Origin of the sequence: Paenibacillus sp. VTT E-133280, assembly GCF_002264385.1 — a bacterium.
Taxonomy (GTDB): Bacteria; Bacillota; Bacilli; order Paenibacillales; family Paenibacillaceae; genus Paenibacillus_AQ; species Paenibacillus_AQ nitricinens.
The window spans coordinates 1-46,549 of record NZ_NFUX01000061.1; the positions used below are offsets into that span (position 1 = coordinate 1).

The window sequence follows — 46,549 nt, forward strand, 5'->3', positions numbered from 1 at the left end:
GTGTCGAAGGTTCGAGTCCTTCATGGCTCATCCCAAACAGAAAGTCATCACCTTATGGTGGTGGCTTTTTTTGTGTTTTATGGTTGTATTATAGCAGCGCGTACTGAAGCGATTAACATAATATAAGAGAATATGCTAAAATAGGCGAAAAGAGCAAAAGTGGTGGAGCATGGTGACTATGGATAGTGAGACATTGCGGAAAAAATTAGAGCAGCTCACCGGAAAGAGAACCGGAATCAAGCAGTTAGGGAGGCAACATTCAGCTTCTCTTTTTAGCATGGGATTAGAAGGACAGGATCAGCTGGTAATCCATGAGGGTCATCTCTGGGCACCTTTGTATGAGAGTGACGGACGTATAACCGCTGTTTGGGTAGAAATGGAGGGGCTTACCTCTCTGGAAGTACAACTGGTCAACTACGCAGTTCGAAATTTTGCTATTGCACTTAAAGCTACAGGGCTTAGAGAAGAAGGTGAAGTGGAGGCGCGGCAGCTTGGCGCTTGGTTAAACACGGAGCTAGAGCAAGAGAAGAATGACACTGAAATTCCCGATGAGATCACCCTAAAGGGACGTCTGTTCGGAGATATGATTCCATTCCTCCTTAGTAGTGAGATTGCGCATAGTCCACAGATCTCTTACCGTTCACTGATGAAATTACTGCGCAGCTATTTTGAGAACGAAATTCTGCTCATTCCCCTTCAAGAGAAGGAATGGTTAATATTAGCTCGTAAAGAATTACTTACGGGCGGGGATGATAAGGATGATGAAGAAGAGAGTGTAGATGATCTTCTAGCACAGACTAGTATGGGGTTACATGAGCTGATAGCTAGTGAATGGGTAGGGGTATTCCATTTGGCAGTAGCTCCAGCTATGGTCCCTGTTAAGGGATTGACTGGATCTGTAGCTCTGCTCAGGGAGACCATTGTACTGGGTCGTATTTTTCAAGTAGGAGAGTATATTCATTTACCTTGGGAGCTGCATTTGGAACGTCTGGTTAACAGCATTCCTGATGTACGCCGCAAACAGTTGCTTGGACAAATTGGTGACTATTCCTCTGTACTATCAGATAAAGAAATGCTGCTGACTTTGGAGACTTTTTTTGAGATGGACTGTAATGTAAGTGAAACCGCCAAGAAGTTGTATATCCATCGGAATACGCTGCTCTACCGTCTGGATAAGATAAAACAAGAGACCGGGGCAGATGTACGAAGCTTTGGGGACGCTGCTATTGTGAAGCTTACTATGCTTTTGTATAAAGTGACGAAAAGGAAATAGGTTTTTTGTGAACCTTACAAATAGCCATAGTGTCCCGACTGGGGTAATATAAATGTACAAGGAAGCAGAATTTTTATATTAACTAATTAATAATTAACTCGAGGGGGAAATACAATGGCAGGCGTACGTTTAGAGCATATTTTCAAAAAATACCCGGGTTCAGATAAAGCAACAGTAATCGATATCAATCTTGATATTAAAGATAAGGAATTTTTAGTATTGGTTGGACCTTCCGGTTGCGGTAAATCCACAACTTTGCGTATGATCGCTGGTTTGGAAGAAATCTCCGAAGGTAAAATGTACATTGGCGATCGTGTAGTTAATGACGTTGCACCTAAAGACCGCGATATCGCGATGGTATTCCAATCCTACGCCCTGTATCCGCATATGAGCGTATACCAAAACATGGCTTTCGGTTTGAAACTTCGTAAAGTGAAGAAGGATGAAATCGACAAGAAAGTTCGCGAAGCTGCTAAAATTCTTGATATCGAGCATTTGCTAGATCGTAAACCAAAAGCGCTTTCCGGTGGTCAACGCCAACGTGTCGCTTTGGGACGCGCTATCGTACGTGATCCACAAGTCTTCTTGATGGATGAGCCTCTTTCCAACTTGGATGCTAAACTTCGTGGTCAAATGCGTGCTGAAATCACTAAACTGGTTAAGCGCCTTGAAACTACTTGTATCTACGTAACGCATGACCAAACAGAAGCAATGACAATGGGTGATCGCATCGTAGTTATGTATGATGGTATCATTCAACAAGCAGCTTCCCCTGAAGAGTTGTACAATGAACCTACAAATTTGTTCGTAGCTGGATTTATCGGATCCCCTACAATGAACTTTATCAATGGTACTTTGTCCGAAGTGAGCGGTTCTATCCGTTTCCGTGCTGAGAACCTTGATGTTGAAGTACCAGGCGGAAAAGCTCAAATCATCCGCAACAAAGGCTACATCGGTAAAGAAGTAATCATGGGCGTTCGTCCAGAAGATATCCATGAAGAGCCAGTATTCTTGGAAGCTTCCCCGAACACAATCTTCACTTCATTGGTTGATGTTACTGAGAACCTCGGTCACGAAATGCTCCTTTACTTGAGCGGCCTTGGTAAATCTACTGTAATCGCTCGTGTAGATGGACGTTCCACTACTCGCGAAGGCAGCAAGCCTAAATTGGCTATTGATATGAACAAAGTTCACTTCTTTGATAAAGAATCCGAAGCTAACATTTTGTTGGGATAAGATTGTAAAGATCTTTTCTCTCTTGATAAAGCCACCCGAAAGGGTGGCTTTATTGTTTAGATGGACCCTGTTTGGTTAGGTGCTAAGATTGCATTCATAAGCGTTATCAATTAAGATAGCAGGAGAATTACCTCCGGAATGTAAAGAGATCACTGCCAACCGGACGCAGTAAGCGGACAAATACCGCAGGTGACGAAAGGACGAACTTACATGGCTAAGAAAGTAAAAGTATCTGAATTGGTACAGCATTTTCAATTAGAGGTTATTTCCGGCCAGGAAGGTCTAAAGAGACCCATTACGGTCGATGACCTGAATCGCCCTGGACTAGAGATTGCTGGTTATTTTGAATATTATCCAGAAGAACGTGTTCAATTGCTAGGCAAGACAGAACTCGCTTTTTTCTCCATGCTGCCCGAAGCTGAGCGGAAAAGTCGACTTCGTGGAATTTGCAATGATAACACACCTTGTATTGTCATTACACGTGGTTTGGATGTGCCTCAGGAGTTAATTGACATCAGTAATGAAAAGGCCCTTCCTGTGCTTCGCAGCTCGATGGCTACGACTATTTTTTCCAGCCGTTTGACTAGCTTCTTAGAAGGGAAATTGGCCCCAACGGCGACGATCCATGGCGTACTTTGTGATGTATATGGTGTAGGTATGCTAATTACGGGTAGTAGCGGGATTGGTAAAAGTGAAACAGCCCTTGAACTTGTAAAGCGCGGTCATCGATTGATTGCTGATGATGCAGTGGAAATCCGTCAGACTTCAGATAACCAGCTGCATGGTACAGCCCCTGAGTTAATCCGTCATTTACTGGAGATCCGTGGAGTAGGTATCATTAATGTAATGACACTTTTTGGTGCGGGTGCTATTCGTAATCATAAACGGATTACACTTGTTGTTAGATTGGAAGCTTGGCAGCAAGACAAGCAGTATGATCGACTTGGACTTGATGAGGAAACGACACGGATTATTGACACAGATGTTCCGCTTGTAACGATTCCCGTACGCCCGGGACGTAACCTTGCAGTTATTATAGAGGTTGCAGCGATGAACTATCGCCTGAAACAAATGGGCTTTAATGCAGCCTTGCAGTTCACGAATAAGCTAACTGCGACCATATCCGAAGATATGGATGATCTCGATTAGGAGTGTGAGAGAATGTTCCCATTAGCACTAAATCCTATTGTCTTCTCAATTGGATCACTGCAAGTACACTGGTACGGATTAATACTGGGTTTCGGTGCACTCGCGGGGTTATTTCTTGCGATCCGCGAGGGCAAACGGTTTGGTATACCACAAGAATTCTTTATGGATATGCTGCTGCTAGGTGTGCCCTCGGCCATTATTGGAGCACGGATTTACTTTGTAGCGTTTAAATGGGAGGATTATAAGGATAATTTAATAGATGTCTTTAAGATCTGGAACGGTGGCATCGCTATCTACGGTGCTTTAATTGGAGCCATTATTTGTGGGATTATTTATTTCCGCTATAAAGGGTACCCCTTCTGGCGTATCGTTGATATTTGTGCTCCTGGACTACTTGCGGGTCAAATGATTGGACGCTGGGGGAACTTTGTCAACCAAGAGGCATACGGCAGCGTGGTTGAAGAGTCATTCTTGCGGGATAAACTGCATTTACCTGACTTCATTGTGAATCAAATGTACATAGGGGATGCTTTTCATCATCCGACCTTCTTGTATGAATCTCTTTGGAGCTTACTGGGTATCGCGCTACTCATGGTCCTTCGTCGCCAGAAGTTTGTGCGTGCCGGTGAGATTTTCATGTCTTACTTTATATGGTATTCTATCGGTCGTTTCTTCATTGAAGCTATACGTACAGACAGCTTGGCGTTTAATGGAAGCGCAGGCTTGGCATCCTTTATGAATGGATTGTGGAAACCGATGGAATGGCTAGGTTTTGAGCAAGGATACTTGGACCCAAGCTATGGAAATATCCGCATTTCTCAGCTGCTTGCGCTACTGATCATCGTCGCAGCTGTACTGCTTATCATTATTCGTAGGGTCACCGGAGAGTCAAAAGCACATTATTCTGATCCTATTGTATGTACTAAACCGATCAAAGCAGATACTATAGTGCCTGAAAGCGCAGTAAATACACCGCAGAAAGCTCGTCACGGGGCTCAACCTGAGCAAGGACAGCCTGCGGATGGAGATAAGAAGGAGCAGTAAAGCTTATGATAGAATGCGTTCTTTTTGATCTAGATGGAACGATTGTCGATACAAATGAGCTAATTATTAGTTCGTTTATGTACGCGCTGAAGGACAATGGTCTAGCTCCACTCACTAGGGAAGAGATTATTCCGCATATGGGCACAACCCTTCAGCAACAGATGAGAGTCTTCTCTGGACTTGAGGATGTAAGTGGTGCGCTTGAGAAATCCTACCGTTCTTATAATTATGAACATCACGATGCGTTAGTACGTCCCTTTCCTCAAGTGAATGAGACAATGGAAGAGCTCTTACGTCGTGGAATTAAAATGGGGATTGTGACCACAAAAATTCGTCCAACAACGATTAAATCGCTTGAGATGTTTGATTTGCTAAAGTACATGGATACGATTGTGACAGTGAACGATGTTACTGAACCAAAGCCACATCCTGAGCCTGTTCTGACAGCAGTCAATAACCTTGGCGTTGATCCTCGTAAAACTCTTATGGTGGGTGACAGTACGGTTGATATTCAGTCAGCAAAAGCTGCCGGTGTATATGCGGCTGGAGTATCGTGGTCATTGAAAGGCGAAGAGACTCTCCGCAAGTATGATCCCGACTATATTATCCATAACATGAAGGATATTATAGAAATAGTGGAGCGAGGAACGAGTGAATCGTGAGAAACGTAACCCGATATCCTGTAGAAGGTCATAACTCACTTTGGTACATTTACCGTACGGTCAGCCCGTGGAAGGGTGTCCGCAACTTTATTTTTATTCAGATTGCCCGTTATTGCCCGATTCTACCGTTAAAGAACTGGATCTATCGTCGGATTCTCGGGATGAAGGTAGGCAAGCATACCTCCTTCGGTCTGATGGCGATGGTGGATGTATTTTTTCCGGAAAAAATAACGGTGGGTGAGAACTCTATTATCGGTTATAACACGACGATTCTGGCGCATGAGTATTTAATCAAGGAATATCGCCTGGGTGAAGTAGTGATTGGTGAAAATGTATTGATTGGCGCGAATACAACGATTCTTCCCGGTGTAACCATTGGTGATTGGGCAGTTGTTGCCGCTGGATCAGTAGTACACAAGAACGTGGCGGCTGGCTCTTTTGTAGGAGGCAATCCACTGCGAGAGCTACGCCCAGCTTCATCGGAAGATTCTTCGGAACAAGTATAAAAGATGCTTCGTAAACCCTGCAGTTTCATATTGCGTTTTTTTAGCGCAGGATCTGCAGGGTTTCTTGCGTCTTGGAGAAGCTTATTAAGAAAACTTTAAGATCTTCTTAAGTTTTTTATTCGGATGTAGACGGTATAATTAGCCTTAGTAATCACGTAAATCCCACGCTAGGCATTCAGCTTCAAATATCAGAATGTAAATTCAGCAAGTGCAGACTTCCTGGTATGTTCAGTTTCCACATTCCGCTTAGCGTCTCTATGAACAACCATCATAGTAGAGAAGAGGAATTTAATATGAATACTGTGAGACAGGAAAGGCTGCCCCAGCTGGATATTTTCAGAGCCCTAGCTATATTAGGAGTACTGCATGTGCATGCGTCATCTTTTGCTGCTGGAGAGCAGGCACTGCATTCTCCTTATTATTACTGGCTGAACTGGATTAACATTTTCTTTAAATTCGGCACGCCCTCATTTATTTTCCTTAGCAGCTTCGTATTGTTTTATAATTATTATGGTCGTCCTGTGACACGCAGCTTGATCATTAATTTCTACCGTCGGCGATTAAAGTACATCTTGCTGCCTTATTTGCTAGCTTCTATGGGCTATTATGCACTAAGTCTATATGTTAACGGACGATTGATGCAGAACTTTGGAGACAACTTGTTAAGCTTTTCTAGAGCATTATTCTCGGGTTCCGCATATGCGCATTTGTATTTTGTCTTTATTAGCATTCAATTTTATTTACTTTTTCCAGTGCTGCTTAAGCTAATGCAGAGTTCCCGCTTCTTAATTAAATGGGCGATACCGGTGGGTTTGGGGCTTCAGTGGGGTTTTATTTTTTGGAATAAGTACGAGCTGCATATTGTTGAAAAAGGGAGCTTGGCGATCTCCTACCTGGCTTATTATATGATGGGTGCTTTTATCGCGATTCACTTTGATAAGGTAAAGATATGGCTGATGAAGCCATGGAGGGAACAATCTGCCGCTCAGAAGGGATGGACTACCTTGCTGGTATCCTCATTGTTGATTGCAGCCTTTATCCATGTGCAGCTATGGTATGTAGCCCGCCATTTTGGGGTGTGGACAGATTCGCTGTGGTACGAGCTATTATGGAATGTCCATACGATGTTATCAGCATTGGTTCTGTTGTACGCTACATTTTTGCTTTATCGTAAGGCTCCTCATGTAATCGTTGCTTCCTTGACTCGTTTAGGTGAGCTGTCATTTGCAATTTATTTGATTCATCCGTTATTGCTGGCGATCTATCGCAGGTTCCGATACCATATTCCCCTAGAGTCGCTAACTTATGTTTTCTTCATCTATGGAGGACTTGTAGTTGCACTGGGAGGAAGCTGGTTCATGGTGCAGTTTGCTTTTCGCCGAATTCCTCAGTCATGGATCTTCTTGGGAAGTGTTCCTCGGTCTCTAGAGTCTAAATCCAAGGTAACGTCAGGACATGCCTCGGAGGAGATGAGGAAGGTTAATACTTGAATAAGGCATCATTTCGATGCAGAGCTTAACAGGAGGAAAGATAATGAGACAAAAAGAAAGAATTCCGCAGCTGGATATTTTTCGGGCGATTGCTATTTTTGCAGTGCTAGCGATTCATGCTACCTCGAGAACGTTGGCGGAGACACTAGGTACCAACATGTTTCATCCGTTCTTATTTATTAATAAATTCAGCCAGTTCGCTGTACCTTCATTCATATTTTTGAGCGGGTTCGTGCTGTTCTATAACTATATTGATCGTCCACTGGGCGGAAAGACGCTGGGGAAATTCTACAGTAGAAGGCTGCTTTATATTATTGTGCCTTATGTACTATTCTCGCTGCTGTATTTCGCATTAAAAATGACAGCGGGGCATACATGGAGCTTACCTCCAGGGGAGATGGCTTCTAAGCTTTGGAAGTATTTATGGACAGGAACGGCATACACGCATTTGTATTATATTATTATCATTATACAGTTTTACGTATTATTTCCGCTCATTTTGTGGTGTCTGCAAAAGGTTCGTCGTCTGGCGGCTTGGGCACCGCTAATCGGATTGGTCCTACAATGGGGTTTTGTGCTGCTGAATAAATACATGACTAATAACGGGTATTGGCAGTTGTCCAAGGGCAGTCTGGCAATCACTTATTTCTCGTATTTCTTGCTGGGTGCTGGGATTGCAGTATACTATCCTTCTTTGAAAAAATGGCTGGTACCTTCACGTGAAGGTTGGCGCGCTGGTAAAGGTCCGGTATGGATTACTTTGTGGTTGTTGTGGATCGTAGCAGGGGTTGTTCATGTTGAGCTATGGTTTAACAACTATACGAAGAAAACAGTCATCAATAGTTTATGGTATGAGGGATTCTCTAACCTTCATGCGCTACTCTCTTGTGTGGTGTTGCTACAAGTCTCCTTCTTATTGTACGGAGCGGGCCGAAGCTTGCTCACAAGACTGTTGTTATCTGCCGGAGCCTGCTCTTTCGGAATCTATTTGCTGCATCCGTTACTGCTATTTTTCTATAGAAAAATACCGTTCCACGGAGGTTCTCTTGCATATACCGCAGCGATTGCTGGCGGCTGGCTCTTTGCGCTATTAGGCTCATGGCTCGTTGTAGCTTTGGCCTTCCGATATATTAAACCAGCTTGGATTATCTTCGGATCAGGTCCGCAGAAAGCGAAAACCATATCCAAAGGCGTGTAACTTCCTTATGCGCAAATGGCAATAAAAAAGCGTCGGTCTTCCACCATAGGGTGGCTTGATCGACGCTTTTTTGATTCTTATGCTTGCCGCTGAAATTCTGCAATGGCTTGATACTGGCTTTCGAGACTACGGTAGACAGAAATATAAATGGGTAGTAGCTGTTTGTATATTTTGGTATGTTCCTCCATTGGATCATGTTTATAGGTTGAACCAATCATGTCAAACACCACATCAAAGGAATCTACGCGACCCGTAGCGTAAAGGCCAAGCACGACGGCTCCAAGGCAGGAGCTTTCAATGCTCTCCGGAATGACAACCTCCTGATCAAAGATATCAGCCATCATCTGCCGCCACACCGAAGAGCGGGCGAAGCCGCCTGTGGCTAGGATTCTGCTTGGGCGCCCGATTTGCTCTTCCATAGCAAGAAGAACCATGTACATATTGAAGATTACGCCCTCAAGTACTGACCGAATCATATGTTCTTTATGGTGATTCATTGTAAGGCCAAAAAAGGAGCCGCGGGCATCCGGATTCCACAATGGCGCCCGTTCACCAGTTAAGTAGGGATGAAATAATAGTCCGCCGCTGCCTGGAGGAACTTGCTCCGCAATGCGGGTCAGTACCTCATAGGGGTCAATGCCAAGACGTTTGGCAGTTTCGACTTCAGAAGCGGCGAATTCGTCTCGTACCCACCGGAACAGCATACCGCCATTATTGACCGGTCCTCCGACTACCCAATGATTTGGGGTAAGGTTATAACAGAAGGTCCGTCCTTTGGGGTCCGTAAGCGGGTGATCTACTACGGTACGAATGGCTCCGCTGGTTCCAATCGTAGCGGCTACTACACCAGGTTCAATGGCACCTACGCCGAGATTGGACAGGACGCCGTCACTGGCGCCAATAACAAATGGGGTTGTAGGGAGCAGCAGAAGTTCCTCAGCTAGACCAGGGAGCAGCCCTTGCATGATTTGTGTGGTGGGAACAAGCCGCGAGAGTTGATCCGTTGTAATATGAGCAATCTCCAAAGCTTCTTTATCCCACTCCAGATTCTCCAGATTGAGCATGCCTGTGGAAGAGGCAATGGAATGATCGATGACGTATTCGCCAAACAATCTTGCGAATATGTATTCTTTTATGGAAATAAACTTATAAGTTTGCTTGAACACGTCAGGCTGCTCTTCGCGAAGCCACATTAGCTTGGTGATCGGAGACATTGGGTGTATAGGTGTGCCTGTGCGCAGATATAATTCATGGCCGTTTAGCTCATCCTTCAAACGAATTGCGCATCCGGCACTGCGATTATCAGCCCATGTGATGCAGGCAGTTAGGGCTTTACCCAGTTTATCGACGGCAATGACACTGTGCATGGCGGAACTGAAGGAGACAAATAGAATCTTATCCGCAGGTACACCGCTTTGCCGCATAACTTCAGAAATAGTATGGAAGACTGCGCTCAGGATTTGCTCTGGGTCTTGCTCTGCTATTGAGGGTGAGGGCTGATGTAAAGGATATCCTACATTAGCTTGTGCAGCTATGGCTCCTTTTTCCTCGAACAGAACTGCTTTGGTACTTGTAGTTCCAATATCAACGCCAATCATATAGGATTTAGTCATGCATTAGCCCTTCTTTCTAGTTGTAAGTAGATTTTTAGAACACTAATTACAGAATTATGAAGTACAATCATATTAGCTCATTATAGTATTGGATAAACGTGGAGGCAAAATAAAGGGATTCCCAAGTATTCGTTCGAAGTACATAAGTATTAATTCAGATTCAGATTCTCCTTGCGAGAAATTCAACCTAGATGGACAAGCTTAATCATACAAGCATTTGAAATGAAGTTGTAGCTTTATCCCGTTGGATTGACGAAAAAGTGGTGAACATGATACGATGTTAAAAACACTTTAATTTGCTACCACTTTACCATAGTGAAGTAAATATAGATATTATTTAACGATAACTGACGAGGTGAACAATGAAGATGTCCAAACCAAAGGGATTTGAGAAGCCGTCTGGCGTTCGGGACTATCTGCCCCGGGCTGTAACGAAATTGCGCAAAATTGAGAATGATGTCCTGCATTGCATGAGTCGCTGGGGTTATCAGCAAATGATGACTCCGACGCTAGAATATTACGATACAGTTGGCGTGGCTAGCTCCACGTCCGACCAGAAGCTCTATAAATTGCTTAATAACCGTGGCCAGGCTTTGGTGCTTCGGTCAGAAATGACGGCTCCGGTCGCCCGTGTGGTTGCATCTCTTTTGAAGGATGAGCCATTACCGTTGCGGTTATCCTATCACGCTAATGTTTTCCGTGCCATTGAGGAAGAAGCAGGGCGGGAAGCGGAGTTCTTCCAGACAGGAGTCGAGCTGGTAGGTGATGATTCACCTGAGGCCGATGCTGAAGTAGTGGCGCTCGCGATTTCATCGCTACAGGCTGCGGGTGTGAAATCTTTTAAAATCGCTATGGGGCATGTAGGCTTTCTGAATGGTTTATTTCAAGAGGTGCTTCCGGAATTGCCGGAGGCTCAGGAGGAGCTGAAGAGTCATTTATTGGGCCGTGACTACGTCTCTTTTCGGGAGACCTTACGCCGGCTGGATCTGACAGAAGCTCAGAAGAATGAACTGGATGGACTGTTACGTCTGCGTGGAGGCAAGGAGATTTGTGGACAGGCGCTGGAGCTTAGCGATCATCCGCTTGCCCGTCATTCGATAGATCATTTATGCAAGGTATGGGAGGTGCTGGTCTCTTACGGCGTATCACAGCATGTGCTGATCGATCTGACGATGATCGGAGACTTTTCCTATTATACAGGGATGACTTTTGAAGGCTATGCAGCGGAATTAGGGTTTCCGGTATGTAGTGGAGGCAGATATGATAATCTCCTTCAGCAGTTTGGGCGTCCGATCCCTTCCACAGGTTTTTCTTTAAAAACAAATCGTATTCTCGATGGTGTGACTGGATCGAGCGAAGAGGAAGAGCTGCCTATCTTAATCCAATATGATGCCACTCGTCGAAAAGAAGGTCTGGAAGAGGCAACACGCTTGCGGTCGGAAGGGCACGCAGTAGTAACTAGACTGGCAGCAGGTCCAGAAGAGCTTGAAACGGTGAAGCGTCTAGATACGGATACGATCGAAGCAGATGGTGTGCGGTACGGTGAAATCTATACCTTTGTATCTTTTGTAAGTGAACATGGCTGAGATATCGATAAACGAGAATGAGCGGTTAAGATAAATTTTGTAGGTAAATGGAAAAGGAGGAAACTTAACAATGGCACAGATTTTGAAGGTCGCTATGCCAAAAGGCCGGATTTACGAAAAGGCTGCTGAGCTGTTCCGCCAGGCAGGTCTCCCGATTCCACCGGATGGTGAGGCATCCCGCAAGCTTGTTATTCCGCTGCCTGAGGCAGGCATGGAGTTTATATTAGCGAAACCAGTAGATGTACCTACATATGTAGAATATGGTGTAGCCGACATTGGAATCGTGGGTAAGGACGTATTGCTTGAGGAAGATCGTGATGTATATGAGCTGCTTGATCTTGGCATCGCTCGATGCCGGATGTCGATCATTGGATTGCCAAACTGGCAGCCGGGGATTCAGCAACGTGTAGCTACGAAGTATCCGAATGTGGCTTCAAAATATTTCCGGGAGCAGGGACAGCAGGTTGAGGTCGTGAAGCTGAATGGTTCCATTGAGCTTGCGCCGCTGATTGGTCTCGCCGATCGTATCGTGGATATGGTAGAGACGGGCCAAACGCTGCGGGATAACGGATTAATTGAAATGAAGAGCATATTCGAAATTACGAGCCGCCTTGTGGCCAATCGTGTGAGCTATCGGATGAAAAATGAAGAGATACAGCAGCTGTGTGATCGACTGCAGGCGGTTATAGGGGAACCAAGTTTGCGGTAGGTGACAAGATTTAGGGGCAAAGGGAGGAACCAGCGATGAAGGTTGTATCGAGCAAGGACTTTAAGCTAGAGCGAGAAGTCGAGTATGGAACGCCAGAGCAAAATCAGGCGGTAAAGGAAATTGTGACCGCGATTAAAAAAGAAGGAGACACGGCACTTCTTCGCTACACGGAGCAATTTGACCGGGTCACGCTTACGTCGAATCAGCTGCGGGTAACTCCAGAAGAGCTTCAGGCAGCATATGGCCGAGTAGAAGAATCTTTCGTATCTGCTATTCAAGCAGCCGCAGCCAATATCCGGGCCTTTCATGCTAGACAGAAACGGAATTCGTGGATGGATCTTCAGCCCGATGGCACGATTCTGGGACAGATTATTCGTCCGCTGAAGCGGGTAGGGGTTTATGTTCCTGGCGGTAAGGCAGCTTATCCTTCCTCCGTGCTGATGAACGTGATCCCTGCGCAGATCGCAGGCGTGCCAGAGATCGTTATGGTAACCCCGCCATCCACCGGCGGCAAAGAAGGGATTGATCCATACATCCTGGTTGCTGCCGCAGAAGCAGGTGTGAATGAGATCTACCGTGTGGGCGGAGCGCAGGCGGTAGCTGCTTTGGCTTTTGGGACGGAGAGCATAGCGCCGGTAGATAAGATATGTGGGCCCGGCAATATATACGTTGCGCTAGCGAAACGCGAGGTATATGGTGCCGTGGACATCGACAGTATCGCGGGACCAAGCGAAATTGTCGTGCTCGCAGATGAGACCGCTGAGCCGGCCTATGTCGCAGCGGATCTGCTCTCGCAGGCCGAGCATGACGAGATGGCCTCGGCGATTCTAGTCACGCCATCGCAGAGCTTGGCGGTTAGTGTGGCTGCTGAAGTGGAGCGTCAGCTACAGGAGCTGCCGCGACAGGCGATCGCCCGTTCATCCGTAGAGAATTACGGTGCGATCATTGTTGTGGAATCTATGGAGGAAGGAATCTCCGTAGTGAATCGATTGGCACCAGAGCATTTAGAGATTGTTGTCGAGGACCCTATGGGTCTTGTGGGCAGCATTGAGAATGCTGGAGCCATTTTCCTAGGAGCTTATAGCTCAGAGCCTGTGGGCGACTATTTTGCCGGACCGAATCATATTATCCCAACCAATGGTACGGCACGGTTCTCGTCGCCAGTGGATGTGGATGATTTTATAAAGAAATCAAGTCTGATCTATTACAGCAAGGAAGCCCTCCTGCGTGATGGAACGACCATTATAGAGCTGGCACGTCGCGAAGGGTTAGAAGGCCACGCACGGGCCATTGAGATTCGACTCAAGAACGAAGGAAAAGGTGGAGACGGATATGGAGAATAATAATGAACAAGCCTTGCGCCAAGCAGGACTAAGCCGCAAAACAAACGAGACGGATATCAAGCTGTCTCTTAACGTAGATGGAAGTGGAGTTTCTGAGCTGGAGACGGATGTTCCTTTTTTGAATCATATGCTAGATCTGTTCACAAAGCACGGCCAGTTTGACCTGTCAGTACAGGCGCGAGGAGATATCGAAATTGATGATCACCACACGGTTGAAGACATTGGGATCTGCCTAGGTCAAGCACTGTACGAAGCACTAGGTGATAAAAAAGGAATCAAACGTTATGCGAGTGTTTTTGTACCGATGGATGAGGCGTTGGCGCAGGTTGTGATCGATATCAGCAATCGCCCACACTTTGAATATCGCGCAACGTATCCTTCACAGCAGGTGGGCAGCTTTTCGACGGAGCTTGTTCAGGAATTCTTATGGAAGTTCGCGCTGGAAGCTCGGATAACGCTGCATGTGATTGTACACTACGGTTCTAACACACATCACATGATTGAGGCTGTATTCAAGGCGCTTGGACGGGCACTCGATGAAGCAACACTAATTGATCCACGTGTAAAGGGTGTGCCTTCTACGAAGGGAGTGCTGTAGCATGACTGTTGCAATCGTCGATTATGGCATGGGCAACCTGCACAGTGTGAGCAAGGCGGTAGAACGCCTCGGTTATGAGTGTGTAGTGACGGGGGAAGCCGAGCAAATTCTCGCTGCTGATAGTGTCATTCTGCCGGGTGTCGGTGCATTTGGCGATGCGATGGAGCAGCTGCGGGAAAGTGGCTTGGATCTTGTGATTAAACAGGTAGCTGCCGGAACACAGCCGCTGCTTGGCATTTGTCTCGGCATGCAGCTGCTGTTTAGCAGCAGTGAAGAGCATGGCAGCCATGAGGGTCTTGATATTCTCTCAGGCTCGGTGGTGCGATTTGCTCCTAGAGTTGGCTATAAAGTGCCACATATGGGTTGGAATAAGCTGAGCTTCAGACAACCTCAAAGTCCGCTGTTTGCAGGTCTCGATGAGGGGCATGTGTATTTCGTCCACTCCTATCACGCACTTGTAGCGAATAAGAGTGACCTGTTGGCAGTCACCGATTATGGATACCCAGTTACGGCTATCGTGGGCCAGGATAATGTATTCGGCATGCAGTTTCATCCGGAAAAAAGCGGAGAGCTGGGAATGAAGCTGCTGGGTAATTTCTTGAAATTAAAGGGAGAGCGGACGTAAGCCGCGCTATAAATATAATGTAACGAAAGTGGGGAGCGCCAAATGTCTTCTTTTATTGTATATCCGGCGATTGATATCCGGGATGGAAAATGTGTCAGGCTGCAACAAGGGGATTACAGTCAGGAAACGATATACAATGATAGTCCACTGAAGGTGGCCAAATCTTGGGAAGAGCAAGGCGGAAAATTCATTCATTTGGTGGATTTAGACGGGGCAAAAGCAGGTCATCCTGTGAATGATGCGATGATCGGCGCTATTGCTGCTAATGCTAACGTGCCTGTTCAGGTGGGCGGTGGCCTTCGTACTCTTGCGGACGTGGAAAAATTGCTTGGACTTGGTGTTAGCCGCGTTATTATCGGCACTGCTGCGATTAATGATCATGTTTTTACCGAAGCGGTATTGGCTAAATACGGTGATAAAGTAGCTATCGGCATTGATGCACGCAACGGTTATGTTGCCACACATGGCTGGTTGAATACCTCTGAGGTACGTGCTGAGGATCTGGCTAAGGAACTGGCTGCAAAAGGAGCAGAGACGTTCATTTACACCGATATCTCTCGCGACGGAATGATGCAGGGGCCGAACGTGGAGGGCATTGTGTCCATGGCGAAGGTCAGTGGTAAAACGGTGATCGCCTCCGGCGGAGTCACCAGTCTTGATGATCTGTTACGTCTGAGCATGCATAACGGCAGCGGTGTAGGCGGAGCTATTGTTGGCAAGGCGTTGTACACGGGCAATATTGATCTCTCCAAAGCTTTGCAGGCACTCGCACAGAAGTAGTGTTGAGTATGAGCTGCGTTAGTTGACGAACCTGACAAATAACTGACTAATAACTGACTAATTAATTCGTTCTTACTGTGCTAAAAATCTTATTAGAAGGTTTGGTTGTATTTTGTGCAATAGAACCCTTCTTAAAGGGCTTGAATGTTTATTTGATTGCACTTTATACAGTTGAAATAGTGATAAACCTTCGTTTTCGTGGATTTCTGGGAAATCTAATGCACGAAATACAATAGACGGCACAATTTGATTGTTTGAGGTTTACTCTATTGTACAGAGTGCAATAGAACGTCGAACTAGGTTGATAAACCCTAAGCTATTGAGCGACTAAGGTGGTTTCAGCTAAAGTCTGATGTGGAATCTGTTGTAATAAGCTAATTAGGCGGCGGGATGGGCATTACGCCTTAGCTGGATGATATAAGAGTACTTCATACAACTATTGTTCCAATTAAGAGCATGTTTGCTAATTTAATTGTATTTCGTGCAGCTATAAATGAGAGTTGATCTTATTTCTAAGCTCATTTCCAGATTTAATTGTACGAAATGCAGTTAAACGCATGGTTTGCTGGATGGACGGTGAAATAACTGTACATGATGCAACTAAATGAGCCGATTATTTCATGAGCGCGAGCCCACAGGTGGCCTAATGAATTTGGTCTTGCGGGTGTCGCGAGTCCGTCGTCCTGCCAGGAGCATGAATCGTGGAGACACAGGGATTATGAGTGTATGTCTAGCTTGGGCTTGCAGGCTGTGTATGCCCGCCTACTCACAGAGGCAAGAACGTAGAACGCGAAGGTGTTATGGGCTTAAGTTTGTGTTTAGGGGGACCGAAAAACCTTTGCAATAAAGGAGGGATTTATTATGTTAGCAAAACGTATCATCCCCTGTCTTGACGTTAAGGACGGACGGGTAGTCAAGGGCGTTAACTTTGTGAATCTGCGTGATGCCGGAGATCCGGTTGAGCTCGCGGCGCTGTATGACCGTGAGGGTGCAGATGAGCTTGTGTTTCTCGATATATCAGCTTCCGTAGAAGGCCGAGCGACCATGATTGAGGTTGTGCGGCAGACCGCAGGTGAAATCGCCATTCCTTTTACAGTGGGCGGCGGGATCTCTACACCTGATGATATGAAGCGGATTCTTCGTGCAGGTGCAGACAAAATTGGCATTAATACGGCTGCTATCACAAATCCACAGTTAATTCTGGAAGGTGCACGCCGTTTTGGCTCTCAATGTATTGTGGTAGCCATAGATGCTAAATATAACGAGGCATTTGGTGAATGGGAAGTGTATACACATGGTGGTCGCAAGCCCACTGGCATCCGTGCTCTGACCTGGGCCAAGGAAGCTGAAAAGCTCGGAGCAGGTGAGATTTTACTCACAAGTATGGATGCAGATGGCACGAAAGATGGCTTCGACCTGAAGCTGACCTCAGCAGTAAGCGACTTACTTAGTATTCCTGTGATTGCTTCTGGCGGTGCTGGGAAGAAGGAGCATTTTTACGATGTATTTACGGAAGGGAAAGCTGATGCTGGACTGGCGGCGACCATTTTTCACTATAAAGAGATTGCCATTAACGACTTAAAGGCTGATTTGAAGCAAAAAGGGGTAGAGATCCGATGAGTCAAACAGAAAAGAATACATCCATTAGCCAACAAGAAGCGCTGGCCGGCATTCGCTGGAATGAAGCGGGATTGGTGCCTACGGTTGTACAGGATGCCAACACACTTGAAGTTTTGATGGTTGCTTACATGAATTCGGAATCGTTGCAGCTCTCGCTGGAACGTGGTCAGACCTGGTTCTGGAGCCGCTCACGCAGCGAGCTTTGGCACAAAGGTGGAACCTCCGGCAACACACAAGCGATTACCTCCATAGCCTATGATTGCGATAGTGATACATTGCTCGTGAAGGTTGTTCCTGAAGGACCAGCTTGCCATACTGGAGCTACTTCGTGCTTTTTCCGTGAAATCCCTTTGGATAACCAAACCAAGGAAGCGCAAAAATCGGCTGCAAGTCTTACGGATGGCGAGCGGTTTACCGTTCTTGGCGAGCTAGAGCGCGTGATTGCTGAGCGGGAAGTAGAACGCCCGGAAGGCGCATATACCACTTATTTGTTCGATAAAGGGGTCGATAAGATCCTTAAGAAGGTAGGCGAAGAAGCCTCTGAAACGATTATTGCCGCTAAAAATAAAGACAATGCCGAGCTGCGTCTTGAGGTTAGTGATCTGATCTACCACTTACTAGTTCTGCTACAGGAGCGTAAGCTTCCGCTGGATGAGATCATGGAAGAGCTCAGTACCCGCCACGAGCGCCCACGCCGGGATCAGTACTAGGGGGGACTGAAGGATGCATATCGATTACCACACGCATCATGAGCGCTGCGGTCATGCCGTGGGCAAGCTTGAGGAGTATGTGCAGCGCGGGATTGCGCTTGGACTTGAGAAACTAGGGTTATCGGACCACTTGCCGCTCATTCATGTCGATCCTGCTAGCTATTACCCTGAGATGGCGATGCCAATGGCTGAACTGCCTCGTTATGTAGAGGAATGTCTGAGTCTGAAGGAACGTTATCGTGGAGCCATAGATCTGCGGGTGGGGCTGGAAGCGGATTATATTGAAGGCTACGAAGATCAAATTCGTGAGATTTTATCTCCTTACCCATGGGATTATCTGATTGGCTCTGTGCATTTTCTTGGGGAATGGGATATTACGGATTATCGACAGGTTCATGGCTGGGAAGGTAAGGATGAACTAGAGGTATATCGTCTTTATTATGATGCTGTAAAGAAGTCGGCGTTATCGGGATTATATGATATTATAGGACATATGGATGTTATTAAACGGTTCGGCTATGGTCCACAGACACCAGATGGTAAAGCAGAAGTGAGAGCATTGGAACTGGAAACCTTAAAGGTTATAGCAGATAGCGGAGTCGCCATGGAGCTAAATGCTTCAGGACTTTTCAAGCCGTGTGCTGAAATGTTCCCAGCGGAACATCTGCTACAGGAGGCTTTTAAGCTCGGTATACCTCTTACGCTCGGCTCGGATGCACATGACCCTGCTAAGCTTGGAGACGGCTTACAAGAGGCTCGTAGCCTGCTTTGGCACACAGGATTTCGTGAACTGGCTGTATTTGAGGGTCGTCGTCGTACCGCTGTTCCGTTCAAACTATAATTTATAATCCGCAGGAGGGTATTATGCATCATCAACAGTTACGTATTTTTTCCGGTTCGTCGAATCCAAAGCTGGCGGCAGATATTGCAGAGCGACTTGGTGTTGAATTGGGGCAGATTAAGCTGACCCGTTTCATGAGCGGCGAGATTTACGTGCATTACGAAGAGAGCATCCGGAACTGCGACGTATTTTTGGTGCAATCCCTATCCCATCCCATTAATGAGATGTTCGTGGAGCTGCTCGTGATGATAGATGCTGCTAAACGGGCATCGGCACGTACAGTTAACATTATTGTGCCGTATTATGGATATGCTCGACAGGAACGTAAGTCTGCACCTCGTGAACCGATTTCGGCTAAGATGGTAGCTGATGTACTTACGACCGCCGGCGCAACCCGTGTAATCACTATCGATTTGCATGCAGCGGCAATTCAAGGATTTTTCAACATTCCGGTCGATCATCTGACTGCTCTCGATTTGATCAGCAGCCATTTGAAGGCCAAGGCTATGTCTGATTTGGTCATTGTCTCTCCAGATGCCGGACGTGCCTCTATGGCTGAGAAGCTGGCGAATAAGCTGGATTCACCTTTTGCCATTATGATCAAGAAGCGTCCAGCCCATAATGAATCTGTAATCACTCATGTCATTGGTGATGTAGAGGGACGTACACCGATTATTATCGAGGACCTGATTGATACAGGGACTACCATTGTGAATGTGGTAGAGGGTCTGAAAGAGAGAGGTGCGAAGGACAGTATCGTCTGTGCAACGCATGGATTGTTCTCAGGGCCTGCGCTGCAGCGGCTTGACCATCCCTCAATTGAGGAAGTGGTCATTACCGACTCTATCGCGCTGCCAGATGATCATTCAAGTCGGTTTAAGGTCTTATCGGTTGCACCGATGCTTGCTCAAGCTACACGTATTATTCTTGAGGGCGGTTCGATCGATAAGCTTTTCAGAGACGCGGGAATTTAATTCCCCGTCTTTTTTATTTTTATTTGAAAAGTTGTTGTATGTGGAGTGGTAGAGTCTTTCTCAACTTGAGAATCTCACGGTCACATGTGGTATACTGTGTGAAGATAGCCGCACCCATATAGGGAACGGAATAGCGATTAAGTTTGGAGCTCCGGTATACCCCATTGGGCGCCGTCCTCCTATTTTTTCGTTAGTATAAAAGGAAGCTTCTTATAAGGGGGTGCCTTGCTTCCATGATGGAGAGAACTTCAGAGTATGAGGAGAATGGTAATGTTATTCCCGTCACTCTGAATGCCAATTTTTTCTTTGAAAGAGCCGTTCGGTCCTTGGATCGCTTTCAATATGATAAGGCATTAAAGAATTTTCGCAAAGCTGTAGAGTACGAACCGGAGAACCCGGTAAATCATTGCAACGTAGCAGGTGTATTATCAGAAATGGGTAATTATGAGGTGTCAAACGATATTTTGACCCATGTGCTGGAGAATATTGATCCTGGAATGACGGAATGTTATTTCTATATGGCTAACAACTTCGCCAATATGGAAAGCTATGAGGAGGCAGAACGCTCACTCGTTACTTATCTCGAAGAAGATGTGAACGGTGAGTTTCTGGCCGAATCGGAAGAGTTGATGGAACTTCTGCAATATGAACTGGATCGTCCTGCACCGCTTATCCGGATTAGAAGCCGGGAAGGGGTAATAGAGCATGAGCGGGCCCGGGCGCTGTTGGAGGAAGGCAAGTTTACACAAGCCGTTACTTTGCTTGAAGAGATTGTGAGCAATACGCCAGACTTCTTGGCGGCGCATAACAACCTAGCCCTTGCGTATTTCTATATGGGTCGTTTTACCAAAGCCAAAGAATGTATTATGCGGGTGCTTGAACAGGACTCTGGCAATTTGCACGCACTTTGTAACTTGGCGATCTTTCTGCAGTATGAAGGTGACCGCGGGCAACTGGCAGGATTATTACGTCAGCTAGAGACGACTATTCCTTTTCACCAGGAGCATTTGTTCAAAATGGCCACTACGATGGGAATTCTTGGACGGCATAGAACCGCCTATGGTCATTTTCGTCGCCTGCTGAAGGATGAGGAAGTCGGCGGTGACGCCAGCTTGTATCATTACTGTGCGGCAGCAGCAAGTAATAGTGGACTGTACACAGAAGCTCAACGCTGCTGGCAAAAAGCTACTAAGCTGGATCCGGAATCGGCTGTGCCGAGATTTTTTCTGGCCCAGCTGCAGCAAGCACAGGGAGAAGGCAAAGCGTTATCTCCAATCAGCTACAACTATCAGCTTCCATTTCAAGAGCAGCTGAAGCTGTGGAAAGATAATAAAGGCAGCTTTGCCGAAGAGGTGCGGAACAATCCGCTGCTTCGTTCCTCCTTCTTCTGGGCGCTTCGCTACGGAGATGCCAATACGAAGCTTCAGGTGACGGAAGCTCTGCGTTGGATCGAAGATGAAGAAATGTCCGAGATTCTGCAAGGACTTCTGAAGCAACAGCCATTGCAGGAAGAAAAGCTGCAAGAAGCTGCGCTTCTCAGCCTGCAACGACTGATTGGTAGTGTTCCGGAGGAAAATGTACTTCAGGAAGCCAAAGAAACTTCTACTGCACGTCTGAAGGGATTGCCAGAATGGAGAGATGATTGGCAAAAAGTCATCGACCAGACGGTAAGTATGATGGACCGGAGATTTGATGCCGTCCAGAAAAAAGACGCTGAATTACTTTGGAAGCAATTCGTGAGCAGCATCTATCCAGATGTTCCTTTTATCCGTCACGCGGGGGGCTGGAGTGCTGCCTTAGAATATCTGATCGCAAAAATGCATAACCTTCCAGTTACCTATCGTGAAGTAGCTCTGCGTTACGACGTTTCTGTGTCGATGGTCAGTCGTTATGCTCGGCGTATCGATGATGAATGTAGCTTTCAGGGAAGTGTGAGCGACAGTCTTCCCCCGTTTACTGAAAATATCTAAATTCTTGACGCTTAAACCCTATTGTGAGGAGGCCACTGTTATGTACAAAACGATTGTAATCGGAACAGGCCCGGCCGGGCTTACTGCTGCTATTTATCTGGCACGTGCCAACCTTAACCCACTTGTAATTGAAGGCTTGCAGCCAGGTGGACAACTGACAACGACAACGGAAGTAGAGAACTTTCCAGGTTTTCCTGAAGGGATTCTCGGTCCGGATTTAATGGACAACATGCGGAAGCAGGCTGAACGTTTTGGTGCTGAATTTAAGAATGGTTGGGTGGATTCAGTGGATTTTTCACAGCGTCCATTCAAAGTGACAGTAGATGGTTTGGGTGTATTAGAGGCAGAGTCGGTAATTATTTCTACCGGTGCTTCTGCCAGATATTTAGGAATACCAGGGGAGCAGGAGAATGTGGGCCGTGGGGTCAGCACTTGTGCTACTTGTGACGGCTTCTTTTTCCGGAACAAAAAGATTATCGTGGTCGGTGGAGGAGACTCCGCGATGGAGGAAGCCAGCTTCTTAACAAGATTTGCTTCCAGCGTAACTCTGGTTCATCGTCGTGATGAGCTCAGAGCTTCGAAGATCATGCAGGATCGCGCACGCGATAACAGTAAGGTTGCGTGGGCACTTAACCGTACACCGCTTGAAGTAACAACCGGCGAGTCTGGCGTTAAAGGGCTGACGGTTCGCAACAATGAGACAGGGCAGGAAGAACTCATCGAAGCGGATGGGGTGTTTGTCGCGATCGGACATACGCCGAATACCGGGTTCTTAGGCGGCCAGATTACTACGGATACCAATGGCTACATTGTGGTCACCCCTGGAACGACAGAAACGAACATTCCGGGTGTATTCGCTTGTGGTGACGTGCAGGATACCCGTTACCGTCAAGCGATTTCTGCAGCAGGCACCGGCTGCATGGCAGCAATGGATGCTGAGAAATACTTAGAGGGTTCGATGGTGCATGATTGGAGCGAAAATCTGGGCAGTTAATTTCCCGCTAACTTAAATTGGAATGACTTCTAGCAGGCGATCCTTATCTTACAGGATTGCCTGTTTTTTTATGATAGGAAATAGCGGTATTAAAATAACTGTAACAATGTCCTTCGAAAAAGACTTGCGCATTTTATAAATAAGTTTACAATGTAGATAAATGTTAACGTGAACAATTTTCAACACAACGCTAGGCAAAACATTTATTTTAGATTTAATTAATATTCAATGAATAGTTCAAACATCAAAATGTTTACGTTAAACCGATTGTAACTCCCATTATGATTATAAAGGAGAGCAGCAAAACTCATGAGCAGAAAATTTATGGATGAGAACTTCTTATTGTCCAGTGAGACTGCGATTCAGCTGTTTCATAACTATGCGAAAGACATGCCGATTATCGACTATCACTGCCATCTCAGTCCGAAAGAGATTTATGAGAACAAGACGTTTAACAATATTACCGAGGCTTGGCTGTATGGTGACCATTACAAATGGAGAGTGATGCGGGCAAATGGTGTAGAAGAGAAGTACATTACCGGTGATGGTAGTGACTACGATAAATTTTTGGCCTGGGCAAGAACTGTTCCAAGGATAATCGGTAATCCGCTCTATCATTGGACACATCTGGAGTTACAGCGTTTCTTTGGAGTATATGATTTGCTAAATGAGGTTAATGCTCCGAAGATTTGGGACGAAGTGAACAAGCAACTGCAAGGCGAGGGCTTTGGAGCAAGAGACTTGATCATTAAATCGAAGGTGACCGTTGTATGCACCACCGATGACCCTGTAGATGATCTAGAATATCACGAGAAAATCAGTACTCTAAGTGGATTCGAAGCTAGCATAGTTCCGGGATTCAGACCAGATAAATCACTCGAAATCAACCGTCCTACCTTCAAGGCTTGGGTGGATCAGCTTAGTGAAGTTTCGGGAATAGCGGTTGAGCATTATGGACAGTTTCTTGAAGCGCTGGAGAGCAGGGTGAGATACTTCCATGCTAGAGCGGGCCGTGTATCCGATCATGCTTTGGATGCAGTAATTTTTGAGCCAGCTACCTTGGAGGAAGCTACAGAAATATTCGCCAAAGCAATTCGTGAAGGCACTGTAAGCGAGAGTGAAGAGAAAAAGTACAAAGGGTTCACACTTATATTCCTCGGGAAATTATATAGCGAACTGGATTGGGCGATGCAATTCCATATCCATGCGCTTCGTAATAATAACAGCGTAATGTTCGGGCGTCTCGGTCCGGATACAGGCTATGATGCCATCAATGATGGCATGATTGCTAAACCACTGGCAGGACTGCTTGATGCGCTGGATCGTGAGAACGCACTGCCTAAGACGATTTTGTATTCATTGAATCCGAATGATAATCATGTCATTGCGGGTTTAATGGGCTGCTTCCAAGGGGGAGGTATACCTGGGAAAATTCAATTCGGAACGGCATGGTGGTTCAATGACAATAAGGATGGCATGCTGGAACAGATGAAGACGCTCGCTAATCTAGGGGTACTCAGCCAATTTGTCGGAATGTTAACAGACTCCAGAAGCTTTTTATCGTATACCAGACATGAGTACTTTAGAAGAATTCTATGTGATCTTGTAGGTTCTTGGGTAGAGGCTGGAGAAGTCCCGGATGATATGGAACTGCTGGGCGGTATGATTGAGAACATCTGTTACAATAATGCGGATCAATATTTCAATTTCTCGAAACAGGCATTGGTGACAAGGTAATCGTTATGATATCCTTACATGGAAGAGCCAAACCCGTTGGATAAGGAAGGTTGACCCATGGCACCTACAATCAAGGATATCGCCAAATTGGCGAATGTTTCACATACAACTGTATCAAGAGCACTTAACAACAGTCCACTCATTAAAGAGGTCACACGTAAAAAAATTGCTGAGATTGCCGCGCAAGTGGGTTACGTCCCCAATTACAATGCTAAAAGCCTTGTAATGCAGCGATCATATACCATTGGCTTGTTCTTCACGAGTATTGCCAAGGGCACAACATCCGGTTTCTTCTCTGACACGATCCGTGGTGTGAACAGCGTTATAGATGTTGAATATAATTTGTTCATACGTGGGATCGACGATTATGCAGAGTACTCCTCCATTCATCACAAACGTTTTGACGGAATTATTCTAATGAGCCAAAGTGAAGCAGACAATAAATTTATTTACCATGTGATCCAGCAAGGCATTCCAATCGTTGTGTTGAATCGACAGATCGATGATCGCTCCATTATTAACATCATCTCGAATGACCGGGAAGGCGCTTATCATGCAGGTAAATACCTGATAGAATCCGGCCATCAAGACATTGCGATTATTGAAGGCGTCGAAGGCTTTAAATCCACACAGGAGCGCAGAGATGGTTTTATAAAAGCATTGATAGATTATAACATTCCTGTGCGTAATGACTACATGATCAGTGGTAAGTATGATTTGCAAAGTGGATATGAGGCGATGGGCCAGCTGCTGGATCTGGAAAAAGCGCCGACGGCAGTATTTTGCTCTAATGACGATATGGCGATCGGAGCTATGAAATCTGTGTTTGAACATGGGCTGCAGGTGCCGAATGATGTCTCTATTGTTGGTTTTGATGATATTGGCTTTTCGCTCTTTGCCAATCCTTCGTTGACCACAGTTAAGCGTCCGATTGAGAAAATCAGCGAGCAAGGTGCCCGTAAGCTACTAAGCTTAATCAAAGAGCCATTGGAGAATGAAGGGCTAATCTCGATCGACACGGAGTTTATTGCGAGAGAATCGGTTAAGAACCTGCAAAGATAGTAATGATGCACATACCAGCGACGTAATCCTTTACAATTTGTGAGGGGTTTTCAATTAAAATTTTTACGTGTGCATATTATTTAACATAACATAATATAAATATTGTTTTATATGGTAATTTAACTTTGTTTATCGTGTGCATTATAAATTAGGAGGCATTTGTATGAACAGATTAAATAGTGATAGCTGGAAAGCTTATAAGCAATATCCCGAGAAGGTTCTGCAATTTGGTGAAGGGAATTTCATGCGCGCTTTTGTAGATTGGCAGATTCATACCATGAATCAAAAAACGGATTTTAATGGCGGAGTAGTTGTGGTACAACCGCTGGGCAACGGACTTGCAGAAATGCTAAATGCTCAGGATGGGTTGTATACGCTTTATCTCCAAGGGCTCAAAGATGGGGCAGCGGTAAAAGAACATGAGGTTATCAACTGTATTACGCGAACGCTTAATCCTTTTGCCCAGCATGAGGAGTATATGAAGCTTGCCGAGAATCCAGAGCTGCGCTTTATCGTGTCTAATACCACGGAGGCGGGAATTGCTTTTGAAGGGGACGACAAATTAACGGATGCTCCGCAAAGCAGTTTTCCAGGCAAACTGACGGCCTTATTGTATAAACGTTTCGAATTTTTTAATGGGGATGCTTCCAAAGGTTTTATTATCATTCCGTGTGAGCTGATTGACCGAAATGGGGATGAGCTTAAGAAGGTTATTTTGAAATATGCTGAACTGTGGAATCTTGGAGACGGCTTTATTGAATGGCTGAATGAAGCCAATACCTTCTGCTGCAGTCTGGTAGACCGCATTGTTCCCGGATATCCAAGAGACAGCATCGCTGAGATTACTGAAGAACTGGGGTATGAGGATAAGATGGTTGTTGTCGGCGAGCAGTTCCATCTTTGGGTAATTGAAGGGCCGCAGTGGATGAAAGAGGAGTTCCCGGCTGAACTAGCAGGTCTTAATGTGCTCGTGGTAGATGATATGACCCCTTACCGGACTCGTAAAGTGAGAATTCTAAACGGAGCGCATACCGCGATGACACCCGTAGCGTATTTGTACGGAATTGATACGGTGGCTGAGGCGATTGAGCACGAAGAGGTTGGGGCGTACGTGAAGTCCTTGATCTATGATGAGATCATCCCGACGCTGGATCTGCCGGTAGAGGAATTGAATTCTTTTGCAGACGCGGTATTAGAAAGGTTCCTGAACCCGTATGTGCAGCATTACTTGATGAGCATCTCTCTGAATTCTATTTCGAAATTTAAGACAAGAGATCTACCTTCGTTGCTGCAATATGTAGAGTCCAAAGGACAATTGCCTGAGAAGCTTGTCTTCTCATTAAGCGCATTAATTGCCTTCTATAAAGGACGCAGAGGGGAAGAAGAGATTCAGCTGGCGGATGATGCAGATATTGTGGAATGGTTCGCCTCCTTATGGGGAGGATGGGATGGCACAGATACTGGGTTACGCGCACTGGCTGTCGAGGTATTAGCGGCGACAAATCGCTGGGGCTGTGACCTGAACGAAGTGGCCGGACTTACGAATAAGGTGACAGAAGGGCTCATTGCGATTGAGAGAACAGGTATGAAGCAAGCGCTGCAAGCGTACGTGAAGAGACCTGCGCACAACTAATACACAGGAGGTGGATGACGACATGATTAAGACTATGAAAGAGGTACTGCAGATTAACGAGGCTGATAACGTGGCAGTTGCACTTAAAGACTATCAAGCAGGCGACACCATTGTGATAGGTTCAAAAGAGATTAAAATTACGGAAGATATTGCTAGAGGTCATAAAATTGCACTAACCAGCATTAGCGAAGGTGAGTATGTATTGAAGTATGGCTATCCCATCGGTCATGCTAAAGCGCCTATCGTGCCGGGCCAGTGGGTGCATACCCATAATACGAAGACAAACCTAACAGGGGTTGAGGAATATACTTTTGAGCAGAAGCTGACACCCAATCCTTTTAAAACAGAAAATTTGACCTTTAAGGGGTATCGTCGTTTTGACGGATCAGTAGGTATTCGTAATGAGCTATGGATCGTCCCTACGGTTGGTTGTGTAAATGGAGTGGCGGAGCAGATCATTAATATTTTCAAGGCAGAGGTTGGGGATATCGCTCCATTTGATAATGTACTCGTGCTTAAACATAACTATGGTTGTTCTCAGCTAGGCGATGACCATGACAATACTCGTACAATACTTGCTAACGCGGTTAAGCATCCAAATGCGGGCGCCGTACTTGTGCTCGGACTAGGTTGTGAGAATAACAATTTGCATATTTTTAAAGACATGCTGGGTAGTTACGATGAGGATCGAGTGCGTTTTCTTGTCTCCCAAGAGGTTGGAAACGAGATTGAAGAAGGCGTAAAGCTGCTGAAGGAACTCTACAATAATGTACAGGGTGATCATCGGGAAGAAGTCTCACTCTCTGAGCTGAAGATTGGTCTGAAGTGTGGAGGCTCGGATGGCCTGTCCGGGATTACTGCGAATCCGCTTCTTGGACGTCTGTCTGACTATATGGCTGCCCAAGGCGGCACAACTGTACTCACTGAAGTACCAGAAATGTTTGGCGCCGAAAAAATTCTGATGGAACGTGCGGCAGATGAAGCTATTTTCCACAAAATTGTTGATCTCATCAATGACTTTAAGCAGTATTTTATGGACTATAAACAGCCGGTATATGAAAATCCTTCACCAGGAAATAAAGCCGGAGGAATTACTACGCTTGAGGATAAATCTCTGGGCTGCACTCAAAAATCCGGTAATTCTACGGTAATGGATGTACTCAAGTACGGAGAGCTTATCACTAACAAAGGCTTAAATCTTCTTAACGCGCCGGGCAATGACCTAGTGGCTTCGTCGGCTCTGGCTGCTGCTGGCTGCCAATTGGTGATCTTTACGACCGGGCGGGGAACGCCTTTTGGAACATTCGTGCCTACGATGAAGGTATCTACCAATACCCCATTGTATGAAGGGAAACGTCACTGGATCGATTTTAATGCAGGGGTGTTGGTTGAAGACGGTTCTCCAGATGAGGTCCTGCGCGACTTCATTAACTACATTGTCAATGTAGCTAGTGGAGAATGGGTGAATAACGAGAAGAACAATTTCCGCGAGATTTCCATTTTCAAAACAGGCGTTACGCTATAATGAATGATTTATAACAGATCAGGCTGTCCCTTATGCTTTTTATGGTAGGGGGCAGTTTTTTATTTTCATACGAATACATAATCCTCTGTTAAAAGAATGACTCTTCTTAATTAGTGATTGCAATCACAATGGCCCCATTCAGCCTGTGCTAATCTGTTGTTGAGAATAGTTCTCACAAAAAGGAGAAGAGTTGCATGGAAAAAGTCCTGCGAATGGATGAGTCTATCTTCGACATTGTATCACGGCATCCAGAGGTCATCGAGATTATGGTGGATCTGGGCTTTAAGGATATCGCCAAGCCGGGCATGCTGCAGACCGCTGGACGTTTCATGACCTTATACAAAGGAATCAAGTTGAAGAAAATAGATCTCGACACTGTGAAGTTAGCCTTTGAACGTCATGGCTTCGAGATTGTGAAATAAAGAGCAAATGATAACCAAACTTCATTAAGGAGTGATCAATAATGAGTGAGCTTATAAATAACCGCGAGGTTGATGCACCGGAGCAGACTCGTCGCCAAGCCATGCTTAAGGAAATTATTAAAGAACTGCATGCAGGCAAAAGCGTTGAAGAGGTTAAGGCACGCTTCGAGGAAGCTGTAGGTGATGTTACTGTTGCAGAAATCTCTGCTATGGAGCATTCGTTAATGACCGAAGAAGGGATTCCGGTATCCGAGGTACAGCGGCTTTGTTCGGTGCATACAGCCATTTTCAAAGGTTCTATTGAGGAAATCCACCGCTCCTCGAAGCCTGAAGAACAACCCGGCCACCCAGTCCACACCTTCAAGCTAGAAAACCGTGAGATTGAAAGACTTGTGAACTTCCGCATGGATCTGCACGCAACAAAGTTTCAGAAGAACGATAGTGAGGAACTGATCTTCAAGCTGCTGGAGGATCTTAGCTTGCTGCTGGATCTAGATAAGCACTACAGTCGAAAAGAAAATCTGTTGTTCCCATACCTCGAAAAATACGGCATTTATGGACCAACCAAGGTCATGTGGGGAGTGGATGATCATATCCGCCGTATGATTAAAGAGGCAAAAGCAGCGCTCAGCAGCTACAGCGGAAATGCAGCAGATATTGGTGCTCAACTTACGGAGATCATCAAGGAAGTTAATGAAATGATTTTTAAGGAAGAAAATATTTTATTGCCTATGTCGCTGGATAAATTGACGGAAGACGAATGGGTCAAAATCGCTCGGGAGAGCGATGAGATCGGATTCTGTCTAACGGCGCCTGAACAGGAGTGGATACCCGAACGTGCCGCAGAGCCGGAAGGTGCAGCATTGCAGGGTGAAGCAGTGGGTGCGGCTCCCCAGGAAGGGTTCATTCGTTTTGAAACAGGGCTGTTATCACTGCATCAGCTCGAAACAGTACTCAATCATCTGCCAGTAGATCTGACATTCATTGATGAGAATGATGTCGTTCGATATTTTTCACACGGGAAGGAACGTATCTTTGCCCGAACTAAGGCAGTTATCGGCCGCACGGTACAGAACTGCCATCCTCCCCAAAGTGTGCATGTGGTAGAGAAGCTTCTGGAGGACTTTAAGGCAGGCATTAAGGACGCTGAAGACTTCTGGATTAACATCAAGGATAAATTCATCTATATCCGTTATTTTGCTGTCCGCGACGATACAGGTCGGTATATGGGCACGCTGGAGTTCACACAGAATATTGCCCCAATTCGTTCACTAGAGGGACAAAAACGCATTTTATCAGAATAGCTGGGTGCTTTGGGTGATTTTCCAGTAATAATATAGGTAGAAGACTCTCTTACTTAGGCGTAAGGGGGTCTTTTTAGAATATAATAGAGTATACTCTTAAAATAAGGAATTCCCGGGTGTGTTGTCTTTCCTTGACCACAGAGGGGGCTTCTATTATAGTTGGTACTTAGGATTAACTATTTTAGTATAAAAAAAGGTGGCTTGTTACATGTCTGAGAATATCTACGTTGGCGTGGATTTGGGTGGAACTGCAATTAAGGTTGGAATCTGCAATGCTGAGGGAACTCTATTGCATACTTATGAGGGACCTACAGGAACTGCAGAAGGTGTCGATACTGTTATCGATAATATCGAGAAGTATGTTCGCCAAATTGTGGAGGATTCCCCGTACTCTTGGGATCAGCTTGCAGGTGTAGGAGCGGGCGTAGCAGGGTTCACAAATATTCGTGAAGGAATCATTATACTTGCGCCTAACATAGGATTTAAAGATGTGCCGATTCGCTCCATTTTGGAAGATCGCTGGAACAAGCCTGTCAAAATAGACAATGATGCGAACGTGGCTGCACTGGGTGAAGCCTGGAGTGGTGCAGGACGCGGGATTGAAAATTGTGTTTGCTATACGCTAGGAACAGGTGTTGGTGGCGGAATTATTATTAACGGAAAGATTTATCAAGGTTTTGCAGGTCTAGCAGGTGAGCTTGGCCATATCACTGTAGTGCCGGATTTGGAAGCCATTCAATGTGGTTGCGGTAATATGGGATGTCTGGAAACCGTTTCCTCCGCTACAGGAATTATTCGTATGGCTAACGATGCAGTAGCTCGTGGTGATCGTACTTCGCTCTCAATGGTAGAGAAGATTGCTGCGAAGGAAGTCTTTGATGCGGCTAAGGCTGGCGATGAAGTAGCGATTCGCATAGTAAACCGTGCAGCATACTACCTGGGTAAATCTATGGCTTCTGTTGCAGCCGTGCTTAACCCTGAGGTCTTCATCATTGGTGGTGGTGTGTCTAAGGCTGGAGATATTCTATTTGATGAAGTTCGTCGTGTGTTTGCTAAGCTCGCACCGGCTCCGCTTCAGACTGGTGTTTCGATTATCCCTGCGGAGCTTGGTAATGATGCAGGTATTGTGGGTGCAGCAGGTCTTCTGCTTCGTTCTTAAAAGATAGGGAGTATTCATATACTAATTTAGGGAGGGGACGCTTTAATGACCGAATTGGACAATACTCCAACGGCTGGAGCCACCCTGATCATTATTACCGGAATGTCAGGTGCGGGTAAGACAATTGCTGTTCAGAGTCTAGAAGACCTAGGGTTCTTCTGTGTCGATAATTTGCCGCCGGTGCTGATCCCTAAGTTTGCAGAACTGATTGAGCAGTCGAAGGGTAAGATCGCCAAGGTAGCGCTTGTGATTGACCTGCGCGGTAGGGAATTCTTCACTGCTTTGTCCGAGTCTCTAGCCTATATCAAAGATGAGTCAACCATTGGCTGTGAAATCTTGTTCTTGGATGCTACGGATTCGGTGCTTGTGCAGCGTTACAAGGAAAGCCGGCGTCATCATCCGCTAGCGCCTAAGGGACTTCCGCTTGATGGTATCAAGCTGGAACGTAAGATGCTTGAGGAATTAAAGAATTCAGCCACATTATGTCTGGATACTAGCAGTATGAAACCAGTGCAGCTCAAGGAGAAGATCGTTTCTCGGTTCTCGCATTTAGGAAAAAGTACACTCTCCGTCAACATTACATCGTTCGGATTTAAGTATGGTATTCCTATTGATGCAGACCTCGTATTCGATGTTCGCTTTTTGCCTAACCCACATTATGTGGATCACCTGCGGCCCAAAACAGGTCAGGACAGCGATGTCTATGACTATGTAATGAAGTGGCCTGAAACACAGGTATTCCTGACCAAACTGCTCGATATGCTTCATTTCTTAATTCCGCAATATCGTAGGGAAGGTAAATCCCAGATTATTATCGGCATTGGCTGTACCGGCGGGAAACACCGTTCAGTAGCCATTTCTGAATATTTGGGCAAAATGCTGGGCGTCAGCGAAACGGAATCCGTAGCTGTTAGTCATCGGGATTCCGAGCGTGATCGGCACTAATGAGAGAAGGGGTCCATAGTGGCTGAAGAACAAAGACAGCGTCCACGTATCGTCGTTATGGGCGGTGGCACGGGACTATCTGTCATGCTTCGCGGCTTAAAAGAAAAGCCGCTAGATATTACAGCTATAGTTACCGTAGCAGATGACGGAGGAAGCTCGGGCATTTTGCGTAGTGAACTGCAAATGCCGCCTCCTGGGGACATCCGCAACGTATTAACAGCTATGGCTGATGTAGAGCCGCTCATGGCGGATATTATGAGATATCGTTTTAACACGGGCGAAGGATTGGCGGGCCATAGTCTTGGTAATTTAATTCTTGCCGCGCTTACAGATATATCTGGCGATTTTGTCACAGCTGTTCGTGAGCTTAGCCGATTATTTGCTGTTCGCGGACGGGTATTACCCGCTGCGGGAGATGCCGTAGTACTGCGTGCAGAAATGTCGGACGGCACGATTATCACGGGGGAATCTAAAATACCGGAAGCAGGCGGGATCATTAAACGGGTTTCATTGGAGCCTGCTGATGTGGAACCGTTGCCTGAAGCGCTTGAAGCGATTCGAAATGCAGATGCAATTCTTTTGGGTCCAGGGAGTCTATATACCAGCATTCTTCCGAACCTACTTGTTCCGAAGCTAGCAGAAGCTGTTGTATCTTCTGATGCAATCAAAATTTTTGTCTGCAATGTAATGACTCAGCCTGGCGAAACGGATAATTATACTGTAAATGACCATCTACAAGCCGTTTATGATCATATTGGAATTCATTTATTTGATTATATTATTGTGAATGACGGTGAAATTCCAGAGCAGGTGCAGTCGAAGTACGCTGAGAAGGGTGCGCGTCCGGTACAGCTCGATAAGGATGTACTAGAAGGCAGTGCATATAAAGTTATAGCGGATAAGCTAGTGTTATTCCGAACTTATTTAAGGCATGATACCGATAAGCTTAGTCATCATATCTATCAGCTTGTGCAAGATTGGATAAACAGAAACCCTAGGGTATAACTTAAAATATAAGAGAGTATAAGTTTACACCTATACTTTATGGTTTATATTTCTCGCTTAAACGCTTACCGTCCTTACAAGGACACCGAAGGCTTTTATGCTTGTATATATGAATGACGTACTTATTTCAGAAAGAGGTGAGACCCTTGTCTTTTGCGGCCCTTACCAAAAAAGAGCTGACGATGGTGGAGAGTGAGCCCTGTTGTGAGAAGGCGGAAATGTCAGCGCTTATCCGTATGAATGGATCTGTGCAGCTTTCAAGCAAAAAGGTGATTCTCGACATTTCGACGGAGAACGCCGCGATTGCAAGGCGGGTATATTCTTTGCTTAAGAAATATTACCAGGTCCATATTGAGCTACTCGTGCGTAAAAAAATGCGTTTGAAGAAAAATAACGTGTATATTGTTAGAATCCCCAGCCGCGTACAGGAGATCTTAAATGATCTCAGAATTGTGTCCGAAGGATTTATTTTTACCGACGGTATTGATAAAGAGATTGTTGGGAATAACTGCTGTAAGCGTGCTTATTTGCGGGGTGCTTTTTTGGCGGGCGGATCGGTTAATAATCCGGAGGGTTCCTCTTACCATTTGGAGATTTCCTCGATGTATGAGGAGCACTGTAAAGCGCTAGTTGATCTGGCTGGTGAATTTCACCTAAACGCACGCTGCATTGAACGTAAAAAAGGGTTCATTCTATACATTAAAGAAGGCGAGAAGATTATCGAATTCTTAAGTCTGATCGGCGCGCATCAAGCGTTGTTCAAATTTGAGGATGTAAGAATTATGCGTGATATGCGTAATTCCGTGAATCGGATCGTGAACTGCGAGACCGCGAATCTCAATAAAACGATAAGTGCCGCGGTGCGGCAGATTGAGAATATCAAATTGCTGCAGCGAGAAGTGGGGCTGGAGAGCTTGCCGGATAAACTGCGGGAAGTTGCAGAAATCCGAATGGCACATCCAGATATCAACCTTAAAGAGGTTGGTGAAATGCTGAAAGGTACGGTTAGTAAGTCCGGAGTAAATCATCGACTTCGTAAGATTGATGAACTGGCGGACAAGGTTCGAGGCGGCTAGTCACTTTTTTTCTAGTGTGGTTTACGTTATAATGATATAATAATATAAAATTAATGTGAAATTTTTGGGGAGAACTCAATTAGGGGGTAAGCGTTTCATGACAAAGCACCCGGTAGTTGTTCGGTTGAAGACAGGGCTACACGCTCGACCGGCAGCATTGTTTGTGCAAGAAGCTAACAAGTTTTCGTCGGAGATTTTCGTGGAAAAAGACGATAAAAAAGTAAACGCCAAAAGTATTATGGGTATTATGAGCCTAGCGATCAGTTCCGGCACGGAGATCTATATCAGCGCGGATGGTGCAGACGCCGATCAAGCTGTAAACGCTTTGACGAGTCTCGTCAGCAAAGAAGAGCTTGAGAACCAATAATCTTTTGACATGACTTTTTATTGCATGACTAAAAAGCCCCTAGGGGCTTTTTTTAATACCAAAAAATAGATTTAAGATGTGCAACATTTACCAGAATGACTCGTCTAGAGGATAATAACAAATCACAAAAGATGAAAGGGGCTGGCAAATATGAAAGGTTTGGTAAAGAAGATTGGTTCAGTGTTGATTGTAGGGAGTTTGTTAATTGGAGGAATTGGTATGAGTGGTGTCTCCCAGGGTCCTACAAAGGCTTACGCAGATGAAGTGCAGAAAAATGTTGTTAGTGTAGTAGGTAAAGGCGAATTGTCCATCAAGCCGGATATTGTATACTTGTCCATCGGAGTAGATACTACGGCGTCAACTGCGCAAGAAGCGCAAAAAACAAATGCTGCTAAAATCCAAAAGATCACTACCCTACTGAAAGGGACTTGGAAAATCGCAGATAAAGATATTCAAAGCACCCAATTCTATGTGCAACCCAACTATAGTTATAGCGAAAAAGAAGGACAGCAAGTAAAAGGATACAACGCGAATCATACGCTGTTAGTGTCTTATAGAGATCTGACTAAGGTTGGTGAATTGCTTGATGCTGCATCTGCAGCAGGGGCAAACAATCTCGGAAATGCACGTTTTTCTGTGGAAGATACTTCTGCCTTTGAAGCTCAGGTGATTGAAAAGGCGATGGCGAACGCAGATGTTAAGGCAGGAGCTATTGCTAAGGCAGCTAAACGTAGCTTAGGCCAAGTGCTCACGGTTAGTCAAAATGATGGCGATATTACTCCAGTATATTTTGAACAAAATCTAAAAATGGATATGGCTGCAGCAGATGCTGGTGCAAGCACATCCGTTCAACCGGGAGTAGTTAAAGTTACAACCCAACTAAGCGTTATGTATGAATTGAAATAGTAGCCTACAAGATGAATACAGAGAGAAGAGGTAATCTTCCGCTTAATAGTGGGGGATGCCTCTTTTTTGTGTAAGCTCTCTGGGATTATGTTTAATTAATTGGAAAGGAGAGGGAAAACAAGATGATGAATATCTCAAAAGAAATCGTACGCAAATGGGGCATAGGTTTGATGTCGGCGGGGTTATTGCTTGGTGGAGGATTACTGCCTAGTGATACGGGTTATGCAGCGTCTGATCAGGCGAAGAGCAAGGCTAATGCTTCAAGTATAGTATTAAAGGCGAACGGGGTGATTTCGCAGCAGACAGGTATTGTGCAGGAAGGGAAGGTCTGGGTCCCAATTACCTTTATGCGTGATGTGCTGGGATTACCTCTCACTTATGATAAAGAAGAAAATGCATACACGATTGGAAAAGGGACGGCTAAAGCCAAGTTAATGCTATCTAGTTTTGGTACTTCTATCTGGGTGAACAACTATTACATTCGGGAATATGAAGGAAAGCTAATAAACAATCGTCTCTATGTTCCATCCGGTCTCTTAAATGATTATTTGGGCTATAAAGTGGATTGGACTCTAGGCTCTAGTAAGCTGAACGTGATGAACAGACCACAGAACGCATTGACAGTAACCACTGAGACCTATGCTAAAGATCGAAAAGAGGCTTTAATCCAGCTTGATTATCCGAAAATTAGTGGACTGAGTCAATCCGCTGCGCAAAAGGCCATAAACGATACCTTGAAAGAAAGTGCCATGAGATTCGCCGCAGGGGCAGAGCAGGATATCTCCAATCGTTCTGGTTCAGAGCCCAAGTATACTTATGATATAGATTATGTAGTGACCTACAATCAGAATGGTGTGATTAGTTTGCTGCTGTCACAGTATAGCGATACGGGCGGGGCTCATGGCATGACCAACCGGGAGGCGTTTACCTTCTCGCTCAAGGATGGCAAACGTCTATTGCTGGGCGATCTTTTTGGTGCTAACCCAAACTACAAAAAAACGTTAAATGCTAAGTTGAACAAGCTGGTAAAAGCGGAGGAAAGTTATTTGGGAGGATTCAACGGATTGAATACGGAAAAGTATTTTTATCTGAAGGATGATCAGGTCGTTCTGTTCTTCCAATTGTATGAATACACAGCTTATGCAGCGGGGTTCCCCGAATACCCCTTTACTTTCAAAGAACTGTTGCCGGAAGGCGGTAGCCCATTTGCTGCTGTAAAATAAATAGAGAATTCGTAACCGCTAGTGCCACCACTGGACATCTCCCCCTTACCAGAATCCCCTCGAATTCATATGCTAAATGGAGTAACTAGTTTATGAACGGGGGAGAGCTATGAGCTATCAATACACTGCAATTGGCGATTCCTTGACGACTGGATTTGGCGCTCTGCCAGGTAACGGTTTTGTACCGGTGTACCGTAGAATGGCGGAAGGGAGACTGCGTTCTAATGTAGCCTCTACGAATTTGGGCGTGAATGGATTGACTACTTCTGAACTGGAACAGCGGCTACGGGGGAGTGCAATGACTCGCGAAGCCATTCGAGCAGCCGATATTATCACGCTATCCATTGGTGGGAATGACTTAATTCATGCTGCAAAGGCCGCAGCTAGACAACCTGGGAATTTATCTAAAGAGCTGGGAAGATCACTGCAGGAATGCAAACAAAATTTCGCTGTCATTATGAGTATTCTCTTCCAATTGAAAGCGGGGGCACGTAGACCTTATATCATTCGAATTGTGGGATTGTATAATCCCTATCCTCAGGTAGTAGGCGCTACAGAGTGGGTGAAGCAGTTTAACCGCTATGCATCGCAATATAGTAGCCGAGTAGTTGGATTTGCTTCTATTTATGGTGAGTTTGCAGGAAATGAGAGAGGCCTTTTATCGTTGGACCACTTACATCCTAATGGCCGAGGCTACCGTGTGATTGCTGAGAAACTCAATGCGCTTGGTTATGGTGGTTTGAATTAATTGAGATTCATTTGTAATGGTGGTCTGAAAAGCAAAGAGGCTGTGCGCTAACCATCAAGTGGATAGTGTACAGCCTCTTTGTGGTGTTTTATAGCTTACACACCGCTAGGCAGTGTTTTCTCGATGACTTTATCAACGATACCGTAAGCTGCCGCGTCTGCAGCAGTCATAAAGTAATCACGATCTGTATCCTTCTCAATACGTTCCAGGGGTTGACCCGTACGTTCTGCAAGAATGCGATTCAGCTTATCGCGCAATTTGAGGATACGGCGAGCACGGATTTCGATATCCGTTGCTTGACCTTGAGCACCACCCAGAGGTTGGTGAATCATGATCTCACTGTTAGGAAGTGCGAAGCGTTTGCCTTTAGCACCAGCGTTAAGCAGGAAAGCTCCCATGGAAGCTGCCATACCGACACAGATGGTGGAAACGTCTGGCTTAATGTACTGCATTGTATCAAAAATAGCCATACCTGCAGTGATGGAACCACCAGGGCTATTCACATAAAGGTGAATGTCCTTCTCAGGATCTTCGGCAGCCAAGAACAGCATTTGTGCGATGATAGAATTGGCTACCACGTCATTAACCTCCGTTCCAAGGAAAATGATGCGGTCCTTCAGCAGGCGGGAATAGATGTCATAAGCGCGCTCACCGCGGTTGCTCTGTTCTACTACCATAGGAATATAACTCACGTGGAAAACCTCCTTGATATTGGTTCTTCAAATGTATTCATTTTTACTCTTGCCGTATTACCCACATGATAAACAAATTCAAACAAAAAGTCAAAGAAAGTCAAACTTATATTCAAAAAAAAGAGCCGACATGCGGCTCTTTGGTTAAGTAGTAGTATAGGCACTACTAAATTATGTACAAAAGTGAAATTAATGGCGCGCCCGCCAAGAATCGAACTTGGATCTCAGGCTTCGGAGGCCTACGTCATATCCATTGGACCACGGGCGCAACAAAAATGATTATAATATAATTCCTGAGCAATTGCAATGAATTTAATAATACAGAGCAGGACACTATCCTTTTTCTTAAAGGTAGACAAGCTTATATTCGTTTTCACTCAGAGATAGAATCTGGATAGTTAATGACAGGTTTTAGGTGCTTTAACTCTTTCCCAATCTTATAAATGTATAAGAAGACAAGCGCTTGAGAATTCTACTCTCGGAAGACTTGCACTTCGAGCAATATTTGGTTAGAATATGAGTGGGACTTAAAAAGTTTACCCGGGACATTTTGAGACCATGAACAAGGGAATAGAGGAAGACGAAGTTGCAGGAGTGAAAGCATGCGTAATTTATTAGATATCCAAAAGCAGCTTCTGCCTGATCTCATGGAAACCCTTAAGAGACGGTACACGATTCTTCATCAGATCATGCTGTCCGATATCATTGGACGCAGAACGCTTGCCGCTTCGCTTGATATGACTGAGCGGGTACTGCGTGCCGAGACGGATCTTCTGAAATCGCAAGGGCTCATTGAGATCGAGAGCGTTGGTATGCGCATTAGCGCTGCTGGGCGCAGACTGCTTGATTTGCTAGAGCCGGTCGTTAAGAGCCTGTTTGGTCTGGATGAGCTGGAAGAGAAAATTCGGGCAACATACGGTCTGGATAAAGTCATTGTGGTGCCGGGTGATTGTGAGTCATCACCATTCACCAAACGTGAGCTTGGCCGCGCAGGTGCAAAAGCGCTGCTCAGTGTCCTCCGTACAGATGATATTGTTGCTGTCACAGGTGGATCAACGCTTGCCGATATGGCTGATCAACTGACACCGCCGTTATCCCTTTCCTATAAGAACGCCTGGTTTGTTCCAGCGCGTGGCGGATTAGGAGAGAGTATGGAGATTCAAGCCAATACGATTGCCTCTACAATGGCAAAACGGGTTGGAGCGAATTACCGGTTGCTGCATGTCCCTGATTTACTTAGTGGGGATGCCTATCAGTCATTAGCACTTGATTCTAATATTGGAGAGATTGTACAAATCATCCGCAGTTCGCGTATTATTGTACATGGGATTGGGGATGCCATTGAAATGACTCGCCGCCGCAAGCTGGATGAGGCTACTGTCTCAGAAATCCAGGGTGAGGGAGCAGTGGCAGAATCCTTTGGATATTATTTTAATGAAGATGGTCAGGTTGTGCATACGATGCTTACGATGGGATTACGTCTAGAAGATATTGTTCGGACGGAAACTGTCATCGGTATTGCCGGAGGCAAGCCAAAGGCCAAAGCTATTCATGCCATGCTGCGTTTCGGGCAGGAGAATATTCTCGTCACGGACGAGGCTGCTGCTGTGGAAATAGGCAAGGAGATTGACAATCAGTTACAGATATCGTCGTAACTTACTAGAACATATATCTTGCATTATACTTAACATTGTTGTCATGACAGGCTTCACGGTCTGTTTTGAATAAATAAAACGAATTCTAGGAGGAACTATTCAATGAGTGTAAAAGTTGGAATTAACGGATTTGGACGTATTGGACGCCTTGCTTTCCGCCGTATTCAAAATGTAGAAGGTATCGAAGTGGTAGCAATCAACGACTTGACTGACGCTAAGATGCTTGCTCATTTGCTTAAATATGATACAACTCAAGGTAAATTCCAAGGTGATGTTGAAGTGCATGACGGCTTCTTCAAAGTCAATGGCAAAGAAGTTAAGGTTCTTGCTAACCGTAACCCTGAAGAATTGCCATGGGGCGACCTAGGCGTTGATATCGTACTTGAGTGCACAGGTTTCTTCACAACTAAAGAAGCAGCTGAAAAACACTTGAAAGGTGGAGCTAAGAAAGTAGTTATCTCCGCTCCAGCTACTGGCGACATGAAAACTGTCGTTTACAACGTTAACGATGACATTCTTGATGGTACTGAGACTGTTATTTCCGGCGCATCTTGCACTACTAACTGCCTAGCTCCAATGGCAAAAGTATTGAACGACAAGTTCGGTATCGTTGAAGGCTTGATGACTACAATTCACGCTTACACTGGCGACCAAAACACTTTGGATGCTCCACATGCTAAAGGTGACTTCAGACGTGCTCGTGCAGCAGCTGAGAACATCATCCCTAACACTACTGGTGCTGCTAAAGCAATCGGTCTGGTTATTCCAGAACTTAAAGGTAAATTGGATGGTGCAGCTCAACGTGTTCCAGTTGCAACTGGTTCCCTGACTGAGCTTGTAACTGTTCTTGATAAGAGCGTTACTGTTGAAGAAATCAACGCAGCTATGAAAGCAGCTTCCGATCCAGACACTTATGGTTACACTGAAGATGAAATCGTATCTTCCGACATCAAAGGTATGACTTTCGGATCCCTGTTCGATGCTACACAAACTAAAGTATTGACTGTTGGCGACAAACAACTGGTTAAAACGGTTGCTTGGTATGACAATGAAATGTCCTACACTGCACAATTGGTTCGTACTTTGGAGAAATTCGCTAAAATCGCTAAGTAATTGACTTGATATAAGCAACATCTATAGAGCGGAAACAGAAGTTCCTTGTTTCCGCTCTTTCTAAATGTATTTCTTGTTTCCTGCTAGAAACAATATGGGGTGTGGAGGAATTAATCATGAACAAAAAGAGCGTCCGTGATGTAGAAGTAAAGGGTAAACGCGTATTTGTACGCGTGGATTTCAACGTGCCTGTAGAAGACGGTAAAATTACTGATGATACTCGTATCCGCGAAACACTTCCAACTATTAAATATTTGATTGAGAACGGTGCAAAGATCATTCTTGCAAGTCACATGGGTCGTCCTAAAGGCCAATTCGTAGATTCCATGCGTTTGACTACTGCTGCTGAACGTCTGTCCGAGCTTCTTGGCAAACCAGTAGCTAAAGCTGACGAAGCTGTTGGTGAAGCTGTAAAAGCAAAAATTGCTGAGCTAGGAGAAGGCGACGTACTTGTACTTGAGAATGTTCGTTTCTACCCAGGCGAAGAGAAAAACGATCCTGAACTGGCTAAACAATTTGCTGAACTGGCTGATTTGTTCGTTAACGATGCGTTTGGTGCGGCTCACCGTGCTCATGCATCGACAGAAGGTATCGCTCATTTCCTACCAGCTGTATCCGGTCTTTTGATGGAGAAAGAATTGTCTGTTCTGGGTAAAGCTCTTTCTAACCCTGAGCGTCCTTTCACTGCAATCATCGGTGGTTCGAAAGTGAAGGACAAAATTGACGTGATCGACAACCTGCTGAATTTGGCAGACAATGTCTTGATCGGTGGCGGTCTGTCCTACACCTTTACCAAAGCATTGGGATTTGAAATCGGTATTTCCCTAGTGGACAACGATAAATTGGGAACTGCTCTTGAATTCATTGAGAAAGCCAAATCGCTTGGTAAGAACTTCTTGCTTCCAGTTGACGTCGTGGTAGCCGATAAATTCGGTGCGGATGCCAACACGCAAATCGTTCCTTTCAATGAAATCCCAGAAGGCTGGGAAGGTCTTGATATCGGACCGAAAACCCGTGAGCTTTATGCAGATGTGATCAAAAACTCCAAGCTAGTTGTCTGGAATGGACCTATGGGTGTATTTGAAATTGATAAATTCGCTGAAGGTACAATTGCAGTAGCAAAAGCTTGTGCAACTACTGAAGGTTATACTGTTATTGGTGGCGGAGATTCCGCAGCAGCAGCAGAGAAATTCCACCTGGCTGATCAAATGGATCATATTTCAACTGGTGGCGGTGCATCCCTTGAGTTCATGGAAGGCAAGGCGCTTCCTGGCGTAGAAGCACTGAACGATAAGTAAGACCCAAGAAGGAGGCAACTTAAGTCATGAGAACACCAATTATCGCAGGAAACTGGAAGATGTTCAAAACAGTTCCTGAAGCAGAAAGCTTTATTGCTGACATCAAAGGCAAAGCAGAAGTAGAAGGCGTTGAGACTGTAATCTGCGCTCCATTTACTAACCTGCCTGCACTTGTAGCAGCTGCAAAGGGTACAGACATCAAGATTGGCGCACAGAACCTGCACTTTGAAGATAACGGTGCTTACACTGGAGAAATCAGTGGTGTAATGCTTAGCGATCTCGGCGTAGACTATGTAATCATTGGTCACTCAGAGCGTCGTGCTTATTTTGGCGAAACAGATGAAATCGTGAATAAGAAAATGCATGCTGCATTCCGCCACGGTATCACTCCAATCGTATGTGTTGGCGAAAAGCTCGAAGAGCGTGAAGCTGATCAAACTAAAGCAGTATGTAAAGTACAAACTGAAGCTGCATTCCAAGGACTTAGTGCCGAGCAAGCAGCAAAAGTTGTCATTGCATACGAACCTATCTGGGCTATTGGCACAGGTAAATCTTCCACTTCCCAAGATGCTAACGAAGTTATTGCTTACATCCGCAGTCTTGTAAAAGATTTGTATGATGCAGCAACCGCTGAAGCTGTTCGTATTCAATACGGCGGCAGCGTGAAGCCTGAGAATGTAACTGAGTACATGGGCCAAAGCGACATCGATGGTGCGCTTGTTGGCGGTGCCAGCTTGCAGCCTGCTTCCTTCGTTCAATTGGTTGAGGGGGCGAAGTAAGATGTCAGCTCCAAGACCTGTAGCTTTGATCATCATGGATGGTTTCGGTTTGCGTGGAACCTCTGAAGGTAACGCCGTTGCTCAAGCTAACAAACCTAACTATGACCGTTACTTGAAACAATATCCTAATACTACCCTTACTGCTTGTGGTGAAGCTGTTGGTCTTCCAGAAGGCCAAATGGGCAACTCTGAAGTAGGGCACTTAAATATTGGTGCAGGACGGATTGTATACCAGGATTTGACTCGTATCGATAAATCGATCCGTGAGGGCGAATTCTTCGATAATGAAACACTGGTAGCCGCAGTTAGAAATGCTAAGAACACAGGTAAAAAGCTTCATCTTTACGCGCTTGTATCCGACGGAGGGGTACATAGCCATATTAATCACCTGTTTGCTATGCTTGACCTGGCTAAGAAAGAAGATATGCACGAAGTGTATATCCACGCTTTCATGGATGGCCGGGACGTACCTCCAGATAGTGGTAAGAAGTTTGTTCAAGATCTGGTTGCTAAGATTGAAGAGGTTGGAGTAGGTACAATTGCTACGGTATCCGGGCGTTATTACGCAATGGACCGTGACAAACGTTGGGATCGTGTAGAAAAAGCCTATCGTGCTATGGTTTATGGCGAAGGACCGAAATACACGAATGCTCTGCAAGCTATCACTGCATCTTATTCAAATTCCGTGTTCGACGAATTCGTTGAACCTAGCGTAATTGTAGACAGTGAAGGCAAGCCGGTAACGGCAGTAGAGAGCGGCGATTCCGTCGTGTTCCTCAACTTCCGCCCTGACCGTGCTATTCAGTTGTCACAAGTGTTCACGAATCAAGATTTCCGCGGTTTCGAACGGGGTCCTTTGTTCCCGCAAGACTTGCACTTCGTATGCCTGACTACTTTCAGTGAAACGGTACAAGGTTATGTAGCCTATTCACCGAAGAACCTGGATAACACATTGGGTGAAGTACTTGTGCAACAAAACAAGAAGCAACTGCGCATCGCGGAAACTGAGAAATATCCGCACGTAACGTTCTTCTTCAGTGGTGGACGTGATGAGGAGCTTCCAGGAGAAACTCGTATCTTGATCAACTCTCCTAAAGTAGCAACCTATGATCTTCAACCTGAGATGAGTGCTTACGAAGTGGCTGCAGCCTGCGTAGCAGAAATTGAAGCGGAAAGACAGGATGCTATTATCCTTAACTTTGCAAACCCTGATATGGTTGGACACTCCGGAATGCTGGAGCCAACAATCAAGGCTGTAGAGGTAACTGATGAGTGTGTAGGTAAAGTAGTGGACGCAGTAGTTGCCAAGGGTGGCGTTGCGATCATTATTGCCGATCACGGTAATGCAGACATGGTGTTTGATGAGAACGGTCGTCCGTTCACAGCTCATACCACTAACCCGGTTCCGTTCATCCTTACGGATGAAAATGTTGTATTGCGCGATCGCGGTATCCTTGCCGATGTAGCACCAACCATTCTGGATCTGATGGGACTTCCGCAACCTGCGGAAATGACCGGTCAATCCATGATTGCTAGTCGCAAATAAGGAAACAATACCTAAGATTCAAGCTTTAACAATTAAAAACCAAAACATTGTTTAAAGGAGATTAACTAAAATGACTATTATTTCTGATGTATATGCTCGCGAAGTCCTTGACTCCCGCGGTAACCCAACTGTAGAGGTTGACGTTTATCTTGAATCCGGTGCTAAAGGCCGCGCTATCGTTCCTTCCGGCGCTTCCACTGGTGCTCATGAAGCTGTAGAGCTTCGTGATGGCGATAAATCCCGTTACATGGGTAAAGGCGTTCTTAAAGCTGTTGAGAACGTAAATGAAATCATTGCTCCAGAAGTTATCGGTATGGACGCTCTTGATCAAGTGGGCATCGACAAATTGATGATTACTTTGGACGGAACACATAACAAAGGTAAATTGGGCGCTAACGCAATCCTAGCAGTATCCATGGCCGTAGCTCGCGCAGCTGCAGCAGCATTGGATATTCCTTTGTATGTATACCTGGGCGGATTCAACGCTAAAACTCTTCCAGTACCAATGATGAACATCATCAATGGTGGTGAGCATGCGGATAACAACATCGATGTTCAAGAGTTCATGGTTCTTCCTGTAGGAGCTCCAAGCTTCAAAGAAGCTCTTCGTACAGGTGCTGAAATTTTCCACAACTTGAAATCCGTACTTCAATCCAAAGGCCTGAACACTGCTGTGGGTGACGAAGGTGGTTTCGCACCAAACCTTGGTTCGAATGAAGAAGCAATCACTACAATTATCGAAGCTATCGAAAAAGCTGGTTACAAACCAGGCGTTGACGTATTCTTGGGTATGGACGTTGCTTCCACTGAGTTCTACAAAGACGGTAAATACACACTTGCTGGCGAAGGTAAATCTTACACTTCCGCTGAGTATGTTGACCTTCTTGCTTCATGGGTTGAGAAATACCCAATCATCACAATCGAAGACGGTATGTCCGAAGACGACTGGGATGGTTGGAAATTGCTTACTGAAAAATTGGGAGACAAAGTTCAATTGGTTGGTGACGACTTGTTCGTTACAAACACTGAGCGTCTTGCAACAGGTATCGAAAAAGGTATCGGTAACTCCATCTTGGTTAAAGTTAACCAAATTGGTACATTGACTGAAACTTTCGATGCTATCGAAATGGCTAAACGTGCTGGTTACACAGCTGTTATCTCTCACCGTTCCGGCGAATCCGAAGATAGCACAATCGCTGACATCGCTGTTGCGACTAACGCTGGTCAAATCAAAACGGGTGCTCCTTCCCGTACAGACCGTGTTGCTAAATACAACCAATTGCTTCGCATTGAAGACGAGTTGGGTGAATTGGCTCAATACAACGGCCTGAAATCCTTCTACAACCTTAAAAGATAATCTGCTTTTATAGCAGAGTACGAAGACCCGCCATTATGGCGGGGGGTTTTTTTTTTTTTTTTTTTTTTTTTTTTTT

At 45.4% G+C, this 46,549-nt stretch carries 42 protein-coding genes and 1 tRNA gene; 40 read left to right on the plus strand and 3 right to left on the minus strand.

Annotated features, from left to right (window positions below; translation table 11 throughout):
- The first annotated feature begins 169 nt into the window (after nt 1–169).
- From CA600_RS22860 to CA600_RS22895, 8 genes are all read left to right on the plus strand, one after another.
- Nucleotides 170–1,273, plus strand: a complete 1,104-nt coding sequence (locus tag CA600_RS22860; RefSeq protein WP_256989977.1) for a PucR family transcriptional regulator — start codon at nt 170–172, stop codon at nt 1,271–1,273.
- Between the two features lie 114 nt (nt 1,274–1,387).
- A complete protein-coding gene (locus CA600_RS22865; RefSeq protein ID WP_094873152.1) occupies nt 1,388–2,509 on the plus strand; it encodes an ABC transporter ATP-binding protein in 1,122 nt (373 codons plus the stop codon).
- Nucleotides 2,510–2,719: 210 nt separating this feature from the next.
- Nucleotides 2,720–3,658 (plus strand): HPr(Ser) kinase/phosphatase, encoded by a 939-nt coding sequence (gene hprK / locus CA600_RS22870; protein WP_042123257.1) that lies wholly within the window; start codon nt 2,720–2,722, stop codon nt 3,656–3,658.
- A 12-nt stretch (nt 3,659–3,670) separates the two neighbouring features.
- A complete protein-coding gene (lgt, locus tag CA600_RS22875) occupies nt 3,671–4,702 on the plus strand; it encodes a prolipoprotein diacylglyceryl transferase (RefSeq protein WP_094873154.1) in 1,032 nt (343 codons plus the stop codon).
- A 5-nt stretch (nt 4,703–4,707) separates the two neighbouring features.
- A complete protein-coding gene (ppaX, locus tag CA600_RS22880; protein ID WP_094873155.1) occupies nt 4,708–5,364 on the plus strand; it encodes a pyrophosphatase PpaX in 657 nt (218 codons plus the stop codon).
- The gene (locus CA600_RS22885; RefSeq protein ID WP_179281711.1) at nt 5,361–5,870 is read left to right on the plus strand and encodes an acyltransferase; all 510 of its coding nucleotides are present in this window, start codon (nt 5,361–5,363) and stop codon (nt 5,868–5,870) included. The genes ppaX and CA600_RS22885 overlap by 4 nt, the downstream gene beginning before the upstream one ends.
- Nucleotides 5,871–6,163: 293 nt before the next feature.
- Nucleotides 6,164–7,360, plus strand: coding sequence for an acyltransferase (locus tag CA600_RS22890; RefSeq protein ID WP_094873158.1), 1,197 nt, complete (start codon nt 6,164–6,166; stop codon nt 7,358–7,360).
- A gap of 43 nt (nt 7,361–7,403) precedes the next feature.
- Nucleotides 7,404–8,558, plus strand: coding sequence for an acyltransferase (locus CA600_RS22895; protein WP_094873160.1), 1,155 nt, complete (start codon nt 7,404–7,406; stop codon nt 8,556–8,558).
- Between the two features lie 77 nt (nt 8,559–8,635).
- On the opposite strand, the gene gntK is transcribed toward CA600_RS22895, so the two are convergent.
- On the minus strand, nt 8,636–10,171 hold the full coding sequence (gene gntK / locus CA600_RS22900) for a gluconokinase (RefSeq protein WP_094873161.1): 1,536 nt from the start codon (nt 10,169–10,171) through the stop codon (nt 8,636–8,638).
- A 368-nt stretch (nt 10,172–10,539) separates the two neighbouring features.
- Between gntK and CA600_RS22905 the strand changes: the two genes are divergently transcribed.
- From CA600_RS22905 to CA600_RS23030, 26 genes are all read left to right on the plus strand, one after another.
- Nucleotides 10,540–11,757 carry an ATP phosphoribosyltransferase regulatory subunit gene (locus CA600_RS22905; protein ID WP_094873192.1) on the plus strand — a complete coding sequence of 406 codons (1,218 nt, stop codon included), beginning with the start codon at nt 10,540–10,542 and terminating at the stop codon, nt 11,755–11,757.
- A gap of 70 nt (nt 11,758–11,827) precedes the next feature.
- On the plus strand, nt 11,828–12,466 hold the full coding sequence (gene hisG, locus CA600_RS22910; protein ID WP_094873163.1) for an ATP phosphoribosyltransferase: 639 nt from the start codon (nt 11,828–11,830) through the stop codon (nt 12,464–12,466).
- A 35-nt stretch (nt 12,467–12,501) separates the two neighbouring features.
- On the plus strand, nt 12,502–13,809 hold the full coding sequence (hisD, locus tag CA600_RS22915) for a histidinol dehydrogenase (protein WP_094873164.1): 1,308 nt from the start codon (nt 12,502–12,504) through the stop codon (nt 13,807–13,809).
- The gene (gene hisB / locus CA600_RS22920; RefSeq protein WP_094873166.1) at nt 13,799–14,407 is read left to right on the plus strand and encodes an imidazoleglycerol-phosphate dehydratase HisB; all 609 of its coding nucleotides are present in this window, start codon (nt 13,799–13,801) and stop codon (nt 14,405–14,407) included. The genes hisD and hisB overlap by 11 nt, the downstream gene beginning before the upstream one ends.
- 1 nt (nt 14,408) lies before the next feature.
- On the plus strand, nt 14,409–15,032 hold the full coding sequence (gene hisH, locus CA600_RS22925; RefSeq protein ID WP_094873167.1) for an imidazole glycerol phosphate synthase subunit HisH: 624 nt from the start codon (nt 14,409–14,411) through the stop codon (nt 15,030–15,032).
- Nucleotides 15,033–15,074: 42 nt separating this feature from the next.
- On the plus strand, nt 15,075–15,812 hold the full coding sequence (hisA, locus tag CA600_RS22930) for a 1-(5-phosphoribosyl)-5-[(5-phosphoribosylamino)methylideneamino]imidazole-4-carboxamide isomerase (RefSeq protein WP_094873169.1): 738 nt from the start codon (nt 15,075–15,077) through the stop codon (nt 15,810–15,812).
- Between the two features lie 861 nt (nt 15,813–16,673).
- On the plus strand, nt 16,674–17,432 hold the full coding sequence (hisF, locus tag CA600_RS22935; RefSeq protein ID WP_042123282.1) for an imidazole glycerol phosphate synthase subunit HisF: 759 nt from the start codon (nt 16,674–16,676) through the stop codon (nt 17,430–17,432).
- Complete coding sequence (gene hisIE / locus CA600_RS22940) at nt 17,429–18,142, plus strand: bifunctional phosphoribosyl-AMP cyclohydrolase/phosphoribosyl-ATP diphosphatase HisIE (RefSeq protein ID WP_094873170.1); 714 nt, start codon at nt 17,429–17,431, stop codon at nt 18,140–18,142. The genes hisF and hisIE overlap by 4 nt, the downstream gene beginning before the upstream one ends.
- Before the next feature lie 13 nt (nt 18,143–18,155).
- A complete protein-coding gene (gene hisJ, locus CA600_RS22945) occupies nt 18,156–18,983 on the plus strand; it encodes a histidinol-phosphatase HisJ (protein WP_094873172.1) in 828 nt (275 codons plus the stop codon).
- Nucleotides 18,984–19,006: 23 nt separating this feature from the next.
- Nucleotides 19,007–19,957, plus strand: a complete 951-nt coding sequence (locus CA600_RS22950) for a ribose-phosphate diphosphokinase (RefSeq protein WP_094873173.1) — start codon at nt 19,007–19,009, stop codon at nt 19,955–19,957.
- A gap of 233 nt (nt 19,958–20,190) precedes the next feature.
- The gene (locus CA600_RS22955; protein WP_094873175.1) at nt 20,191–21,927 is read left to right on the plus strand and encodes a tetratricopeptide repeat protein; all 1,737 of its coding nucleotides are present in this window, start codon (nt 20,191–20,193) and stop codon (nt 21,925–21,927) included.
- 40 nt (nt 21,928–21,967) lie between these two features.
- Nucleotides 21,968–22,921, plus strand: a complete 954-nt coding sequence (trxB, locus tag CA600_RS22960) for a thioredoxin-disulfide reductase (RefSeq protein WP_094873176.1) — start codon at nt 21,968–21,970, stop codon at nt 22,919–22,921.
- Nucleotides 22,922–23,230: 309 nt separating this feature from the next.
- Nucleotides 23,231–24,658, plus strand: coding sequence for a glucuronate isomerase (gene uxaC / locus CA600_RS22965; protein WP_094873177.1), 1,428 nt, complete (start codon nt 23,231–23,233; stop codon nt 24,656–24,658).
- A 57-nt stretch (nt 24,659–24,715) separates the two neighbouring features.
- Nucleotides 24,716–25,720 (plus strand): LacI family DNA-binding transcriptional regulator, encoded by a 1,005-nt coding sequence (locus CA600_RS22970; RefSeq protein ID WP_094873178.1) that lies wholly within the window; start codon nt 24,716–24,718, stop codon nt 25,718–25,720.
- Nucleotides 25,721–25,883: 163 nt separating this feature from the next.
- Complete coding sequence (locus CA600_RS22975; RefSeq protein WP_094873180.1) at nt 25,884–27,353, plus strand: tagaturonate reductase; 1,470 nt, start codon at nt 25,884–25,886, stop codon at nt 27,351–27,353.
- A 34-nt stretch (nt 27,354–27,387) separates the two neighbouring features.
- A complete protein-coding gene (locus CA600_RS22980) occupies nt 27,388–28,878 on the plus strand; it encodes a UxaA family hydrolase (protein WP_094873194.1) in 1,491 nt (496 codons plus the stop codon).
- Between the two features lie 194 nt (nt 28,879–29,072).
- Nucleotides 29,073–29,300, plus strand: coding sequence for a DUF1858 domain-containing protein (locus CA600_RS22985; protein WP_094873181.1), 228 nt, complete (start codon nt 29,073–29,075; stop codon nt 29,298–29,300).
- Nucleotides 29,301–29,341: 41 nt separating this feature from the next.
- A complete protein-coding gene (locus CA600_RS22990) occupies nt 29,342–30,604 on the plus strand; it encodes a DUF438 domain-containing protein (protein ID WP_094873183.1) in 1,263 nt (420 codons plus the stop codon).
- A 208-nt stretch (nt 30,605–30,812) separates the two neighbouring features.
- The gene (locus CA600_RS22995; RefSeq protein ID WP_042184026.1) at nt 30,813–31,763 is read left to right on the plus strand and encodes an ROK family glucokinase; all 951 of its coding nucleotides are present in this window, start codon (nt 30,813–30,815) and stop codon (nt 31,761–31,763) included.
- A 45-nt stretch (nt 31,764–31,808) separates the two neighbouring features.
- Complete coding sequence (gene rapZ / locus CA600_RS23000; RefSeq protein WP_042123306.1) at nt 31,809–32,708, plus strand: RNase adapter RapZ; 900 nt, start codon at nt 31,809–31,811, stop codon at nt 32,706–32,708.
- A gap of 57 nt (nt 32,709–32,765) precedes the next feature.
- Complete coding sequence (locus CA600_RS23005) at nt 32,766–33,713, plus strand: gluconeogenesis factor YvcK family protein (RefSeq protein WP_179085868.1); 948 nt, start codon at nt 32,766–32,768, stop codon at nt 33,711–33,713.
- A 146-nt stretch (nt 33,714–33,859) separates the two neighbouring features.
- Nucleotides 33,860–34,789 carry a DNA-binding protein WhiA gene (gene whiA / locus CA600_RS23010; protein WP_042123310.1) on the plus strand — a complete coding sequence of 310 codons (930 nt, stop codon included), beginning with the start codon at nt 33,860–33,862 and terminating at the stop codon, nt 34,787–34,789.
- Between the two features lie 97 nt (nt 34,790–34,886).
- A complete protein-coding gene (locus tag CA600_RS23015) occupies nt 34,887–35,156 on the plus strand; it encodes an HPr family phosphocarrier protein (protein ID WP_036687106.1) in 270 nt (89 codons plus the stop codon).
- Between the two features lie 150 nt (nt 35,157–35,306).
- Entirely contained in the window at nt 35,307–36,062 is a 756-nt protein-coding gene (locus tag CA600_RS23020; protein ID WP_094873184.1) for an SIMPL domain-containing protein, read from the plus strand.
- Nucleotides 36,063–36,184: 122 nt separating this feature from the next.
- The gene (locus tag CA600_RS23025; protein WP_094873186.1) at nt 36,185–37,285 is read left to right on the plus strand and encodes a PdaC/SigV domain-containing protein; all 1,101 of its coding nucleotides are present in this window, start codon (nt 36,185–36,187) and stop codon (nt 37,283–37,285) included.
- A gap of 109 nt (nt 37,286–37,394) precedes the next feature.
- Nucleotides 37,395–38,033 (plus strand): GDSL-type esterase/lipase family protein, encoded by a 639-nt coding sequence (locus CA600_RS23030; protein WP_094873187.1) that lies wholly within the window; start codon nt 37,395–37,397, stop codon nt 38,031–38,033.
- Between the two features lie 95 nt (nt 38,034–38,128).
- Here CA600_RS23030 and clpP read toward each other — a convergent pair whose 3' ends face one another.
- On the minus strand, nt 38,129–38,725 hold the full coding sequence (clpP, locus tag CA600_RS23035; protein WP_042184034.1) for an ATP-dependent Clp endopeptidase proteolytic subunit ClpP: 597 nt from the start codon (nt 38,723–38,725) through the stop codon (nt 38,129–38,131).
- 193 nt (nt 38,726–38,918) lie between these two features.
- Nucleotides 38,919–38,993: transfer RNA gene (locus tag CA600_RS23040), tRNA-Arg, on the minus strand.
- Nucleotides 38,994–39,327: 334 nt separating this feature from the next.
- Here CA600_RS23040 and CA600_RS23045 point away from each other — a divergent pair.
- From CA600_RS23045 to eno, 6 genes are all read left to right on the plus strand, one after another.
- Nucleotides 39,328–40,380 carry a sugar-binding transcriptional regulator gene (locus CA600_RS23045; protein ID WP_042123320.1) on the plus strand — a complete coding sequence of 351 codons (1,053 nt, stop codon included), beginning with the start codon at nt 39,328–39,330 and terminating at the stop codon, nt 40,378–40,380.
- Between the two features lie 102 nt (nt 40,381–40,482).
- A complete protein-coding gene (gene gap / locus CA600_RS23050; protein ID WP_036687120.1) occupies nt 40,483–41,493 on the plus strand; it encodes a type I glyceraldehyde-3-phosphate dehydrogenase in 1,011 nt (336 codons plus the stop codon).
- Nucleotides 41,494–41,609: 116 nt separating this feature from the next.
- On the plus strand, nt 41,610–42,791 hold the full coding sequence (locus CA600_RS23055; RefSeq protein ID WP_094873189.1) for a phosphoglycerate kinase: 1,182 nt from the start codon (nt 41,610–41,612) through the stop codon (nt 42,789–42,791).
- Nucleotides 42,792–42,817: 26 nt separating this feature from the next.
- The gene (tpiA, locus tag CA600_RS23060) at nt 42,818–43,570 is read left to right on the plus strand and encodes a triose-phosphate isomerase (protein WP_060626476.1); all 753 of its coding nucleotides are present in this window, start codon (nt 42,818–42,820) and stop codon (nt 43,568–43,570) included.
- Nucleotide 43,571: 1 nt separating this feature from the next.
- On the plus strand, nt 43,572–45,116 hold the full coding sequence (gpmI, locus tag CA600_RS23065; RefSeq protein ID WP_094873191.1) for a 2,3-bisphosphoglycerate-independent phosphoglycerate mutase: 1,545 nt from the start codon (nt 43,572–43,574) through the stop codon (nt 45,114–45,116).
- Between the two features lie 70 nt (nt 45,117–45,186).
- Nucleotides 45,187–46,473 carry a phosphopyruvate hydratase gene (gene eno / locus CA600_RS23070; RefSeq protein ID WP_042123330.1) on the plus strand — a complete coding sequence of 429 codons (1,287 nt, stop codon included), beginning with the start codon at nt 45,187–45,189 and terminating at the stop codon, nt 46,471–46,473.
- The last annotated feature ends 76 nt before the right edge of the window (nt 46,474–46,549 follow it).

Bases quoted from the DNA above. Each gene is read 5' to 3' on its own strand.
- lgt (WP_094873154.1), top strand. From the start codon at position 3,671: ATGTTCCCATTAGCACTAAATCCTATTGTCTTCTCAATTGGATCACTG.
- hisH (WP_094873167.1), top strand. From the start codon at position 14,409: ATGACTGTTGCAATCGTCGATTATGGCATGGGCAACCTGCACAGTGTG.
- hprK (WP_042123257.1), top strand. From the start codon at position 2,720: ATGGCTAAGAAAGTAAAAGTATCTGAATTGGTACAGCATTTTCAATTA.
- ppaX (WP_094873155.1), top strand. From the start codon at position 4,708: ATGATAGAATGCGTTCTTTTTGATCTAGATGGAACGATTGTCGATACA.
- hisG (WP_094873163.1), top strand. From the start codon at position 11,828: ATGGCACAGATTTTGAAGGTCGCTATGCCAAAAGGCCGGATTTACGAA.
- CA600_RS22990 (WP_094873183.1), top strand. From the start codon at position 29,342: ATGAGTGAGCTTATAAATAACCGCGAGGTTGATGCACCGGAGCAGACT.
- CA600_RS22980 (WP_094873194.1), top strand. From the start codon at position 27,388: ATGAAAGAGGTACTGCAGATTAACGAGGCTGATAACGTGGCAGTTGCA.
- CA600_RS23025 (WP_094873186.1), top strand. From the start codon at position 36,185: ATGATGAATATCTCAAAAGAAATCGTACGCAAATGGGGCATAGGTTTG.
- uxaC (WP_094873177.1), top strand. From the start codon at position 23,231: ATGAGCAGAAAATTTATGGATGAGAACTTCTTATTGTCCAGTGAGACT.
- hisF (WP_042123282.1), top strand. From the start codon at position 16,674: ATGTTAGCAAAACGTATCATCCCCTGTCTTGACGTTAAGGACGGACGG.
- hisA (WP_094873169.1), top strand. From the start codon at position 15,075: ATGTCTTCTTTTATTGTATATCCGGCGATTGATATCCGGGATGGAAAA.
- CA600_RS22865 (WP_094873152.1), top strand. From the start codon at position 1,388: ATGGCAGGCGTACGTTTAGAGCATATTTTCAAAAAATACCCGGGTTCA.
- hisD (WP_094873164.1), top strand. From the start codon at position 12,502: ATGAAGGTTGTATCGAGCAAGGACTTTAAGCTAGAGCGAGAAGTCGAG.
- CA600_RS22905 (WP_094873192.1), top strand. From the start codon at position 10,540: ATGTCCAAACCAAAGGGATTTGAGAAGCCGTCTGGCGTTCGGGACTAT.
- CA600_RS22895 (WP_094873160.1), top strand. From the start codon at position 7,404: ATGAGACAAAAAGAAAGAATTCCGCAGCTGGATATTTTTCGGGCGATT.
- CA600_RS23020 (WP_094873184.1), top strand. From the start codon at position 35,307: ATGAAAGGTTTGGTAAAGAAGATTGGTTCAGTGTTGATTGTAGGGAGT.
- CA600_RS22985 (WP_094873181.1), top strand. From the start codon at position 29,073: ATGGAAAAAGTCCTGCGAATGGATGAGTCTATCTTCGACATTGTATCA.
- rapZ (WP_042123306.1), top strand. From the start codon at position 31,809: ATGACCGAATTGGACAATACTCCAACGGCTGGAGCCACCCTGATCATT.
- CA600_RS22975 (WP_094873180.1), top strand. From the start codon at position 25,884: ATGAACAGATTAAATAGTGATAGCTGGAAAGCTTATAAGCAATATCCC.
- gntK (WP_094873161.1), bottom strand. From the start codon at position 10,171: ATGACTAAATCCTATATGATTGGCGTTGATATTGGAACTACAAGTACC.
- gpmI (WP_094873191.1), top strand. From the start codon at position 43,572: ATGTCAGCTCCAAGACCTGTAGCTTTGATCATCATGGATGGTTTCGGT.
- CA600_RS23030 (WP_094873187.1), top strand. From the start codon at position 37,395: ATGAGCTATCAATACACTGCAATTGGCGATTCCTTGACGACTGGATTT.
- hisB (WP_094873166.1), top strand. From the start codon at position 13,799: ATGGAGAATAATAATGAACAAGCCTTGCGCCAAGCAGGACTAAGCCGC.
- CA600_RS23045 (WP_042123320.1), top strand. From the start codon at position 39,328: ATGCGTAATTTATTAGATATCCAAAAGCAGCTTCTGCCTGATCTCATG.
- tpiA (WP_060626476.1), top strand. From the start codon at position 42,818: ATGAGAACACCAATTATCGCAGGAAACTGGAAGATGTTCAAAACAGTT.
- hisJ (WP_094873172.1), top strand. From the start codon at position 18,156: ATGCATATCGATTACCACACGCATCATGAGCGCTGCGGTCATGCCGTG.
- CA600_RS22955 (WP_094873175.1), top strand. From the start codon at position 20,191: ATGATGGAGAGAACTTCAGAGTATGAGGAGAATGGTAATGTTATTCCC.
- gap (WP_036687120.1), top strand. From the start codon at position 40,483: ATGAGTGTAAAAGTTGGAATTAACGGATTTGGACGTATTGGACGCCTT.
- CA600_RS23005 (WP_179085868.1), top strand. From the start codon at position 32,766: ATGGGCGGTGGCACGGGACTATCTGTCATGCTTCGCGGCTTAAAAGAA.
- CA600_RS22970 (WP_094873178.1), top strand. From the start codon at position 24,716: ATGGCACCTACAATCAAGGATATCGCCAAATTGGCGAATGTTTCACAT.
- eno (WP_042123330.1), top strand. From the start codon at position 45,187: ATGACTATTATTTCTGATGTATATGCTCGCGAAGTCCTTGACTCCCGC.
- trxB (WP_094873176.1), top strand. From the start codon at position 21,968: ATGTACAAAACGATTGTAATCGGAACAGGCCCGGCCGGGCTTACTGCT.
- CA600_RS23055 (WP_094873189.1), top strand. From the start codon at position 41,610: ATGAACAAAAAGAGCGTCCGTGATGTAGAAGTAAAGGGTAAACGCGTA.
- CA600_RS22890 (WP_094873158.1), top strand. From the start codon at position 6,164: ATGAATACTGTGAGACAGGAAAGGCTGCCCCAGCTGGATATTTTCAGA.
- CA600_RS22950 (WP_094873173.1), top strand. From the start codon at position 19,007: ATGCATCATCAACAGTTACGTATTTTTTCCGGTTCGTCGAATCCAAAG.
- CA600_RS23015 (WP_036687106.1), top strand. From the start codon at position 34,887: ATGACAAAGCACCCGGTAGTTGTTCGGTTGAAGACAGGGCTACACGCT.
- hisIE (WP_094873170.1), top strand. From the start codon at position 17,429: ATGAGTCAAACAGAAAAGAATACATCCATTAGCCAACAAGAAGCGCTG.
- CA600_RS22860 (WP_256989977.1), top strand. From the start codon at position 170: ATGGTGACTATGGATAGTGAGACATTGCGGAAAAAATTAGAGCAGCTC.
- CA600_RS22995 (WP_042184026.1), top strand. From the start codon at position 30,813: ATGTCTGAGAATATCTACGTTGGCGTGGATTTGGGTGGAACTGCAATT.